This window comes from Oleiagrimonas sp. C23AA (assembly GCF_011759385.1).
In the GTDB taxonomy this organism is placed as follows: Bacteria; Pseudomonadota; Gammaproteobacteria; order Xanthomonadales; family Rhodanobacteraceae; genus Oleiagrimonas.
The window spans coordinates 56,072-113,742 of sequence record NZ_JAARLY010000001.1; the positions used below are offsets into that span (position 1 = coordinate 56,072).

Below are 57,671 nucleotides of genomic sequence, written 5' to 3' on the forward strand. Positions count from 1 at the left end.
CGGTTGCAGGGCGGCGCTGGTGGCGCGTGCGCTGTCGGCAATGGCATCGCTGAGCGACTGGCGCACCGAATCGGCCAGCTGCGTATAGGTTTGCTCTGCGCTGCGGTGGAACTCGGCCTGGTGCGCCAGTTGCTGCTCGCCCGCGGTAGCGTGCTGGCGCTCCAGCGTGGCCATCATCGCGTCCAGGCGCTCGACCAGGGTCGGCATCAGCTCGGTCTGGCGCTTGAGCAGCTGGAACGCCTCTTCACGCTGGTGTGTGCGCGAAAACGGACGCAGCTGCTCGGCGATTTTCACGTCCAGCCCATGCACCACGCGCACGCGTTCGCGGCGGCACAGCGCCGACAGCAGGCCGAGCATGGCCGAGCTGGCGACGCCGGCAATCGAGGTGCCGAAGGCAAAGCCCAGGCCTTGTACTGGCTGCGCGATGGAGCCGCGAATGGCCTTGAGGCTGGTGGCGCTTTCCAGTGCCAGGCCTGTGCCGTGCAGGGTCACCATCATGCCGAGCAGGGTGCCGAGCATGCCCAGCAGCACCAAAAGGCCGACCAGGTAAGGCGTTAGCGTGGGGGCGGGCAGGGCCACGCGCTCGCCTTCCACGCGCAGGCGCACGGCATGGCGCAGGCTCGCCGGTACTCGCGCCAGCCACGGGGCGAGCGCGTCGGGGGTTTCGGTCACCGATGCCACCGCGTCTTGCAAGGCGGCGGTGGCCTGGCTGTAGCGCATCAGTTCGCGGCTGCCGGCCAGATAGCACACGCCGATCACCAGCGCGATGGCGGCGCCAATCGGGTTGTGGCCGATGTAGGCCACGCCGATCCAGGCGATAGCCGCCAGGCCGGCGGCGAAGACGGCGAGTTTAAGCAGGGTCTTGTGCATGGGGGTCCATGGGTCGGGTGCGAAGCGCCGCCAGCAGCGCGTCGACCGGTTGAAAGCGGATGTCCAGTTCGGCCAGCAGCACGGTGCGCATATCCTGCGCAAAACGCTCGTGCCAGGCCTCGCTGGCGTCGTCATCGTCGAATAGCGCGGCCTGGGTCGGCGCCTCTTCGGCGGCCTGGCGCAATTGCTCGAAACGCCGTGAAAGCAGTTCCGGCACGCCGGCCAGCAGGGTTTGTTCGCGCGGACTCAAGGCCATTTCCATCACCGCATCGACCCTGGCCAGCTGGGCGCTGCCGGGTGAGGCCTCGGCCAGCTGTTCGCGCAGCAATCCGCGAAGCTGGCCGGTGGTGGCCTGCATGCGCCGTTGCAGGTCGACATAGCGTTTGCGGTACGGCGCGTAGGCGTCGGTATCGAGCACCGGCTTGCTGCCGGCACGACCTATCTGCACGGGCGGCGTGGCGGTGGGCGGTTCGTCGGTGATGGCCTTGGCCAAGGCTGCGCGGGCGGTGGCGCAGGCGTCGGCATCCACCTGCGCCGCTTCGTCCACGGCCGGTTGGGGCTCGGCCGCGCGCGCGCCATCCAGCGCCGTGGACAATTCCACGGCGTGATTCCAGTCGAGCCATCGGCTCAAGCGGTCCGTCAGCGACGGCGGCGTTGTCGGAGCATCGGCCTGGCTCAGGCGCGCGAGCAATCGGATGAAAGTCGGGCCGCCAAGCGTGGTCCGGGAAGAAGCGTCGACCATGTCACCGGCTAAAAACGGCGCATTTTACACGTGAATGACGGCCGCCGCCGCCGGCGCCGACGGAGTGTTAATGGCCCGATCAGCGCCGCTTCACTGATCGTCGGGTAGCGGCGGCAGTTGCCATGGTTCTGCCATGCCCCGGGCACGGCGTTGACCTTGGCGCGTGCTCAGCTGATGGTGTGTTCTGGCGTGGGAGCTTTTGCGCGCGCCGGAATTCACCCGATGGAACGAGGGCAGCGACATGAGTGGCATGGATCGGCAGGGCAGCGTCATCGCGTTGATGGTGACCCTTTGGCTGGCGACGGCCAGCGCCAGCGCGGCTGATGGCCCCTTGAGCGTGCGGCGCATATCGCCCAGCGGGCAGGACGTGCCGCCCGGCAAGCAGCTGGTCATCCAGTTTGACCGGCCGATGGTCGCGCTGGGCGACATGAAGGTACGCGCCCCGTCCTTTCCAGTGCATATCAGCCCCGACCCGGGTTGTGAGTGGCGCTGGCTGGATACCAGCGAACTGTCATGTCGCATGCCGGGGCAGGGCACGTTGCGGCCGGCCACGCGCTACACGGTGAGTGTGGGCACCGCACTCAAGGCGCTGGACGGCACGCATCTGTCGCAGCCACTGACCCGGCACTTCACCACGCAGCGACCCAAGGCGGAGTGGGCCTCGTTCCAGCGCTGGGCATCACCGGTGATGCCGGTGTATTCGGTGCGCTTCAACATGCCGGTGACGGCGGCCGAGGTCGCCGCGCACCTGCTGTTTCTTGAGCCAAAATCCAGCAGTGGCGGCGTGCCGGCGAAAGTCACTCCATTCACTGCCAAGCGCCAGGGGCCGCTGTGGCTGCCGGTGCCGGGCGCGCCGGGCGCCATGCTGGAAGTGGCCAAGCCCTTACCGGATACGCCACTGGATGCACATCAGCCGGCTGGCAAGGCACGCCGGGTCTGGAAGGTGCAGCCGGCGCGTGCACTGGAAGCCGATGCCGACTATCAGATGCGGCTCACGGCGGGCCTGGCGACGCCGCTAGGTCAGTTGCCGGGTGAGCGCGGAGTCGTCAGGGGGGCGGAACATCTGCACACCTTTGGCGCCTTCACGTTCGAAGGCATCCAGTGCCGACGCGATGGCGCATACAAGTGGGTGGCGGTGGCTCCGGGCAGTCAAACCTCACCGCGCTGCGTGCCCGGCAGCATCCGCCTACGCTTCAGTGCGCCCGTGTCGCGCCGGGTGCTGGCGGCCAGTCAGTGGTCTCCCAAACCCGAGGTGAATCTAGCCGAGCGCTGGAAGCATTATCCGCAATGGTTTTTGCGCATGCCGCGCAGCCCGGGCGCCGGCGGCCAGGCGCACGATTACCCGCTGACCTTCCGCATGGGGGCGATGGGCGCTTACGCCGTGACCATTCCGGCGGGCGTGAAAGACCGCTTCGGCCGCACGCTGGCCAAGGCGAGCACGGTACGCTTTCGCACCGGACATTTTGAACCGTTCGCCGACCTGCCATCGTTGCCGGCGGTGCTGGAGGCCGGGTTGCCCACGGTAGCGCCGATCCGCTTCACCAATCTGGACCGCTTCGATTTTCGCTATCGCACGCTGCATGCCTCGGACCTGGGCGCGGCGATCATTGATGCCGGGCAGCCATCCGGCACCGATCTGCTCAAGCGCCCTGGGCTCAACGTGACGCACGATCACATCGCGCGCGGTTCGATGGGCGTGCGCTCGATGCTGGGTGGTCGCTCGGGTGTGTTGGCCGGGCGACTCAACTGGTCGGCGCCAAATCTGGACAGGCACATCGACCAGGCGCTGCTGCAGGTGACGCCGTACCAGGTGTTCGCCAAGCTTGGGCACTTCAATTCGCTGGTGTGGGTGAGCCGGTTCCAGGACGGCAAGCCGGTGGCCGGCGCGCAGGTGCGGCTTTTGAGCGGCCCACGCGATGAGCTGATGCCGTTGCGCACGGCCGCCGGCCACAGCGTCACCACCGATGCCCAGGGGCTGGCCGTGCTGCCCGGTACCGATGCGCTGGGCAAGTCCTGGCTGCGCTCGTGGGGCAAACACGGGCGCGCTTTCTATGTCTCGATCGTCAGCGGCAAGGACATGGCCCTGCTGCCACTGGACTACAGTTTCCAACGCTCGGTGAGCGAGGCCAGTCACGGCGATTTCTGGTCGCGCCAGCAGCCGCGCTTTGGTCACATGCGCGTGTGGGCGGTCACCAGTCAGGGCATCTATCGGCCCGGCAGCGACGTGAAGTTGAGCGTGTTCGTGCGCAACCAGAACAACGCCTCGCTGGTGGTTCCGCCGGCATTGGATTACACGCTGAAAATCACCGACCCCACCGGCCATGTGGTGTTGAAAAAAGAGCATGCCAGGCTGGGCGCGTTTGGTGATCTGGACAGCCAGTGGCACGTGGGAGCCAACGCGCCCACCGGCTGGTACGACGTCTCGCTGGCCTGGCCCACCAGCACAGGCACGGTCGAACAGCAGGCCGGGCGTTTCATGGTGACCGAGTTCGTGCCTTCGCCGTTCAAGGTGCAGGCCATGCTTGAAGGTGTGCGCTTTGGCCCGGGCGATCGGTTGCATGCCAGCGCCAGCGCGCGCCTGCACGCGGGGGGCCCGTACACCGATGCCAAGGTGCGCTTTACCACGCGGCTGGTGCGCAAGCCGTTCGCGCCTGACACACCACTGGCGTCGGGCTTCCAATTTGGCGGCATGGACCACGACACGCCGGATACGCGCACGCTCGATCGCACCGACACCACACTGGATCATGCCGGCAACGCGTCACTGGCGCTGCCCCTGCCCGGCAACAGCGACATGATCTACGGCCAGGTGCAGGTCGAGGCGGCGGTGCAGTCATCGCGCGGCACGCGCGTGGCCGGTCACGCGCAGGCGGTTTACGCGGCGCGCGATCGCTTTGTCGGCCTGCGTACCGATAGCTGGCTGCAAACGGCGGAAAAGCCGTTCAGCGTGGAATATCTGGTGGTCGATCCCCAAGGCGCGGCGCAGGCCGGCAGCACGGTGGCGTTGAAGCTTGAACGGCGCGTCATCAGTAGCGTGCAGGTGAAAAATGCCGCCGGTGAGTTCGAGCCGCAACAGAAAACCACCTGGCAGACCGAGGATCAATGTAAGGCGGTATCGGCCAAGGCACCGGCATCGTGCTCGCTGACGCCGTCCCATCCCGGCAGTTACCGCGTGCTGGCCAGTGTGACCGACACCGCCGGCCGTGTGCAGACCACGCAGCTTTCCACCTGGGTGGCCGGTGCCGGGCAGGTGCTTTGGCCGCAGGACAAGGGCGTGACGCTGGTGCCCGACAAGGCCCACTATCAGGTGGGCGACACCGCGCACGTGCTGGTGCAGAACCCGTATCCGGGTGCGAAGGCGCTGATCACCGTGGAACGCTACGGCGTGCTGTGGAAGAAGATGCTGACGCTGCGTGGCGGTGCACCGGTGATCGACATTCCGGTGCGCAAGGCGATGTTTCCGGGCGCGTACCTTTCCGTGGCGATCTTCTCGCCGCGTGCGGCGCCGCCGGCTGATCCGGATCTTGGCAAGCCGGAGGTCGCGCTGGGTTATCTGCCGCTGCATGTGCGCGGCAAAGGCGCGGCCCTGAAGGTGTCGGTGACGCCCGACCAACCCGTGCACAAGCCGCGTCAGACGGTGCAGGCCACCGTAAAGGTGCGCACCCAGCAGGGCCGCGCGCCGGGCCGCACGCGCGTGGTGGTCGCGGTGATCGATCAGGCCGTACTTGACCTGCTGCCGCACGGCGCCAAGACCTACAACCCGCTGACGCGCTTCTACGCGCCACCGCAGGCGCCGGACATCAGCAACTACAGCCTGGCCGAGCAGTTGATTACCCGCTTGCAGCCGCGCGACGGCAAGGGCGATACACCGGGCGGCGGTGGTGGCAGCGCGGGGCCCCATGTGCGCAGCCAGTTCAAGGCGGCGGTGTACTGGAACGCCACGCTCACCACCACGCCGCAGGGCGTGGTCAAGGTGCACTTCAAGCTGCCGGACAACCTGACCCGCTGGCGCATCATCGCCGTGGCCATGTCGCCGGGCGCGGCGATGGGCTGGGGTGATGGCAGCGTGCGCGTGAATCTGCCGATCCAGCTGCAACCGGCGCTGCCCAACCAGGTGCATGTGGGCGATCAGTTCCAGGCCGGGTTCAGTACCACCAATCGCACCGACAAGTCACATGCAGTCACGGTGCATCTGCATGCTCAAGGTGCCATCCAGGGAGGCAATACCGCAGCGACAAGCCAGCTCAAGCTGACGTCCTTCGGGCACGGGCTGAGCTGGCTGCCGGTGACGGCCAATGCGCCCGGGCGCATTCGCTTCAGCGCCCGGGCCGAGTCCGGCGCGCTGGGCGACGCCATGACCACCATCATTCCGGTGCGCCGCGCCGTGGCGCGCGAAGTGGCCGCCGAGTACGGCAGCCTGACCGGCGATTCGGTGCAGGTGCCGGTAAAACTGCCGGCCGGTGCCGTGCCCGGTTCGGCCCGCTTGCAGGTGAATCTGGCGCCGACACTGCTGGGCCATCTGGATGGCGCTTTCGCGCATCTTCGCGACGATCCGCTGCATACCTGGGAAATTCGCCTCAGCCGCGGCGTGCTGGCCAGCGATTACCTGCGTCTGAAGCCGGTGCTGGGCGATACCCTGGATTGGCCCGACGCGAAGGCGGATGTCGCCGATGTGCTCACGCGGGCGGCCGATTACCAGGCACCGGACGGCGGCATGGCGTTCTGGATTCCGCGCGACGATTTCGTCAGTCCCTATCTTTCGGTGTACACCGCCTTGGCCTTTAACTGGCTGCACGAAGCCGGCCACGCGCCGCCGGCCGGGGTGGTCAAGCGCCTGCATGCGTACTTGAAAAAACACATCATCGACAAGAGCGCCGCCGACAATGACGCGGTCGCCACCATTCTTCGGGTCGGCGCGATGGCCGCACTGGCGCCGCACGGCCAGCTGCCCAAGGGCAGTGTCGCCGGCATGCTGCCGCAGCTGTCCAAGCTCAATCTGTTCGGGCGTGCCTTGCTGTTGGATGCAGCGCTGGACAGCCACGATCACGACAGCGCCAAGGTGGTGCTCAACTCGCTGTTGTCGCAGGCCGATGAGTCGGCCGGCGAGCTTTCCTTCAACGAGCCGCGCGCGGACGACTACGTGCAGCTGCTCGCCACGCCCTTGCGCGCCAACTGCACGGTGCTTGACGCGCTGGTGCGCTACAAGAGCGAGATCGGCGATAGCGGCTTGCTGGGCAAGACACCGCAGAAGTTGGTGCGCTGGATCAACGGCCAGCAGCGCAACGCCGGTGGCTGGCCCAACAGTCAGGAAAACGTGTTCTGCAGCACCGCGCTGGTGCATTACGCCGATGTCTACGAGACCCCGGTCAAGGCGCTATCCGGCACGGTGTCGATGGCCGGCCAAGCGCTGGGGCAGGTTCACTTTGCCTCGCGCCAGGCAGCGGGCAAGGCGATCACGCGGACCCTGGCCGCCGATACGGTCAAGGCGCCGTTCAAGCTGGTGGTTAAGCACGCGGGGCAGGGCCGGCTGTACTACGACGTGCGCCTTTCCTACGCCATGAAACCGCAGGCGCTGGGCGCGACTGATGCCGGCTTAAGTGTTGGGCGCGCGTATTTTGTCGAGCACGGCTCGCGTTGGACGCGGGTCAAGCCGGGCACGGTACTCAAGCGTGGCGATCTGGTGCGCGTGGAGCTGAGCGTGGATGCGCCGACCGAGCGCCATTACGTGGTGGTGGATGATCCCTTGCCAGGCGCCTTCGAAGCCGTGAACCGCCAGCTGGCCACCGCCATGGACAGCACGCCGGCCGCACAACCGGGTGTGGCGGTGCTGATGTTCGATGGCGGCGCCTGGCCCAATATGTCCATCGTCCAGGGTGGCTTCTACCATCGGGAAACGGCACTGGATGCGGTGCGCTTTTATGCCGATGACTTGCCGGCCGGTCACTACAAGTTGGTCTACAGCGCACAGGTGATCAGCGCCGGGCGTTTCATCGCGCCGGCATCGAGCGTGCGCGAGATCTATCAGCCAGATGTGTTTGGTCGCGGCCGCGCGCAGCATCTGCGCGTGAAGGCGGTGACCACGCCGTGAGGCGACGAACGCGCCTGCTCGCGACCGGTGCTGCGCTGCTGCTGGTGGGCGGTGTGGCGCTGGCGTGGGCTACCTGGCGCCAGCTGATGCCCTTGCCCGCGCAGTTGACGCCCGTATCAGGAGGCGCCGCGCAGCAGGTGTTGGCGCGCGATGGTACGCCGCTCAATATGAGTTTTGGCCAGCGTCTCAACCGCACGCAGACACTGGCGCTGTGGCAGGTGCCACCGCTGTTGCGCGAGGCTTTCGTGGCCTCGGAAGACAAGCGCTTCTGGCAGCACGATGGCGTCGACTGGCGCGCGCGTTTCACTGCGCTGGCGCAGAACCTGCGCGCCGGCCATGTGGTGCGCGGTGCCAGCACCATCGGTGAGCAGGTGGCGCGTATTCTGAAGCCCCGGCCGCGCACTTACTGGAGCCACTGGATGGCCGGCTTCGATGCCGGTCGCCTGCTGCATCGCTTTGGTCACGCCCGGGTACTGGCGTTTTATCTGAACCAGGTGCCTTACGGTGCGCAGCGCCGGGGCGTGATGGCCGCCGCGCAGTATTACTTTGCCCGTGCGCCGGATGCCCTTGATCCTGCCGAACAATTGGCGCTGGCGGTGCTGGTGCGCTCGCCGCGTCGTTACGATCCGCGATGGCATCCGCAGGCCTTGCGCGCGGCGGTGCAGCAGCTGGCCGCACGCATGCAGGCGCAAGGGCGCATCGATGCGGCTCACGTGGCAGCCATCGCCAAGGCGCCGATCACGCCGGCCAGCCAACCACAACTGGCCGTCAATGCCGGCCCATTCGTCGTGTATGCGCGCCAGCAGGCAGCCCGAAGCGGCATGCAGGGGGCGGTGCTGAAAACCACGCTGGATGCCGGCCTGCAGCGCTATGTGCAGCAGGCGTTGCGCCAGCGGCTTCGCGCATTGAGCGAGCGTGGCGCGCGCAACGCGGCGGCACTGGTAGTGGACAACGCCAGCGGGGCGGTGTTGGCCTGGGCGGTGGCACCGGCTGGTGGCGCATACGATATCGATCCCGTGCTGGCGCCGCGCCAGCCCGGCTCCACGCTCAAGCCGTTCGTGTACGGCTTGGCCATGCAGCAGCTGGGTTGGCAGCCCGATCACGTGATTGACGATGCGCCGCTGGCCGAGAAGGTGAAGCAGGGCGTGCATGCCTATCGCAACTACAGCGGACGCTACTACGGGCCCGTGAGCCTGCGTTATGCGCTGGCCAATTCGCTGAATATTCCAGCGGTGAAAACCGCGCAGACGGTGGGTGTGGGGCATATCGTCGACGCGCTGCATCAGCTGGGCTTCGACAGTCTGAAACAAGGCACCGATGATTATGGCCCCGCCATCGTGCTGGGTGACGGCGCCGTGCCCTTGTTCGATCTGGTGCAGGGGTATGCCAGCTTGGCGCGGCACGGCCGTTTTTTGCCATTGCATGTGCTGGCCGACAGCACCCAGCCGCCCGCCGTGGCCGTGTTGCGGCCGGACGTGACCTCGGTGCTTTCGAGCATTCTTTCCGATCCGGATGCCCGCGCTGCCGAGTTTGGCGCCGACAGCGTGCTGGATTTGCCCTACCGCACCGCGGTGAAAACCGGCACCTCCAGCGACTATCGCGATGCCTGGACAGTGGGCTTCGACAACCGCTACACCGTTGGCGTGTGGGTGGGGCGCTTGCGTGGCGGTGTCACCCATCAGCTCACCGGCTCGTCCGGGCCGGCACCGGTGCTGCGACAGATCTTTGCGCACCTGCGCCAAAACGCGCCTTATGCCGGTCTTTGGCAAAGCCCGACCTTGAAGCGTGCCAAGGTGTGCGAGTGGATCGGTCCGCCGCCGTGTGTTCAGCGCCGCGAATGGTTGTTGCCTGCACAGCAACAAGCCGCGACGACCGCCATGCCGATACGCATTGCACGGCCCTTGCCGGGCGAAACGCTGGCGCTGGACCCGCGCCAGCCGCCCGCCTGGCAGCGCTTGCCGTTGAGCCTGGACACGCACGGGGCTCATCCGCAACGCGTGCAGTGGCGCGTCGACGGAAAGGCATTGTCTAAAGGGGCCGCGTCGTGGACGTTGCAGGCAGGGCGACATCGGGTTTCGGCGCGGGTCTGGCTGCGCGGTCAGGCGAAGCCACAGACACTGCCGGGCGTGACCATCCATGTGTTGGGTGGCGCGGCACCATCATCGCATTGAGCCGGATCGATGCCGCAGCAGATGAAGAAATCACCTTTACTATCGCCGCCGGCGTGAGACATCGCTGGCTCTCCGCGTGCTGGTGGATGCGCTGAGGCGGCCTTGACGCTGCAGCGCGAAGGCTTGGCTTTATCCCGGTAATATGAGTGCGTTATCCGGGTAAGCGTAAAGGTATCGAGGGTGCCAACATCACAGGACAACACGCTGGGGCAGTACCTTCGCGACCGCCGCGCCAAGCTTGATCCGGCGGCGCTGGGCTACTCGTTGAAGCGCCGGCGCACACCGGGCCTGCGCCGCGAGGAAGTGGCCCAGCGCGCCCATGTCAGCGCCACCTGGTACACCTGGCTGGAACAGGGCCGTGGCGGCGCGCCTTCGGCCGAGGTGCTCGATCGTATCGCCGATGCGCTGATGCTGACCGAGGTCGAGCGCGAACACATTTATTTGCTGGCGCTGGGGCGGCCGCCGGAAGTGCGCTATCGCGCCGGCGAAGGCGTCACGCCACGTCTGCAGCGGGTGCTGGATGCCTTTGCCCTGAGCCCGGCTATCGTGCGCACGCCGACCTGGGACATTGTGGCGTGGAACCGTGCTGCGGCCCGGGTGTTGACCGATTACGCGGCCATCCCGCCCGACCAGCGCAACGTGCTGCGACTGATGTTCAGCGACACGCGGGTACGCGCGGCGCAATCGGACTGGGAGGCGGTGGCGCGCTTTGTGGTGGCCAGTTTCCGCGCCGATGTGGCGCGTGCCGGTGCCGGTGACAGCGTCCGTGCGCTGGTCGAGGAAATGTGTCAGTCCAGCGCCGAATTTGCCGCCATGTGGCGCGACAACGACGTCAGCGGTCACGGCGAAGGCATCAAGCACCTGCACCTGCCGGATCAGGGCCGCCTGGCGCTGGAGTTTTCCTCCTTTGCGGTGGACGGGCGACCGGACCTTTGCATGCTGGTGTACAACCCGGTCACGCAGGCCGATCAGGCGCTTATTACGCGCCTGATGGCCGAGCAGGAGAGGCCGGCAGCGCTGGCTTGGTCGGTCAGCAGCCAGCCGGCATCGTGATTGGCGTGTTGCCAGAGCGGCGGCAATCAGCCGTTACGACCGGGCACCAGCTCCGGGTGGTTGCGATACCAGTCGTGACGCGAACGGGTCAGCATCTTCTGGATCTGGGTGACCAGTGCCGGTGAACGCTCTTCGTATTCGTCGCGCCCGTTCACGGTGCACCAGGCCTGCGCCTCGATGTGCATGCGTCCGTCCTTGCGCGGGAAAAACTTGAAGTGCAGTGACAACTGCGGCGAGAACGGCTCCGGGCTGTCGCCCAGGGTTTCGGCCAGATAGGACTTGGGGGCGCCGTGGACCATCTTGGCGCAGACCACCGTGCGCAGGGAATCCTGGCGAATGCCGTAGCCATGCGAGCGGCAATACTGCACCAGCGTGTGATGCGCGTTCAGTCGTGAAAAGCCGTTGATATTGGTGCGAGCCACCAGCGGCGATGCCTGTGCTGGTAGTACAGCGGCAAAAAGCCCCATGGCGCCAAGTGCGGCGACCGCCTGCCATGCCTTCTTCATGCGAGCATCCTCCCATGCCATCCGTGGGCGCCGGGCGAAATCACTTCACCCGTACGCGATGCGGCCTGCATGACACCCCCTGATGTCAACACTGCCATGCTTCCACTGCCGCAGCCGGCAAGCCGCGAACGGCCTGCCAACTCATCTTAGCAGCATGTGCGTCAGTAGAGCAGGCGTGTGCGCAAGGTGCCGGGAATGGCCGCCATGGCATCTCGCAAGCGTTCAGCTTCGTCCGCGCCGGTGGCTACGTCGATCACCACGTAACCCAGCTCGCTATTGGTCTGCAGGTACTGCGCATCGACGTTGACCTCGCCTTGCGAGAACAGCTCGTTGATGCGCGAGAGCATGCCCGGGACGTTGCGGTGAATGTGCAGCAGGCGGCGGCTTTCCGGATGCTCGGGCAGCGACACTTCGGGGAAGTTCACCGCCGACAGCGTGGAGCCGTTGTCGCTATAGCGCAGCAGCTTGGCGGCCACCTCGATGCCGATGTTGGCCTGCGCTTCCTGCGTGCTGCCACCCACGTGCGGGGTCAGGATCACGTTGTCCATGCCCACCAGGGGTGATTCGAACATGTCCTGATTGCTTTTGGGTTCCTTCGGGAACACATCTACCGCGGCGCCGGCCAGGTACCCTGCGCGCAACGCTTCGGCCAGCGCGTCGATGTCGACCACGGTGCCACGCGAGGCGTTGATCAGCACCGCACCCTGACGCATGCGCGCAATCTGCTCGGCGCCCATCATCAGGCGCGTGGACGGCGTTTGCGGCACATGCAACGTGACAATGTCCGACTGCGCCAATAGATCGTCCAGACTGTCGCTGGCTTGTGCGTTGCCCAGCGCCAGCTTGGGCTCGATGTCGTGGAAGATCACCCGCAGGCCCATGCTCTCGGCCAGCACGCCGACCTGCGTGCCGATGTGGCCATAACCGACAATGCCCAGTGTCTTGCCGCGCACTTCGTAGCTGCCTTCGGCCGACTTGGCCCAGCCGCCGCGGTGGCATTGCATGTTCCGTTCCGGCACGCGGCGCATCAGCATGATGGCCTCGGCAATCACCAGCTCGGCCACCGAGCGGGTGTTGGAGTAGGGCGCATTGAATACCGGAATGCCCTGACGCTGGGCATGCTCCAAGTCCACCTGGTTGGTGCCGATGCAGAAGCAGCCGATGGCCATCAGCCGGCGTGCGTGGTCTAGCACCTCGGCGGTCAGCTGGGTGCGCGAGCGCAGGCCGACCATGTGCGCGTCGGAGATGGCGTGCAGCAGTTCATCGTGCGGCAATGCCTTGGGGTGGTACTCCACCTGGCTGTAACCGGCGGCGTGGAAGCTGTCCACGGCGGTCTGGCTGACCCCCTCCAGCAAAAGCACCTTGATGTCTTTCTTCGGGAACGAGGTCGTTTTCATGGAGGCTTCCGGCACAACGCGTGATGGCGGCAATGGCCGGCACTATGCCAGAGCGTACGGTTAGCTTGAAATGCGCGCGCGTCATGAGTTCATCCGCGCCGGGCCGTTACACTGGTGGCTTCAACCGACCTTGAAAGCCGAGCCCATGGCCATGTCCGACGATCACGTGAAGGCACTGCGCGAGCTTCTGGAGCCCTCGCGCGTCAACGACAACCCCGACGATCTGGCCTATTACGGCCGCGACTGGACGCGACAGTTCCCGCCGGCGCCGTTGGCGGTGGTGTTTCCGCAAAGCGCGCAGGAGGTGCAGGCGCTGGTGCGTTGGGCCATGGATACGGGCGTGGCGCTGGTGCCTTCCGGTGGCCGCACCGGGCTTTCCGGTGGCGCCGTGGCCATGCGCGGCGAGGTGGTGGTGTCGATGGATCGCATGCGCCGTGTGCTGGAAGTGGATGCCACCGACCGCTCGATCACGGTGCAGGCCGGCGTCACCACCGAGACGGTGCAGGCCACTGCCGCCGAGCATGGGCTTTTCTACCCGGTGGATTTCGCCAGCCGTGGTTCCAGCCAGATCGGCGGCAACATTGCCACCAACGCGGGCGGCATCAAGGTGATCCGCTATGGCATGACGCGCGATTGGGTCAGTGGACTGAAGGTGGTCACCGGTCGTGGCGAGCTGCTCGACCTCAATCGTGGGCTGATCAAGAACGCCACTGGCTACGATCTTCGCCACCTGTTCATCGGTTCGGAGGGCACGCTGGGTGTCATTGTCGAGGCCACGTTGCGGCTCACCGATCCACCGCGCCAGCCGCAGGTGATGGTGCTGGCCGTGCCGGCGCTGGATGCACTGATGCACGTGTTCGACGCCTTCCGTGCGCGGCTGACACTGAACGCGTTTGAGTTCTTCACTGACAAGGCCCTGGCCCACGTGCTGGAGGGCGGCGGCAAGCGCCCGTTCGACACCCAGTCGCCGTACTACGTGCTGGTCGAATACGAGGCCGATACCGAGGTGCACCAGGAGGCGGCCATGGCGGCCTTCGAGGACGCGGCCAACGAAGGCTGGCTCAGCGACGGCGTGATCAGCCAGAGCCAGCAGCAGTTTGCCGACCTGTGGCACCTGCGCGAGGGCATCAGCGAAAGCCTGGCGCCGCACACGCCGTACAAGAACGACATTGCCGTGCGCGTGGCCCGCGTGGCGCCGTTCCTGGCCGATATCGAGCCGCTATTCGCGCGCGAGTATCCGGATCTTGAAGTGGTGTGGTTCGGCCATATCGGTGACGGCAACCTGCACATCAATATTCTGAAGCCGGCCGACATGGCCATGGATGACTTCACCGCCACCTGCGGACGTGTGACCGGCTTGCTGGGCCAGGTGCTGGAGCGTCACCAGGGCTCGATCTCGGCCGAGCATGGCGTGGGGCTTTTGAAAAAGCCCTACCTGTATCATGTGCGCAGCGATGCCGAACTGGACTTGATGCGCCAGCTCAAGCGGGTGTTCGATCCGCACGGCATTATGAATCCGGCCAAGATTTTCGACGCCGATTGAACCGGCGCCGCTTCGTGAGGCTGCAGCCGCGGCGTTATGCTTGTGTGCTGATTGCCACGAAATAAGGAGCCCGCATGAACTCAGCGCGTCGATCGCTCTATCCCGAGATCGAGCCTTACGACACCGGTTTTCTCAAGGTGTCGGACCTGCACACGCTGTACTACGAGCAGTGCGGCAATCCCGACGGCAAGCCGGTGGTGTTTCTGCATGGCGGGCCGGGTGGCGGCGTCAACGAGAAGTGCCGGCGCTTTTTCGACCCCGAGGCCTACCGCATCATCCTGTTCGATCAGCGCGGTTGTGGCCGCTCCACGCCGCATGCCGAGCTGACCGACAACACCACCTGGCACGTGGTGGCCGACATCGAGCGTCTGCGCGAGCACCTGGAGGTGGATCGCTGGCAGGTATTTGGCGGCTCGTGGGGTTCCACGCTGTCGCTGGCCTATGCCGAAACCCATCCCGAGCGGGTCACCGAGCTGGTACTGCGCGGCATCTTCATGTTGCGCCGCTGGGAGCTGGAGTGGTTCTACCAGAAGGGCGCCGATGCCGTCTATCCGGATGCCTGGGAGTATTATCTGAACGCCATTCCCGAAGCCGAGCGTGGCGACCTGATGAGCGCCTACTATCGGCGGCTGACCTCCGAGGATCGCGCGGTGCGTCAGGCGGCGGCGAAGGCCTGGTCGATCTGGGAGGGCGCCACCAGCTTCCTGCAGCAGGACGAAAAACACATCGAGGCCGCGGGCGAAGACGACTTCGCCATGGCCTTTGCGCGCATCGAGTGCCACTACTTCGTGCATGGCGGCTTCTTCGAGCATGATGACCAGCTGCTGCGCAACGTCGATCGCCTGCGCAAGATTCCGGCGGTGATCGTGCAGGGGCGCTACGACGTGGTCTGCCCGATCCGCAGCGCCTGGGATCTGCATCGCGCCTGGCCGGAGGCAGACCTGCGCATTGTGCAGGACGCTGGCCACGCCTCGTTCGAGCCGGGCATTCTGCACGAGTTGATCGAGGCGACCGATCGCTTTCGCGCGTCCTGAGCGATAGCCGTTTGGCGCTATTGCTGTCGCCATGCGTCAGGCTGCAGGTACAAAAAAAGGCCCGCCATCTGGCGGGCCTTTTTTGGTTTGAACGTGTCACGGGCCAGGCGGCCCGTGATACTCACGGCGCATCCCGACGATCAATGGTGCCCGTGCCCGTGCTGCTGGGCTTTGTGCTTCAGGCGATCAAAGATGCCCTTGAGGATGCTGCGTGGCGTGGGTGCCGCCAGGTCCATCACGAAGCCATCGTGGTCGGATACACCGATGGCCTTGCGCACGCCGGTGTAGTTGACCGCGTCAGCCTGCACCTGGTCGGGTGCATCCAGGTCGCCGCGGCCGTACTGGAAGCTGCGGAAGTACGGCAGTGCAGCGCGGCTGAGCAGGGCCTGGTCGAGCACCTGGGCCACCGGCACATCACGGCCGGTATCACGCGAACCGGCGCTCTGGTAACCCTGGATCGCCCCCAGCTGCTCGGTGTACAGGAACGAGTAGCGGTCGTTCCTGGGCACCGACTGCACCGCATTCCACATCGACGGCTTGACGATGTTGCCGCCCAGGTCGAGCAGGTTCTCGCTGTCGTCGTAGGTGCCGGCCATGGCGCCGACCACATCGACCCAGCCGTCGGTGAACGGATAGGCGTTGAAGTCGCCCAGCACCACCAGCGGTTCCAGCTGCTTGCCCTTTTGCGTCTGCAGCTGCTGGATGATCTGCGCGGTTTGCTTGGCCTGCTCGAAGCGCTTCTCACGGTTGCGCGTGGCGCTGCTGCCCGAGTCGACGCCGATGCGCGATTTCGGGTGCACCGCCAGCAGGCGGAAGGCGAAGCTGTGCGCGCCCAACTTGCGCCCTTCCAGCAGCAGCGGCGGACGATCCTGCAGGAACGCGCTCTGGCCGGTGGACGGATCGATCCAGGTCTCATCGCCACCCAGTTGCTCGACGTGGCTGACGTGCACACGGTGCGAGCGCACCAGGTAGCCCACATCGATGCCGCTGGGATCATGGCCGTCGACCAGATAGGCCTCGTAGTGCGTGCCGTAGTCGTTGTTGAGCTGCGTGGCCAGACCCTGCAGCACGGTGAGATCTTCCACTTCCTCGGCAGCCAGCACGTCCGGCAGCTTCAGCACGCCGCCGATATAGGCCGACAGGCGCGAGAGCTTCACCGCCAGCTCGGCGGCATCGGGCTCGCCATTGTCGCCGCAGGTGTAGGTGCTGTTGCTGGGATCGGTATCGCACAGGCGCAGCATGTTGAGGTTGCCCACGCGCAGCACCGAGGCATCGCCGGCCGCATCGCTGACCGGGCGCGGCATCGGGTTGTCGTAGGTGATCTTCAGCGAGGTGGGCCAGAACTCGTAATCGCCATAGTCGTAGCCGATCACGCCGACCGCCTTGAAGCGCGCGCCGCCGTTGATGCCGGTACCATTGGGCACGGCGCCGAAGTAGTCGGCATCCATCTCGAACACTTCCGGGTTGCCGTCCCACACGCCGGAGTTCACGTCGGACGGCTGATCGCCGTAGGGCACGCCCTTGCTGCGCAGCGAGCGGATGCCGCCGGCACTGGCGAACACCTCGGCATAATCATCGCCACTGTAGCGCTGGTTGCCGCGATCGACGATGCCGCGGGTGATGGCCACGCGCATGCTTTCAAAGCATTCGAAATTGGTATCACCGCAGGACAGGTGCGCCGGGTCCATCGACGGCGTGTGCCGGTCGAACACCACCGGCTTGGGCAGCGCCTGGCCGGAAGCGGTGACGCTGATCTTGGCGTCGGTGATTTCGGTGAAGCCGTAGTACTCGTCAACGCGGCCCTTCACGTCCACCGCATCACCCATGCTCACGCTCGGCTTGGCGCCGGTGTACACGTACACGCCGTCGGAGGTGAGCGGATTGTTGTCCGAGCGCGGGTCCGGCGTCTGCATGGTGAAGCCGGCCGCGCCCACGCCGGTGACGATGTTGTCTTCGGTGCGCACCGGCTGGCCGACCAGCGGTGAGGCATCGCCGCTGCCCTGGATCTGCCAGATCTCGACCAGTGCCGCATCGTCGTTGAGGATGCCACCGATCGCCTGCGCGCGACCGATGGAGAGCCCGGCCGAGGGCTGCGAAAGCGTCAGCGTGAAGTCTTCGTCCGGTTCGACCGTGGTGTCGCCGTGCACGTTCACCGTGACTGTGGCCTCGGTGGCGCCGGTCGGGAAGGTGATCGTGGTATCCAGCGCGTCGTAGTCGCCGTCGGCCACGGTGGCGGTGTCGTCGGCCGTGGCCACGTGCACCTGGGTGCCTACCGGTGCCGGCTGGGTCAGCTTCAGGGTGAAGGTGAGCGCGGTGTTGCCGCTGTCGCCTTCGTCGACCGCTGCATCGGCCACCGAGACCGAAAGCCCCAGGCTGGTGCACTGGCTGGCCGCATCATGCGGCGCGGAGGGCGTGATCAACGAAAAGTCGCTGGCGTTGTCGTCGCTGTCGACAGAGAGGCCAGCGGCGTCGGTCTTGCGCTGATAGGCCTGGTCCTTGTTGGACGAACCCAGTGAATCCAGGCGCGTGCCTTCACCGAAGGCCGAGCCGGTGCTCAAGCCCACCTGGTCGACCATGTTGCCACTGGCGTCGACCAGTGCCACGCCGCCGGTGTCGGTGATGCCGGTGCTGTAGATGAGATCAGCACCTACGCTGCCTGAGTAGGCGTTCTTGTTGGCCAACAGGTAGTAGCAGCCCGGGCCAATGCTGGCGCCCGCGGGCAGCGTGGCGCGGGTGCCGGTGGTGCCGGAGTTGTTCGAGCCTTCCAGTTTGTAGCCGGAAAGGTCCACCGCGTTGGCGCCGCTGTTGTGCAGCTCGATGAATTCGTCATTGCCGCCGGCAGGGCCGCGGACGCGGAACTGGCTGACGGTGAGATCGGACGCGTGGGCCGCCGCAGCGACCACGCACGCACACAGCGCCGTCCCCACGGCACGTGACAGTATCGACATCTTTATAGCCTCCCCTGGCTATCAGGTCGGTTGGAAAAATCCAACCTAGCACCGGGGTGACGACAGTACTGTTAAGCGTGTCTTGCAAAAGGCCTGTCGATACCGTCACTTAGATGACGGCTGCGTTGCAGGGTGACGCTACAGCTTGGTGCCGAAGATCTTGTCGCCGGCATCGCCCAGGCCCGGCAGGATGTAACCGACCTCGTTGAGGCGCTCGTCGATGGAGCCGGTGAAGATTTCCACATCCGGGTGCATGCGCTCCATGCGCGCCAGGCCTTCCGGCGCGGCAACCAGGAACAGGCCCTTGATACGCGTGCAGCCAGCGCTTTTGAGCATGTCGACCGTGGCCACCAGCGTGCCGGCGGTGGCCAGCATCGGGTCGACGATAAGCGCGGTGCGCTCGTCCATGCGGCCGGTGAGCTTCTCGTAGTAGGCCACCGGTTTGAGGGTTTCCTCATCGCGCTGCAGGCCGACCACGCTGACCTTGGCCGCCGGGATCATGTCCAGCACCCCGGGCAGCATGCCCAGGCCGGCGCGCAGGATCGGCACGATGGTGATCTTGCGGCCCTTGATGCGCTGCACGGTCAGCGGGCCGGCCCAGCCATCGATGGGCGTGTCCTCGGTTTCAAGGTCGCGCGTGGCTTCGTAGGTAAGCAGCGAGGCCACTTCACCGGCCAGTTCGCGGAAGTGCTTGGTGCTGATGTCGGCCTCGCGCATCAGGCCGAGCTTGTGGCGGATGAGAGGATGATTGACTTCGACTGTACTCATGGGCGGCAAGCATAGCCCAGGCGGTCGCCGCGTGCTGCCCGGACGACGTATTCGCGGCAGGGTCAGGCACGGTCTCCGGCCTGGTTGTCAGCTACCACTTGCGCGCCGCCCTGTCGGGGGCGCATGCGGGGCAGGGCACGCCAGAAGCGGGCCAGGCCGGCTCCCTGCTGGCCAAGGAATCCCTTGTCGTTGTCGGCGTCGATCTCGGCGGCATCCACGCCGCACGGGTGCAGTGGCTCGTTGTAGAGCGCAGTGCGGAAAAGAATGTCCCAGATCGGGAAAACCAATGCGAAGTTGCAGTCGTGCAGGTGTGGTCGCTCGGGGTCGACGCGCATGTGGTGCAGGCGATGGTAGCGCGGGTCGACCAGCACCTTGTCCAGCACTTTGCCGAAGCGGATACGCACGTTGGCGTGCGAGAAGATCTGCACCAGATCTCCGGTCAGGATCAGCAGTGCGTAGTCCACCGGCTGCACGCCGATCAGCAGCGACACCAGGGAGATAATCAGCACCTCGAACAGGTCATCCAGGTAGTGATCGCGATCGTTGGACCAGCAATTGAGCTGACGTTGACTGTGATGAAGGCTGTGTAGTGCCCACCACCACGGCACGGCGTGCTGCAGGCGATGGATCAGGTAGTAGACCAAATCGAACAGGGCAAAATAGATCAGGAACTGGATGACACTGTGGCCGTGCAGCCAGGGGATCAGCTGTTGCAGGGTGATCAGCGAGTCCTGGCTGTCGCCGCTGCTGCTGCCGGTGCTGCCAAACCACTGCCCGACCTCGTAGGTGAACGGTTGCAGCATCAGATAGGTGAATATCGGCAACACGCCGAAGTATTTGAGCAGCGTGTAGAAACGGTCGATGCGTGCGTAGCGCCGGTGCGTCCACTGCTCTGCCGGGATGAGCGATTCGAGGGGACGGAACAGCAGCGCGATGATCAGCACTTCCATGGCACTGATCATAAGTGCCGTGGCAATTTCCCGGGGTGAATCGGTCATCCCCGTCAGGTGCAGCCACGACAGGGCGGGCGCCACCACGTGCAGGGCAATGTCGGTGATGGCGTTATGCCAGAGTGTCCAGGGCGCGAACATGGGGTGTCAGTAAAAGCGGTAAGCGTTGGCCCTGCCTGACACGCCGGTCGGGGACCGTGGGTAGATCAGAGAGAGCATGTTGTCACAGGCTTTGGCAGGCGCGCATCACCTGCTGTGCTGTGGCCTGGGGTGACAGGTCGCGTGCATCGATGGTTTGTTCCTGGGACCCGTACGGTCCCCATTGCGCGATGGAGGTGGTGGTGAATATCGCGACGGTACGTGCTCCGGCCGCGCTGCCCAGGTGCATCACGCCGCAATCCAGGCTGACGAAGGCGTCCAGCGCATGCAGCACGCCTGCCAACTTGCGCAGGTCGGACGAATAAAAGCCCGGATACCTGTCTGCCAGCATCGAGCGGGCCGACGTGGGCAGTATCTCCATGCACCGATAGCGCTGATTGATCGCTTCCAGCGCTTGCAGGAACGCCTGCCACCAATCGGGTGGAAGCAGCTTGGGGCCGGTGGCGTTGGCGAAAATGCCCATCACTTTGTTTCTGCCGCCGCATGGTTCGCCCATGATGCGTCGAAGAGCCAGCAGCCCGTCGACGTGTTCGCGTGCGCTCAGCCGGATGTCGGGTGCCGGATAAGGATCGTCCGCGGGCAGGTCCAGTCCCTGGCGAAGCAGGTATACAGGCAGCTTTCCCTTGGCCTGGAGGTGGCTGGGCGGGGCTATGGCATGAGTCACTCCACGGGGCTTGTGGGCGCCCCCATAGCCCAGGGTTTCATGGCTTTGCGCAAGGTTGAGCAGGACTCGGCTGCTGCGCGAACGCACATCGGTATCAATGGCCAGGTCATAGCGCCTGGCACGCATGTTTCCCAGCGAGCTCAAATAGCGTGGCAGGTGTCCTACCGCATGCGAGGGCAAGGGAAAGATGTTTCGTACCTGGCCATAGCCGCCATACAGTGCGTGTGCGCTGGGGCTGCGCGTGAGGATGTCCACCTCGGCGCCGGGCAACTGGTACTCCAGCTCCTGCAACAGCGGTGTCAGCAGCAGTGAATTGCCCAGGCTGCTGTTGGGGTGGCAGACAAGAATACGGTGCTTGCCGCGAATGCGCTGCCGTTCGGGGCCGGCCAGGAAGGACGGTAGCGGGGAGGCAGCTCCGGCGGGGTTGGTCCCCTTCAGGACCTGGACGTTTTCCGCGTGCATGAGGCGGTCATCACATCGTGGCGGTGACCTTAATGCTAGCGGCAGGTGACTGATTTTACGGGGTGCTCACGATTACCGTTTTGTCAGGCAGTTGGAAGCTTGCTGAAAGGGAAGGGCCGACCGCACGGGAGCGGCCGGCCCTGTGAGCGGGGTCGTTAAGCGGCCTGATCGGCCTGCTTGCGAGGCCCTTCCTTCAGCGCCTTGCGCACCGCGTCTATGATCAGATCGACCTCGGCGCTGGTGACATTGAAGTGCGGCGTGAAGCGCAGCGAGTTGGCGCCCCCATGGATGACACCGACGCCGTGTTCGCGCAGGTATTCCTCGGTGGAGTTGGCGCCGTAGCACTTGAAATCGGGCGACAGCTCACACGAGAACAGCAGGCCCGTGCCCTGCACCTTGGTGATCAGGCCGCCCAGTTCGTCCTTGAGTGCGTTGAGCTTGTCGACAAACTCCTGGCCACGCTCGCGCACGTTGGCGCGCACCTTGTCATCGAGCAGCGACAGCGTGGCGCAGGCCACGTCCAGGGCGCGCGGATTGGCGGTCATGGTGTTGCCGTAGATGCCCTTGCGGTACATGCCGGCGGCGCGCTCGCCCACGGCCAGCACCGACAGCGGATACTGGCCGGCATTGAGCGCCTTGGAATAGGTTTCCATGTCCGGCGCCTCGGCGTCCTCGAAGCCCGGATAATCGACGAACGACAGCACGCCGTGGGCGCGAAGACCGGCCTGGATGGAGTCGACCAGCAGCATGGTGCCGTGCGACTTGGTCAGGGCACGGGCGGCATCGTAGAACTCGCGCGTGAGGGCGCGGCCGGGATCGCCTTCGCCCATCACCGGCTCCAGGAACATCGCCTCGATGAACCAGCCGTTGGCATCGGCATCGGCGAACACCTGCTTGAGCTGCTCGACGTTGTACGGCTCCACCGTCAGCAGCGATTCCTCGTGGCGATAGCTGGCCAAGTGCTGCTGGTAGGTCTTGCGGGTGGAGTCAGAATACAGCGCCGGGCGGTCGGTGCGGCCATGGAAGGCACCCTTCACGGCCAGACGCTTGATCTTGCGACCTTCGTACTTGCCGCCCTTGTCGGTCATCTGCGCCGAATTGACGTCGGCAATGCGGCAGGCCAGCGTCACCGACTCGGAGCCCGAATTCAGGCACAGGAAGCGGCTGTACGGGCAGCCGTCGCGACGATGGCCAATTTCCTTGCGCAGTGCCTTGGAGGCACGCATCTGCGCAATCGACGGAGTCATCACGTTGGCCATCACCTGCGGCTTTGACATGGCCTCGAGGATGGTTGGCGGGTTATGGCCGAAACCGAGCATGCCGTAGCCGCCGTTGTCGTGCAGCACCGCGCCCTTCAAGGTGACGATCCAGGCGCCGCGGGCGGCCGCCGGCAGATACGGGTTGATGGCATCGTCGGGGTAGAAGTTCACATAGGCCGACTGCGCCTGTTCCAGCTGCTCGTTCTCGTCGAGCTTGAGGAAATCACCCAACTCGTCGCGCAGCGCGCGATGGCGCGCCAGCGCTTCCTCGATAGCCTGGCCAAGCGTGGCGTCGCTGGCGGCAAAGCGCTCGACGGTAGCGTCATCCAGGCCGTGCGTGCGTGCCTTACCACCGAATTCGCGCATTTCGCGCAGCATGTCGATCGATCCCATGGCTCCTCCTTCTGAACTTTGCTTTCAAACCAAGGGCTTGATTGCTAAGTGGTTATTGTTAAAGGAAATTGTTACGAGCATAACACGATGGAATAAGTTGCGTAACCCCATGGCATAGTTGGAGATGACGGCTGTCACATGCCATGCGTGACGGCAACGACTGGGTCTTTCAAGGTCTTGCGCCCAGCATGTGCCCATCCACCGGAGGGCAACATGAACGCATCGAATACTCCCGTAGCGCTTCTGCAAGGCGCGATCAAGCGCTACGGCAAACTGACGGCTGTCGATGGGCTGGACCTGTCCTTGCGTCCTGGCGAGCTGCTGGCGCTGCTTGGGCCCAATGGCGCCGGCAAAAGCACCAGCGTGGCGCTGCTGTTGGGACTGGTCCAGGTCGACAGCGGTCGCGTCGAGTTGTTCGGTCAGTCTCCCCAGCAGATCGATGCGCGGCGGCGCATCGGCGTGATGCTGCAGGAGGCGCGCCTGCCGCCCAGTCTGCGCGTGGGTGAGCTGCTGCGCCTGACCTCAAGCTACTACCCGAATCCGCGCAGTGAGGCCGAATGCGCCGAACTTGCCGGCATCGGCGACCTGCTCAAGCGCCCCTACGGCAAGCTGTCCGGCGGCCAGCAGCGGCGCGTGCAGTTCGCGCTGGCGCTGTGTGGCCGGCCCGAACTGTTGTTCCTGGACGAGCCCACCGTGGGCATGGATATCGAGGCCCGGCAAAAACTGTGGGCGGCGATGCGCCTGCTGGTGGCCGAGGGCTGTGCGGTGGTGTTGACCACCCACTATCTGGAAGAGGCCGAAGCGTTGGCCCAGCGCGTGGTGGTGATCGACAAGGGACGCGTGCTTACCGAGGGCAGCGTCGACCAGTTGCGCGCCAAAGTTGCGGTGACGCGCATTCGCTGCTGCAGCGACCTGGACGAACACGCGGTCGAACAGTGGAGCCATGTGGATGAGGTGCGTCGCGACGGCGCGCAGCTGCACATCGCCAGCCGTGAGCCTGAATCGGTGGTGCGCCGGCTTTTGCAGGCTGACCTGGCCCTGACCGAACTGGAGGTGCGACGCGCCGGCCTGGCCGAGGCGTTCACCCATCTGACCCGCCGCGATGAAGCCGTCGAGCAGGAGGCCGCCTGATGAACACCACCGCCCCTTCCATGCCTGCCGCCCGCGTGTGGCGTGCCTACCTGACCGAAGCCGGCACCGAGTGTGTGCGCTACATGCGCGCACCCAGTTTCATGCTGCCGATCACCCTGTTCCCGACATTGTTCTATTTATTGTTTGGCGTGGTGATGAACCATGCTGGCGGTGAGCAGGTGCAGCGCTACCTGCTCGTCAGCTACGCCGTATTTGGCGTGATGAGTCCGGGCTTGTTCGGCTTTGGCGTATCGCTGGCGATGGAGCGCGAAAGTGGCCTGCTGACGCTCAAGCGCGCGTTACCGATGCCCCCCGGCGCCTATTTGATTGGCAAGATGCTGATGGCGATGGCCGCCGCCGCACTGGTGGTGATCCTGTTGCTGGTACTGGCTGAACTGCTGGGCGGCACCGGCTACAGCATCAGCGCGATGCTGGCACTGGTGGCGACCGGTGCGCTGGGCGTGCTGCCGTTCTGCGCGCTCGGGCTTTGGGTAGGCACCCTGGTCAAAGGGCAGGGTGCGGCACCCATCCTCAACATGATCTATCTGCCCATGGCGTTTCTTTCCGGGCTTTGGGTGCCGCTCAAGCAGTTGCCTCACGCCCTGCAGCAACTGGCCCCGGTGCTGCCGGCCTATCACCTGGATCAGGTGGCCCTGTCAGTCACCGGTTTTGAGTCGGTGCCGACGACCGGCCATGTGCTGGCACTGGCTGGATATACGGCATTGTTTCTGGTTCTGGCGGCGCGTCGTCTGCGCCGCCTGGGCTGACATGGCATGATGCACGCGACATCTTCACCGATACGGTTGGCCGCCATGTCCCCAGCGCTCGTCCAGTGGCTGAAACCGGACCCTAGCTCCATGATCGAGCGCAGCCGCGCCCGTGGCAGGACGCCCTGGATGGACGGCGTACACCTGCTGTGGTCGGTGTGGATCTTTATCGTGCCGCTGTTCAATCACGGCTTCGATATGAGGTGGCTGGGATTCACGCTGGCGACCTACCCGATCTTCCTGCTGTTTTACTACAAGTGCCTGAGCTCGGCGCGAGGTGCCCAGGAGGTCTTCGCGCTGGCGCTGGTGGCGCTGTGCATGGCGACGCTGCCCTGGTATCCGTCCGGCCTGACCTACTTCATCTACGGCTGCGTGATGCTCGGTGGCTGCTACCGCAACATGCGCGTGTATCTGCTATGGGTGGTGACGCTGAACGTTTTCGTCATCACCGAATGCGTGTATCTGGGTTTCAGCTGGCCTTCCTATGTTTCCATTCCGCTGACCACGCTGATTATCGGTGTCACCGTCAATGCCGAGCGTTCCAGCGACGAGAAGGATGCCGAGCTCAAGTTGTCGCATGACGAGGTGCGTCGGCTGGCAGCTACCGCCGAACGCGAGCGTATCGGCCGTGATCTGCACGACCTGCTTGGCCATACGCTGTCGCTGATTACCCTGAAGCTGGAGCTGGCGCGCAAACTGCGCGAGCGTGGCCAGGAACAGGCCGCTGCGCGCGAGGCCGACGAGGCCGAGCGCGTGGCCCGGCATGCGCTGGCCGAAGTACGCGCGGCGGTCACCGGCATCCGCAGCACGGACATGGCGGCGGAGCTGGCCTCGGCGCGCCTGTTGCTGGAGTCGTCGGGGGTACGGCTCGATTACGAAACGCTACCGGCCGATGTGCCGCAGCAGGTCGAGCGCACGTTGGCGCTGGTGCTGCGCGAGTCAGCCACGAATATTGCCCGCCACGCACGCGCCACGCAGGCCTGGGTCAAGGTGCAGGTCGATGGTCCGCAACTGACACTGTGCATCGCCGATAATGGACGCGGTGGCCTTGGTGATGAAGGTAATGGCCTGTGCGGATTGCGCGAGCGCGTGGCCGGTATCCACGGCGAGCTCGGCATCGTTTCAGCAAGAGGCAAGGGCACGCGCCTGACTATCCGGGTCGACCTGCGCCGGTTCGCCGCGCGTGAGCTGCCGGCTTCCGATCAGGAGCAGGCCGCGTGATCCGTGTCTTGCTGGCTGAAGATCAATCCATGGTGCGTGGCGCGCTGTCAGCGCTGCTCAACCTGGAGAGCGATATCGACGTGCTCGGCTCGGCCGCCGAGGGCGAGAGTGCCTGGCGCGAGTTGCAGCGCCTCAAGCCCGATGTGCTGGTCACCGACATTGAAATGCCGGGCCTGACCGGCCTGGAGCTGGCCCAGCGCGTGCAGCGTTACGAGCTGCCGAGCAAGGTGGTGATTGTCACCACCTTCGCGCGTCCCGGTTTTCTGCGCCGCGCGCTGGATGCGGGCGTATCCGGTTATCTGTTGAAGGATGCGCCGGCCGAGAATCTGGCCGAGGCCATCCGTACCGTGCATCGCGGCGGCCGCTCCATCGACCCGCAGCTGGCGCTGGAGGCCTGGTCCGAGGCCGATCCGCTGAATGATCGCGAGCGCCAGGTACTGCGCATGGCCGGCGAAGGGCAGTCGGCGGCCGACATCGCGGCGCATCTAAGCTTGTCGCACGGCACCGTGCGCAATTATCTGTCCGAGGCGATCGGCAAGCTGGGTGTGGCCAACCGGATCGAGGCCTACCGTCTGGCGCGCCAGAAGGGCTGGCTGTAGGTCCAGGGTTCGGGCGTAGGCGGCCGGGGATAGTAAGATGGCCGGATGACTCCGGCACAGCTGTCGGGGCGACATTCCCCATTCCCGACTCGCCATTGTCCTTATCTCAAGTGAAAAAAGCCGATTTCCATTTCGACCTGCCGCCAGAGCTGATCGCCCAGGCGCCGTTGCCCGAGCGCTCGGCCAGCCGTCTGCTGGTACTCGATCCCAAGGCGCAAACGCGTGATGACCGCCTGTTCCGCGACTTGCCCGATCTTCTTGAGCCGGGCGACTTGCTGGTATTCAACGACACCCGCGTGCTGCCGGCGCGTCTTTTCGGCCGCAAGGAAACCGGTGGCGCGGTGGAGATTTTGATCGAGCGCGTGACGGGCAGCCACGAAGCGCGCGCGCAATTGGGGGTCAGCAAGAAGCCCAAGGAAGGCGGCCGGATCATTCTGGATGACGGCACTAAGATCACCGTGCTCGGTCGCGATGGCGCGTTCTTCAAGCTGCGTTTTGAGACCGAGGAGCCGCTGGAAAAGGTGCTGCTGCGCGTGGGCCACATGCCGCTGCCGCCGTATATCGAGCGCGAGGACAGCGAGGCCGATGCCGAGCGCTACCAGACCGTGTTCGCCCGCGAGCCGGGGGCGGTGGCCGCACCCACGGCGGGTCTGCATTTCGACGAGGTGCTGCTCCAGCGCATCAGCGACATGGGCGTGGATACCGGCTACGTGACGCTGCATGTCGGCGCCGGCACTTTTCAGCCTATGCGTGCCGAGCGCGTGGAAGAGCACACCATGCATCGCGAGTGGCTGAACGTGGGCGCCGAGCTGGTGGAAAAAATTGCCCGCACCCGCGCCAACGGTGGCCGCGTTATCGCCGTGGGCACCACGGTGGTGCGCGCGCTGGAAAGTGCGTGTGTGGAGGGCAAGCTGCATCCGTTTGCCGGGGAAACGCAGATCTTCATCTTCCCCGGCTATCGCTTCAGTGCCATCGATGCGTTGATCACCAACTTCCACCTGCCCGAGTCGACGCTGCTGATGCTGGTCTCGGCGCTGGCCGGGCAGGACTACATGCTGGCCTCGTATCGCCACGCAGTTGCGCAGCGCTATCGCTTCTTTTCCTACGGCGATGCCATGCTGATTCTGCCCGGCGGTCCCGGCACCAGCGACGCCGCCTGAGGCGTAAAGCGTTTAGTCCGACGACGCGCGCCTGGCCGCCTGCTGCGCAAGCGCCCAGGCCACGTGCTCACGCACCACCGGCGAGGCATGGTCGGCGCGCGCCTTGAGCGCATCGACGCTGGCCTGTGACCACGGCGCGTTGCCCAGCGCCACCGCCACGTTGCGCAGCCAGCCTTCGTAGCCGGTGCGGCGGATCGCCATGCCTTCGGTACGCGCCAGGAACGTGGCTTCATCCCAGGCGAACAGGTCGATCAGGCGCGGGCCATCCAGGCCGTGACGCGGTGCGAAATCCGGCTCGGTGGCCAGCTTGGAGAATTTGTTCCACGGGCAGATCAGCTGGCAGTCGTCGCAGCCGAAGATGCGATTGCCCATCGGTGCGCGCAACGGTTCGGGAATCGATCCCTTCAGCTCGATCGTCAGGTAGGAAATGCAGCGCCGCGCATCCAGCTTGCCGGGGCCGAGAATGGCGCCGGTGGGGCAGATGTCGATGCAGCGCGTGCAGCTGCCGCAGTGTGCCGTGGCCGGCTCGTCCATCGGCAGCGGCAGGTCGGTGAACAGCTCGCCCAGCAAGAACCACGAGCCGGCGCGGTTGGACAACAGCAGCGTGTGCTTGCCGATCCAGCCCAGGCCCGCATTGCGTGCCAGCGCCTTTTCCAGCACCGGCGCCGAATCGACAAAGGCGCGGTAGCCGAATTCGCCCACCGCTTCGCCAATGCGTTTGGCCAGTTTCTGCAGGCGTGCGCGCATCAGTTTGTGGTAGTCGCGGCCCAGCGTGTAGCGGGCCACGTAGCCGGCATCGCCGTCGCCGATCACGTCCCAGGCATGGCGCACGCCCGGGGGCATGTGGTCCATGCGCACACAAATCACGCGGATGGTCCCCGGCTCCAGCTCATCGGGCCGGCTGCGCTTGGTGCCGTGGCGGGCCATGTAGTCCATCTCGCCGTGATGGCCCTCTTCCAGCCAGCGTTGCAGGTGCGCTTCGTCTTCGCCCAGACGCACGCCGGTGATGCCGGTTTCGGCAAAGCCCAGCTCGCCGGCCCAGCGTTTGATGTCGCGGGCCAGATCGGCGTAATCCAGAGTGTCGGCGCAGGCGCTCATGAGCGCATTGTAAATGCTGCACCCCTTGGGCCCGAAGGCTCCGCGTATAATCGGCGCCGTTATGCCAAGCCACGACCGACGCCTCTACACCGCCGCGCAGGTGCGCGATTTCGACCGTCACGCCATCGACGTGATCGGCATCGACGGCTACACGCTGATGCAGCGCGCCGCGCAGGGCGCCTGGCAGCTGCTGGCCGCGCGCTGGCCGCAGGCGCAACGCATCGTGGTGGCGTGTGGGCCGGGCAACAACGGCGGCGATGGTTTCGAGCTGGCCGCGATCGCCGTGCGTGCCGGGCGCAAGGTCACCGTGCTGGCTGTCAGCGAAAGCTCCAGCGGTGACGCCGGCAAGGCGCGCCAGGCCTGTATCGATGCCGGTGTGCCGGTGAAGGTGCTGGGCAAGGACGCCGACGTCGCATTGCCCACCGCCGACGTGCTGGTCGATGCGCTGTTTGGCACTGGGCTTTCGCGCGCGCCGGAAGGCTTGCCAAAGCGGCTGATCGAAGCCATCAACGCGCATTCGGCGCCGGTGCTGGCGCTGGATATTCCTTCCGGCCTGGCCGCCGACAGCGGCGCCATGCTCGGTGCGACGGTCAAGGCGGCGGTGACGCCGACGTTTGTCGCCCACAAGCGCGGCCTGTTCACCGCCAAGGGCGCCGATTGCGCCGGCGAGCGGCACCTGTTTTCGCTGGACATCCCCGAATCGGCCCGTGCGCAACACGCGCCCGATGCCATGCTGATGGCGCTGCCGACGCTGCCCAGGCGCGATTTTGACAGCCACAAGGGCGCGCACGGCCATGTGCTGTGCATCGGCGGTGACCACGGCACCAGCGGCGCCATCCGCATGACCGGCGAAGCCGCGCTTCGTACCGGCGCCGGGCTGGTCAGCATCGCCACGCGTAGCGATAACCTGTTGCCGATCGGTGCCGCCCGGCCGGAGCTGATGGCGCATGCGGTGGACGATGTGGGCGCGCTCAAGGCCTTGCTGGACAAGGCCAGCGTGCTGGCGCTGGGGCCCGGGCTCGGGCAGGGCGATTGGGGCCGCAGCCTGTGGCATCGCGCCATCGACAGTGGCTTGCCGCTGGTGCTGGATGCCGATGGCCTGAACCTTTTGGCCAGTGCACCGCGCGCGCTGCACGAAGACACCATCCTGACCCCGCATCCGGGCGAGGCGGCGCGTCTGCTCGATACCGACACGGCCAGCATCCAGGCTGATCGCTTCAACGCGGTGCGTCAGTTGGCCTCACGCTATCACGCGGTCGCCGTGCTGAAGGGCGCCGGCTCGCTGGTGGCCGATCCGCAAGGGCGCGTGGCGGTATGCCCGTGGGGCAATCCGGGCATGGCCTCGGGCGGCATGGGCGATCTGCTCACCGGTGTCATTGCCGCCCTGCGTGCGCAGCACCTGTCGGCCTGGGAGGCCGCCGTGACCGGCGTGGCCGCGCACGCGCGCGCTGGTGATGTGGCCGCCCGCAACGGCGAGCGCGGCCTGATCGCCACCGAGCTGCTGGCGCCATTGCGTGCCGAAGTGAACCGACATGACTGACGCGCTGTACCTGACCCTGACCGATGCGGCTGTTACCGATGCGCTGGGGGCGCGCATGGCCGACGCGCTGGATGCCGGCATGGTGATCTACCTGCATGGCGAACTGGGTGCCGGCAAGACCGCTTTCACCCGCGCCTTGCTCACGGCACTGGGCGCGGGCGAGCGCATCAAGAGTCCTACCTACAGCCTGGTCGAGTCCTACGACCTGCCCGACGGGCGGCGCGCCTGGCATCTGGATCTGTATCGCATTGCCGATCCCGGTGAGCTGGAATGGCTGGGCCTGGAATCGCTGGCCGAAGCTTCCGCGCTGGTGCTGGTGGAGTGGCCCGAGCGGGGCGCCGGTGCCTTGCCACCGGCCGATGTCGTGGTGCAGCTGGATTACCAAGGCGCCGGCCGAAACATCGAGCTGCGGGCGCAGTCGGCGCGCGCCCGGGCGTGGCTTTCGCGCGTGCCAGGCGAAGCGGCAATAAGCTGAATATAAAGGCGTTTCTTCTTTTATGGCTTGCGCGCTTCGATGTGTGACAGGCCGCATCGGGTTGCCTGCCTGAAGCCCAATGAAGTCGATGTGACTTCTTACAAATCAGGTGCATCACTCGGATTGCAAAGGGAAATTGTCTTGCAAAGCGTAGCTCTTTGCGGTATCACTGCGGCCCATGCGAGGGACGATCTGGCAGCTGGGCTTGCTGATGTTCGCGGTGTGCATCGCGAGCGTGGTCGCGTGCCCGGTGCATGCGGCCGATGTGCAGGGCGCGCGGGTGTGGTCCGGCAAGGACTACACGCGGCTGGTGTTCGAGCTGTCCGGGCCGGTCAAATACAAGCTGTTCCAGCTGGACAACCCGCATCGGGTGGTGCTGGATCTTGCCGACAGCCAGATTCGGCACGGCTTTGACGGGCCCGGCGGATCAGGCCTGCTGAAGGATGTACGTACCGGGCGCCGCCCGCATGGGACCCGTCTGGTGCTGGATTTGAATGGCGCCACACATCCCAAAAGCTTCGTGCTCAAACCCTCCGATGGCAGCGGCTATCGGCTGGTGGTGGACCTTTATCCCAAGGGCAAGAAGATGCCGGCGGTGGCCAAGGCGGCGCCGGTCACTGCCGCAAGCTCGCCAGCGCACGAGCGCAAGGTGATTGTGGCCATCGACGCCGGGCATGGCGGCAAGGATCCGGGGTCGCACGGGCCCTCGGGCCTGAAAGAGAAAACCGTCACTCTGGCTGTGGCCAAGGACCTGGCGCGACTGGTCGACAAGCAGCCAGGCATGAAGGCGGTGCTGACGCGTGATGGTGATTACTTCATCCCACTCAAGCGCCGTTTTGAGATCGCACGCCAGAACAATGCCGACCTGTTCATTTCCATCCATGCTGATGCCTTCCGCAGTGCCGATGCCAAGGGCTCGTCGGTGTGGGTGCTGTCACCACGCGGCAAGACCAGCGAGGCGGCGCGCTGGCTGGCCGACCGCGAGAACCGCGCCGACCTGATCGGTGGTGTGTCGCTGGATGACAAGGACGACACGTTGGCGGCGGTGCTGCTGGATCTGCAGCAGGGCTACGCCATGCAGGCCAGCAAGGTGGTTGCCGGGGATGTGTTCCATTCGCTGGCGCGTATCGGGCCAACGCATCGCGATCATATTGAGCACGCCAACTTCGTGGTGCTGCGCTCGCCGGATGTGCCTTCGATCCTGGTCGAAACGGCATTCATCACCAATCCGGTCGAAGAGCGCAAGCTGCGCAGCCCCAGGCATCGCGAGGTGCTGGCCAAGGCCATTTTGGGTGGCGTGAGGAAGTATTTCCGCACCCAGCCGCCGCCGGGCACCTGGTTTGCCGCGCAATGGGCCAAGCGCCACGGCATGAAAGTGGCGTCGACCGCGTCGCATCCGGTCGAGCACGGCAAGCCCGGTGGTATGGCGCCCGACGCTCAGGTGCAGGATCTGCACAGGGTACGCCGGGGCGAGACGCTGTCGGGCATCGCGCGCCAGTACGGGGTCAGCATGACGGCGCTCAAAACGCTCAACAAGATGCAGTCCGACACCGTGCAGGCCGGCGCCGTGCTGGCCATTCCCACTTCCTGATCGGCGCCGCCACGGTCGCGATCACCGGCCTGCGCGCAGTATCCTTGGGGCTTGCTTGATGCAGGTGTCCCATGTCGTCGATTCGTCCGCTTCCCCCTGAACTGATCAACCAGATCGCCGCCGGCGAGGTGATCGAGCGTCCGGCCTCGGTGGTCAAGGAGCTGGTCGAGAACAGCCTGGATGCCGGCGCCACGCGGGTGGATGTGGATATCGAGGCCGGCGGCGCAAGGCTGATCCGCGTACGCGACAATGGCGATGGCATCCATCCGGACGAACTGCCGCTGGCGGTGGCCTCACACGCCACCAGCAAGATCGGCAGCTTCGACGACCTGGAATGCGTGGCGACGATGGGCTTTCGTGGCGAGGCCCTGGCCTCTGTGTCGTCGGTGGCGCGTTTTGCGCTGACTTCGCGCCAGGATGAGGCGCCGGCGGCATTTCGCATCGAGGTCGATGGCGGCGCCCTGCGTGAAGCGCGCCCGGCGCAGCATCCGACGGGCACCAGCGTCGAGGTGCGCGACCTGTTCTACAACGTACCGGCGCGGCGCAAGTTCATGCGCGCCGAGCGCACCGAGTTCAACCACATCGACGAATTGCTGAAGACGCTGGCGCTGGCCCGTGAGGGCATCGAGTTTCGCCTCAGCCACAACGGCAAGCCGGTGCGCGTGATGCGCGCCGCGCACGACCTGGGTGCAGCCTTGGAGCGCGTGGCGCAGGTCATGGGCGACGACTTTGCCGGCAACAGCCTACGCGTCGATCACCGTGGCGCCGGCATGCGCCTGTATGGCTGGGTCGGCTTGCCCACCGCCTCGCGCGGCCAGGCCGATCATCAGTATTTCTACGTCAATGGACGCATGGTGCGCGATCGCACCGTGGCGCATGCGGTGCGCCAGGCATACGCCGACGTGCTGTTCCATGGCCGCCATCCGGCCTTCGTCTTGTTTCTGGAGCTGGACCCGCTGGGCGTAGACGTGAACGTGCACCCGGCCAAGCACGAGGTGCGCTTTCGGGAGCAGCGCCTGGTCCACGATTTTCTGTTCCGTACCCTGCACGAAGCGCTGGCGCAGACCCGCGCCGGCAACATCGCTTCACAGCCGGTGGCGGCGCTGGCCGGCACGCGGGACGAAGCGCCTGTGTCATCCAGTGAGGCGGGCGGTGCGGTGGCCTATCGCCAGGAATGGCGCGGACAGACGCCGCTGTCGCTGGGCGTGCGTGACGCACCGCTGGCCGATTACGCCACGCTGGCCGGGCAGGGCGGCGCTTCGCGCGCAAACGCGTCGTCGCCGGCGCAGTTGGGTGATATGCCCGGCATGCCCGGGCGTGGTTCGGCGCAGCCCTCCGGAGCTGAAGGCGAGGCGGAGGACGATGCCGACATCCCGCCGCTGGGTTACGCGCTGGCGCAGCTCAAGGGTATTTTCGTGCTGGCCGAAAACGCGCACGGCATGATTCTGGTCGATATGCATGCCGCGCACGAGCGCATCACCTACGAGCGCCTGAAAAACGGACGCGCCACGCAGAATCTGCGCTCGCAGCTGCTGCTGGTACCGCTGGCGCTGTCGGTAAGCGAGCGCGAGGCCAGCGCGGCCGAAGAGCATGCCGACGCGCTGGCGGCATGGGGGCTGGAGCTGTCGCGTACCGGTCCGCAGGCGGTGATCGTGCGGCGCATTCCGGCACTGCTGGAGGGCGCCGATGTCAGCGAGTTGACCCGCGATGTCCTGGGTGAGCTGGCCCAGCACGGTCATTCGCGGCGGCTGGAGGAAGTGGAGAACGAGCTGCTGTCGACCATGGCCTGCCACGGTTCGGTGCGTGCCGGTCGGCGCCTGACCATCGCCGAAATGAATGCGCTGCTGCGCGAGATGGAAGTTACCGAGCGCTCCGGCCAGTGCAACCACGGCCGCCCGACCTGGGTGCAGCTGGGCATGCACGAGCTCGATCGCCTGTTCAATCGCGGCCGCTGAGTCGTTGCCTGCCCGAGAAGGCACAGCCGTCTATACTGCCGATATCACTTTTTAAAAGGGGCACCCGTTCATGCGCATGTTCCGTCATCGCCTGTTGATTGCCGCCACCCTGTTTGGAGTTGTGACCTGCGTGAGTGCTGCCGATACGTCTTCGTACACCCATTCCATTGAAGCCTGGCGCCATGCCCGTGTGCAGCGGCTGACCGCGCCGCACGGCTGGTTGAGCCTGGTCGCGCTGGATTGGCTCAGCCCCGGAGCCAATACGGTCGGCAGCGCCAAGGACAATGCCATTGTCATCGACAAGGCGCCGGCGCATCTGGGCACCATCGACTGGCGCAAGGACGGCAGCGTCCAGCTGACCCTGGCCGGCGATGCCAAGGGCGTCACCATCGACGGCAAGCACGAGCATGAAGCGACGTTGCGCGATGACAGCCACGCCAAGCCGACCACTGTGGCGTTCGGTACCGTTGGTTTCTACCTGATCGATCGCGACGGCCGCAAAGGCTTGCGCGTGAAGGACACCCAGGCGCCGACGAGAAAGCACTTCCTGGGTATCGACTATTTCCCCATCGATCCGTCCTGGCGTGTGGTCGCCAAGTGGGTGCCGTTCGATCCGCCGCGCACGCTGGAAATGGGCTCGGTGATCGGAACGGTCGACAAGGTGCCGGTGCCGGGCAAGGCGGTGTTCACGCGTGACGGGCACACCTACACGCTGTATCCGATCATCGAGGCGCCGGGCGACGAGCAATACTTCCTGGTGTTCGCCGATGCCACCAGTGGCAAGGAAACCTACGGCGCGGCGCGTTTCATTTACGTCGACAAGCCGCAGAACGGCCATGTGGTGATCGACTTCAACAAGGCCTACAACCCACCGTGCGCCTTCACCTCGTTTGCCACCTGCCCGCTGGCACCGCCTGAAAATCGTCTGGACCTGCGCGTCACCGCGGGCGAGAAGAAATATCGCGGCCACGAGGAATAAGGTGAGCGATGCCGGCAAGACGCAGCGTGTCTGGCTGTTGTCGGACACGCACGGCGTACTGGATGCGCGTATTGCCGAACTGATCGGCGCCGATGACATCGCCGTGCACGGGGGCGATATCGGTGCCGAAGATGTGCTCGAGACGCTGACAGCAAGGGCAGCACGCTTGGTGGCGGTCAGCGGCAACAACGATGACGCCAAACGCTGGAAGGGCGCCGTATCTGCGCGTGAGGCGCTGCCCATCGAGGCGCGTCTGGATTTGCCCGGCGGCGAACTGGTGGTGGTGCACGGTGATGCCTGGCCGGCCAAGGCGCGCCACGCCAGGCTGCGCGCCCAGTTTCCCGGGGCGCGCGCCATTTTCTACGGACACAGTCATCGTGCACTGATCGATGACGACACCACACCCTGGGTGCTCAATGCCGGCGCCGCCGGTCGCCAGCGCACCTACGGCGGCCCCAGCTGCATCAGGCTCGATGCCAGCGACGACGGCTGGCAGCTCGAGCTGATGCGTTTTCCGCTCTAGCGTCAGCGTGAGTGCAATGCCTTGGCGATGGCTTTCAGCGTCAGCGGATCCATCACCGAAAAGCCCTTGGCCGTGGGATGCACGCCATCGGCCGCGTAGCCGGGCTTCATGGCGCCCGATGGCGTGCTCATGGCGCGGTGATAATCGACATACACGTAGTGATGGCGGGCCGCATACGCGGCGATCCAGCGGTTGAGCCTGGCGATCACCGGCGCCGGCTTCACCTTCGGCTGCCAGCCAAAATGCGTGGTCGGCGGCACCGAGGCCAGGATCACCGCGATGCCGTGGGCGTGCGCCAGTTCCGCCATGCTGGCGATATGGCCTTCCACCGTTTGCAGCGTGGAGGCGCCGGTATTGCCGGCAATGTCATTGGTGCCGGCCATGATGTGCACGGCTGCCGGATGCAGGTCGATCACATCCTGACGAAAGCGCACCAGCATCTGCGGCGTGGTCTGGCCGCTGATGCCACGGTCGATGCGTCCATCGGTGAAAAAGCCCGGATCGCGTTGCTTCCAGACCTCGGTGATCGAGTCGCCCATGAACACCACACGCGGATGCGCTGGCGAAGGCGACCCCAGCTTGGCGTTCTGCGCGCGGTAGTAGCACAGCTGGCCGTAGTCGTGTGCGTACAGCCAGGTGTGCCAAGGGCCCCAGCCGCCGGCCTGCTTCATGCTGGGCTCGGACTGGCACGGATGGTCGACCACGCCGACCGCGCCCTGGCCGGCGTGGGGGGTGGCCGGTGGTGCGATGGCCTGCGGCGTGGCCGCCAGCGCGGCGGAAAGAATCAGTGATGCAAGCATGGCGTGCTCCGACAGCCTCAGCGGCCCTTGAACTCAGGGTTGCGCCGTTCCAGGAACGCCGTGGTGCCTTCGCGCATGTCCTCGGTGGCAAAGCACAGCGCAAAGCCCTGGGTTTCATAGGACAAACCCTGGTCGATACCGGTTTCGCCTCCTTGCAGCACCGCGTCCAGTATGCCGGCCGCCGCGCAGGGCGCCGAGGCGGCCAGCTGATCGGCCACGGCCTGCACCGCCTCGTCCAGACCCTCGGGTGCCACCACCTGGGTGACGATGCCCAGTTCCTGCGCGCGCTCGGCATTGATCTGCTTGCCCAGCAGGCACAGCTCCAGTGCCGCGCCGCGTCCGGCCAGGCGCAGCAGACGCTGGGTGCCGCCGAAGCCCGGAATCAGGCCGAGGTTGATCTCCGGCTGGCCAAAGCGCGCCTTCTCCGAGGCGATGCGCAGATGACAGGCCATGGCCAGCTCCATGCCACCGCCCAGCGCGTAACCGGGAATGCGCGCGATCACCGGCTTGCCCAGGCGTTCGATGCGACTCATCAGCTGCTGGCCGGTGGCCGAAAAGGCCTGGCCCTGAAGCGGCGTGTAGCCGTTCATTTCGGCGATGTCGGCACCGGCCACGAAGGCCTTGTCGCCGGCACCGGTGAGCACCACGCAGCGCACGGCGTCATCCTGCGCAGCCTGGCCGAAGGCCAGGGTCAGTTCGTTGAGCGTTTCGCGATTGAGGGCGTTGAGCTTGTCGGGACGATTGGCGGTGATGGTGCGCACCGCGCCACGGTCGGACACGAGCAGGTTGCGATAGGCCATGAGCCCCTCCGGTGGATGAAAAGCCCTACGATGATAACCGCCCACACCGTGGCGCCGGGAACCTTTGCTGCGGGCTGTTTTCCAACCCCACGAGGTGTGCTCGACGCTTGCGATCGGCACCATGGCTTAGGATGTGCCGGGGAGCGACACGCAGGACCGGCACGGAGACACGCATGAGACCACGCTTTTCGCTGATGCTGCTGGCCGCGGTGGTGGCCGCGCCGGCATTCGCCGGCCAGGCCCATTCCCATGCGCCCGGCGATGCCGGTTCCCAGCCGGTAGCACTCAATACCCACACGCTTTCCTACGCCATCGGCTACCGCATCGGTAGTCGATTTTCCGGTGGCCATCCGGATGTGGATATCAGCCGGCTGATCCAGGGGCTGCGCGATGCCTATGCCAACAAGTCGCCATCGGTGTCGATGGATGCCATGCGCGACCAGCTCGAGGCGTTGGAGCAGCAGATGCGCGGCGAGGCGCGTCAGGCATTTCTCAAGCAGGCCAGTACCAATGCCGCCAAGAGCCAGGCCTTTCTCAAGGCCAACGCCAAGCGCGACGGCATCACCACCTTGCCATCGGGCGTGCAGTACAAGGTGCTTAAAAAGGGTTCTGGTGCGCACCCGGGCGTGCACAGCACCGTGGTGGTCAATTATCGCGGCTCGCTGATCAACGGCATGGAGTTCGACAGCTCCTATGCGCACGGGCATTCGGTGTCCTATCCGGTCGACAAGATGCTGCCGGGCTGGCGCGATGTGCTGCCGCGCATGCGTGTGGGCGGCAAGTGGAAGGTATTCATTCCACCGGCGCAGGCCTATGGCCAGCACGGCGAGTTGCCGCGTATCGGCCCCAACGAGGTACTGATCTTCGAGATCGAGCTGATCGGGGTGAAATAGGTCGCGCCAGGGGCGTGCCGTCGTGCGCGCTTTTGGGCTAGCATCGTTGACATGGCTTTTGCTTCCTCTCCCATGGCGCCGCCGCCGCTGACCCCGTGCATCGGCATTTGCGAACTTGATCATCGTGGCCTGTGCAAGGGTTGTCTGCGCAGCGGCGATGAAATTGCCCGCTGGGGCCTGATGAACAACGACGAACGCGCCTATTTGATGGATCACGTGCTGCCCGAGCGCGAGGACGCCTGATGCGCGCCGGCATCGATGCCGTGCTGCCGGCCCTCAGGCCGCTTTCCGAACCACCCCGGCCGCCAGGCTGGAATCATGCCCAGTTGCGCGACCTGCTGGACGGCCCGCCCGAGCGCGAGGCGGCGGTGCTGGTGCCGCTGATCGACGAGCGCGAACCTCGCCTGGTGCTCACCGAGCGCACCGCCCATCTGCGTCAGCACGCCGGGCAGGTAGCTTTTCCCGGCGGCGGCGTGGAAGCGCATGACGCCGACATCATTGCCACGGCGCTGCGCGAAACCGAAGAGGAAATCGGCCTGCCGGGCCATGCCGTGACGCCGATCGGCTTTCTCGATTGCTTTGAGACCATCAGTGGCTTCGTGGTGACTCCGGTGGTGGCGCGTGTCGCCGCCGAGCGGCCGCCATGGCGGCCGGACCCGTCCGAGGTCGACACGGTGTTCGAAGTGCCGCTGGACTTTTTCCTGGACCCGGCCAATCTTCGTCGCTACACCATGAATTACCGCGGCCGTGAGCGCGCGATGGTCGAGTTTCACTTCGACGGCCATCGCATCTGGGGCGCCACCGCCGCCATGATCACCAATCTGCTCAAACGCATGGGGTGCCTGTGAACATCAAGCAGCCACTGATCGAAGCGCCGGAGCTGGCCGCGATGGCGCCGGAGGCGGTGTTGATCGTCGATTGCCGGTTTGATCTGGCCGATCCGGCCCAAGGCCGGCGCGAGTACGCCAAGGCGCATTTGCCCGGCGCCGTGTATGCGCATCTGGACGAAGATCTTTCCGATCACATGCAGCCGGCCACACAAGGGCGCCATCCGTTGCCGCAGGCGGCCGATTTTGCCGCCAAACTGGCGCGTTGGGGCTGGCGGCCGGGGTTGGCGCTGGTCGCCTACGATGATGCGGGCGGTGCACTGGCGGCGGCGCGCTGCTGGTGGATGGCGCGCGCGCTGGGGCTGGATGCGGCGGTGCTCGATGGCGGCCTGGGCGCATGGATCAGTGCCGGCTTGCCGCTGACTGACCGGATGCCCGAGCGCGCCGCCTGCGAGCCCGTGCCGGGCATGCGCTTTGATGCCTCGGCGACGCTCAGCGCTGATGGGCTGCTCGATGCACCGCGTATTCTCGATGCCCGTGCCGCGCCGCGCTTTGCCGGCCAGGTCGAGCCGCTGGACCCGGTCGCCGGCCACGTGCCAGGTGCGCGCAATCGCCCGTTCGCCGAGAACCTGGACGAACACGGTCGGTTTCGCCCGGCCGAAACCCTGCGTGCCGCCTTTGGCGCGTTGCTGCCGGAAGGGCGCGCCGATGGCGTCGTGCACATGTGTGGTTCCGGGGTGACCGCCTGCCACAATCTGTTGGCGATGGAGGTGGCCGGGCTGCATGGCTCGCGCCTGTTTGCGCCATCCTGGAGTGGCTGGGTGGCCGACGCTTCGCGACCGGTGGAACGCAACGACTGAAAGCGGGAGCGTTGGCGCATGGAAATGGCTTATCGCTCGCAGTGGCACACCGAGATTGAGCAGATGCGCTCGGTGCTGGCCGACATGGGCATGCGCGAAACGTGCAAATGGGGCAAACCCACCTATGTGCACGCGGGCAAGAACATCGTCATATTGCAGGGCTTCAAGGCGTACTTCGCCCTGGGGTTTTTTCAGGGCGCACTGCTGAAAGACCCCGAGCAGCGACTGGAGCAACTGGGTCAGTCGCACGCCGGGCGGGTGATGAAGTTCACCCGGGCCGAGGATATCGCGGCCGAGGCGGACACCATTCGTGCCTATGTGCGCGAAGCCATGGCCTTGCGCGAGGCCGGGCGCCGCATGACGCCGAAGACGACGGCCGATTACCCCGTGCCCGATGAGCTGAAGGCCAAGTTCGACAGTGACCCTCGTTTCGCACGTGCGTTCCAGGCGCTGACGCCGGGACGTCGGCGCGGCTACCTGCATCACTTTGCCTCGGCCAAGCAGTCGGCCACGCGCGCCAGGCGCATCGAGAAGGCGATGCCGGCCATTTACGCGGGCCGGGGCTTTCAGGAGCGGCGCTGATCGTCCGCGCCATGCAGGCATGGCAACGCGTTATGCCGGGAGGCGCCTGAAGTGATTTATTTGTTCTTGAGGCGTGCCACCAAGGCCTTGAGCGTGGCCTGGGTTTCCGGGTGATAGAAGGCTTCCATGAAACTGTCGACCGGCAGGGCGTCCAGGTCGGCATAGGCTTCCATCAGATCGGCACGAGCCAGGCGCCGGGTGGCCAGCATGGCGTGGCTGGGCAACTTGAGCAGCTCGTCCAGCCAGTGACGGGCGCGGGTGGTGACCTGTTCCTGGGTGGTGAGTTCATCGACCAGCCCCAGTGCCAGCGCCTGGGCCGCTTCAGGCATGGCGCCGGCCACCATCAGGCGTTCGGCACGATAGGCACCGACCACGCGGCGCAGCGCCATCTGGATGGCCTCGGGCACGGGCAGGCCTACCTGTACTTCATTGAGGCCAATGCGGAATGGGCCCTCGGCCATGATGCGGTAGTCGCAGAACAGCGACAGTACCGCGCCTCCGGCCGGGGCATGGCCGCTGATGGCGGCGACCACCGGAATCGGTGACTGCGCCAGCGCGCAGCAGGTGTCGAAAAAATCGCGCCAGAAGCCGCGCACGCCGTCACGGTCCAGTGCCAGCAGCGCCGGTACGTCCACGCCGGCCGAGAACATGCCCGGCGCGCCAGACAGAATAATGCCCTTGGCCCCGTCCCTGGGCGCCTTGCGTATGCTGACGGCCAGCGTGCGCAGCAGCGCGGTGTCCAGCGCATTGACCGGAGGCCGGGCCAGCCTCAGCTCCAGCACGTTGCCGTGGAAATGGGTCTCGAGCATGGAGGAGTCTCCGCCAGGGCGGCCGTCAGCGGGCCGGGTGGGTCACTATCGCTCAATCGTCGCCCGGCGACCAGCTGTAGCGCAGCGCGTAGTCCAGTGTGGCCTTGCCCTTGGCCGGCACGTCCACCTTGAAGCTGAGCGTGTTGTCGTTTTGCTGCGCCGGCGACTGGCTGGACGAGGTCAGCGTCCAGTGATTCCAGCGGCTGGGGTGCTCGATGACCATGACGGTGCGCTTGACGTCCCCGGCGTTGCTCAGGGTGACGCGGAAGGCTTCATCGAGCGTGCGCGCGGCACGGCTCAAATGGAAGCTGGTGCGCTGGCGCTGGCCCTTGAGGTCGAATGACTGGCCCAGCGTCAGGGCGATCATGCGACCCTTGGGCGTGTCGTCGACCGGCCCCTGACCCAGAAACTCGGCATGACCGTCCTTGTCACGCGTCCATACCCGCATCACACCGGCCGGGAAGGTATCGAAGGCGCGCAGGCGCAGCTCGCTGCTGATCGAACCGTTGTCGCTGCCGTTGGTGAAGTTCTCGCTCAGCATCGGTTGCGAGGGCTGCCACTGGCGGCCGGTTTCGTACACCCAGCTGCGGTCGCAGTCGAAGGTGTGCGTGTCGTACAACGGGGTCAGGGTGACGCTGCCATTGGGCAGGTCGATGCGCCCGTCCAGGGTGAAGCTGCGGTAGTCATCCAGCGTGGACTGCTGCGGTGTGCTGGCCGATTTGGCCATCATCATCATCGGTCGCGGCGCGTTGGATTCGGTGGCAAACGAAGGCTTGCCAGCGACCAGTTTCAGCGCCACGTCCTTCCACGAGCGGCCGCTGCGGTTGGCAATGGAGGCCTGCGCCTTCAGCTGCACACGGCAGCTGTGGCCCGGCTGCAGCATGGCCGCGTAGGACGCGCGCCAGGCCAGGCCGGCGGTGGGATAGGTGAGGTTGGCGTCGACGTCGTCCGAGTCGTGGCTCTTGACCCGCAGTTGCAGGCGCGAACCACCGCCCACCTGTCCGCCGGTAAGCTTGATGGCGCCGTAGTTGCGCACCACGGTGGGGCCAAACACATCGCCGCCGATGGTCAGGCTGCCGTCGGCACCGACCGCGACCAGCGTGCCCTGCACCAGGTTCTGGCCGTTGTTGCCCAGCACCGTGACCTGCTTGCCGATATGGCCGGTCAAGGTGCCGTTGTGGCCTTGCGACAGCAGCAGGCGCTGCGACAGCACCTGGGTCTTGCGGTCGCTGGGAAAGCTCAGCGCCACCGCTTCGGGGTCCAGATAATCGGGCAGGTTGCCCACCACCACGTCTTGCGTGCCGGAGTTCAGATGCAGCGTGCGCATTTCATGCACCACGGCATAACCGGCATCGACGCTGGCGGCATTGCCCTGGAACAGCTGGTCGTTGCCGGTGTGATAAAGCGTCAGCGAGGGGCCGTCGGCGGCAAGCGCGGGGGCGGCGGTGAGGCTGGCGAGCGCGAGGGCGAGGAGGGTTCGACGCATGGGGCGGCAGGCCTGTTTGGGTAACCGCTCCATCATAGCCGCCGCGCATGTAAATGAGGTGAATGTGAACGCGCGAAATGTGAGTCCGCGCGTTCGATTTGTGCGCTGCTACTCACCACCCAGGGCGTGGCGAATCGCTTCGGGCAGGTTTACCGGCTTGCCGGTGCTCGGGTTCATCCAGACCATCACCACATGGCCGTCGCTGTACAGCGTGTCGCTATCGTCGGCACCCACGATGCGATGGCCGATGGTGGCCGAGCTGGAGCCCAAGCGGTCACAGTAAAGCTCAACGGCGATACGCGCCGGCCATTCGATCGGGCGGCGGTAGTTGATCTGGCTGGCGGCCAGCACCGGCATAGCGGTTTCACTGAACCACTCGCCCGGCACGTGCTTGAGCCACTTAAGGCGTGCTTCTTCCAGATAGGTGAGGTAGTTGGAGTTATTGACGTGATTGAACGCATCCAGGTCGCGCCAGCGCACTTCGATGGGGGCGCTGAATAGCGGGGCGTCGGTAGGCTTGGTTTCGCTCATGGTCAGGCTTTTTTCTTCTTCCGTGAGGAGGTGGCTGCCGCCGGCAGGTAGGGTTTCAGGAAGCGGCCGGTGTACGAGTCGGGGTTGGCGGCGATGGCCTCGGGTGTGCCGGCGCCGATGATGGTGCCACCGCCTGCGCCGCCCTCTGGACCTAAGTCGACGATCCAGTCGGCGGTCTTGATCACATCCAGGTTGTGCTCGATCACCACCACCGTGCTGCCGTTGTCGGTGAGCTGGTGCAGCACGTCGAGCAGTTGCTCGATGTCGTAGAAATGCAGGCCGGTGGTCGGCTCGTCCAGGATGTACAGCGTGCGGCCAGTGTCGCGTTTGGACAGCTCGCGCGACAGCTTCACGCGCTGCGCCTCGCCGCCGGACAGCGTGGTCGCGCTCTGGCCCAGCTTGATGTAGTCCAGGCCCACCGCTCGCAAGGTGGCCAGCTTGCGGGCGATGGTCGGCACGTTTTCGAACAGCTTGTGTGCATCCTCCACCGTCATCCCCAGCACATCGGCGATGGTGTGGCCCTTGTAGAGGATCTCCAGTGTTTCCCGGTTGTAGCGCTTGCCCTGGCATACGTCGCACGGCACGTACACGTCAGGCAGGAAGTGCATTTCCACCTTCAGCAGGCCGTCGCCTTCGCAGGCCTCGCAGCGGCCGCCGCGCACGTTGAAGCTGAAGCGGCCCGGCGTATAACCGCGGGCACGGGCTTCGGGCACCTGCGCGAACAGTTCGCGCAGCGGCGTGAACAGGCCGGTGTAGGTGGCCGGGTTGGAGCGTGGCGTGCGGCCGATCGGCGACTGGTCGATATCGACCACCTTGTCGAACAGCTCCAGGTTCTGCACCGCATCGTGCGGCGCCGGCTGACCGCTGGCGCCGTTGAGTTCGGCGGCGGCAATGCGATACAGGGTGTCGTTGATCAGCGTCGACTTGCCGGAGCCGGAAACACCAGTGACGCAGGTAAACAACCCCGCCGGAATGGAAAGGTCCACGCCTTTCAGATTGTTGCCGCGCGCGCCGCGAATATGCAGCCAGGAATCGGCATCTTCCTGTACGCGGCGCTCGGTCGGCACCTCGATGGCGCGTTGCCCGGAGAGATACTGGCCGGTCAGCGAGCGCTCCGAACCGAGCACGTCGTCCAGCGAACCCTGGGCGACGATCTCACCACCGTGCACGCCGGCGCCGGGGCCGATGTCCAGAATGTGGTCGGCGGCGCGGATGGCGTCCTCGTCGTGCTCAACCACGATCACCGTATTGCCCAGGTCGCGCAGGCGCGTCAGCGTGCCCAGCAGGCGTTCGTTGTCGCGCTGGTGCAGGCCAATGGACGGCTCATCCAGCACATACATCACGCCGACCAGGCCGGCGCCGATCTGGCTGGCCAGACGGATACGCTGGGCCTCGCCGCCCGAAAGCGAATCGGCCTTGCGTTCCAGGTTGAGGTAATCCAGGCCGACGTCGACCAGAAAATCCAGGCGCTCGCGGATTTCCTTGACGATCTTGGTGGCGATCTCGCCGCGCCAGCCGGGCAGGGTCAGACCGGTGAAGAAGTTCTGCGCCTCATCGATGGCCCAGGCGGTGATCTGCGGCAGGTTGTGATCGGCCACGAACACATTGCGCGCGGCGCGGTTCAGGCGCTGGCCCTCGCAGGCCGGGCACGGCAGCTCGGCAATGTACTTGCCCAGTTCCTCGCGCACCGCCGAGGACTCGGTCTCGCGATACCGACGTTCCAGGTTCGGCAGGATGCCCTCGAAGCGGTGCTCGCGGGTGACCTTGCCGCCGCGCTCGGTGATGTAGCGAAAGGCGATCACTTCATCGCCGGAGCCGCGCAGCACCACCTTGCGGACCGCTTCGGGCAGGTCGCGCCACGGTGTGTCGACGTCGAAGCCGTAGTGCTTGGCCAGCGACAGGATCAACTGGAAGTAATGCGCATTGCGCCGGTCCCAGCCGCGCACCGCGCCGCCGGCCAGCGACAGCTCGGGATGACGCACCACGCGCTCGGGGTCGAATACCTGGGTCACGCCCAGGCCATCGCACGACGGGCAGGCGCCGATCGGCGAATTGAACGAGAACAGGCGCGGTTCCAGTTCCGGCAGCGAGTAGTCGCAGATCGGACAGGCGTAGCGCGAGGAAAACAGCTGTTCGGGTGTCGAGGCGTCATCCAGGTCGGCGACGATGACCAGGCCATCGCCCAGCCTGAGCGCGGTTTCGAACGACTCGGCCAGGCGCTGCTTGATGTCCTCGCGCACGCGGAAACGGTCGATCACCGCCTCGATGGTGTGCTTCTGGCGCAGCGCCAGCGCCGGGATGGCATCAAGGTCGTACACTTCGCCATCGACACGCGTGCGCACGAAGCCCTGCGCGCGCAGCTGCTCGAACACCTGGGCATGCTCGCCCTTGCGCTCGCGGATCACCGGCGCCAGCAGCATCCAGCGCTTGGAGGTATCCAGCGCCAGCGTGGCATCGACCATCTGACTGACCGTCTGCGCCTCCAGCGGGATGCCGTGGTCCGGGCAGCGCGGCGTGCCGACACGGGCATATAAAAGGCGCAGGTAATCGTAGATTTCGGTGATGGTGCCGACGGTCGAGCGCGGATTGTGCGAGGTCGACTTCTGCTCGATGGAGATGGCCGGCGACAGACCCTCGATGGAATCGATGTCCGGCTTTTCCATGATCGACAGGAACTGGCGCGCGTAGGCCGACAGCGACTCGACATAACGGCGCTGGCCCTCGGCGTAGATGGTGTCGAAGGCCAGTGAGCTCTTGCCCGAGCCGGACAGACCGGTGATCACGATCAGCTGGTCGCGCGGCAGGTCCAGGTCCAGGTTCTTCAGATTGTGGGTGCGGGCGCCGCGGATGCGGATCGGACTCATCACAGGCCTCGGGTCGTAAAATCGAGAAAGGCCGCAGCGCACGGGCGTGCCGTGGGCTCATGGAAAAAGCCTGCGGCACGGGCGGCGGCAAACCCCTTATGTGGGGTGATCGAGCACTATAGCAAGGCGCGTTTCAGGGCCTGAGACGGCCTGTTCACACTGTGTGCGGGCAGTTGTCTTTGCTGCAGTGCGTCGCTATAATCGCGTGTTCGCAACACCTGTAACACCCTCAAGAAGAACGACAGAAGGGATAATTCCTATGTACGCAGTCATCAAGACCGGCGGCAAGCAGTACCGCGTGATGCAGGGTGAATACCTGCGCGTGGAGAAGCTCGACGCCGACGTGGATAGCATCATCGAATTCGACCAGGTCCTGATGGTCGGTGAAGGCGAAGGCGTCACCCTGGGTGCGCCGCTGGTGGACGGTGCCGTGGTCAGCGCGAAGGTGCGCAAGCACGGCCGCGGCGACAAGGTTCGTATCGTCAAGTTCCGCCGCCGCAAGCACCACATGAAGCAGCAGGGCCACCGTCAGCACTACACCGAAATCGAAATCACCGGTATCACCGGCGGTTCCAAGTAAGAGGAGTCAGACACCATGGCACATAAAAAGGGCGTAGGTTCCAGCCGTAACGGCCGCGACTCCAATCCGAAGTACCTGGGCGTCAAGATTTATGGCGGTCAGGCCGTCGAGGCCGGCAACATCATCGTGCGTCAGCGCGGCACCAAGTTCCATGCCGGCGATGGTGTGGGCCTGGGTCGTGACCACACGCTGTTCGCACTGGTCGACGGCAAGGTCAGCTTCCGCACCCGTGGCGCGAAGAACCGCAAGTTCGTCGAGGTGGTGCAGGCCTGATTGGCCGCATCGCTCGCCAGAGCTTTAAGAAAAGCCCCGCTTCGGCGGGGTTTTTCGTTTGTGTGGCAGGGCGCGTTGTGTGAATGCGCCGCCATGCGGCCCGCTGGTCGGCCCAAGGCGGCCATAAGTGGCCGTCTTTTTTGTCCTATCATCTTTGCATGGCGGATGTTGTCGCTGAAGGCGGCGGTGGTCCGTCGTCTTTCACGTTACCCACTCCTGGCTGGTCTATGAAATTCGTCGATGAAGCGGTCATCCGTGTAAATGCCGGCAACGGCGGCGATGGCTGCATGAGCTTCCGTCGCGAAAAATACATCCCCTTTGGCGGTCCCAACGGCGGCGATGGCGGCAACGGTGGTTCGGTGTGGCTGGAGGCCGATGAGGGCCTCAACACGCTGATCGATTTCCGTCACCAGCGCGTCTACAAGGCGCCGCGCGGCCAGAACGGCATGGGTAGCGACATGTACGGCAAGGGCGGCGAGGATATTGTGGTGCGCGTGCCGATCGGTACCGTGGTCACCAATGTCGAAACCGACGAGATCATCGGCGACCTCACCAAGCATGGCGAGCGCCTGTTGGTGGCGCAGGGCGGCAAAGGTGGCCTGGGCAACATTCACTTCAAGAGCTCTACCAACCGCGCGCCGCGCCAGTTCACGCATGGCACGCCGGGCGAGGAGCGTCAGCTGAAGCTGGAGCTCAAGCTGCTGGCCGATGTCGGTTTGCTGGGCTTTCCCAATGCCGGCAAGTCGACCTTCATTCGCGCGGTGTCGGCGGCGACGCCGCGCGTGGCCGATTACCCGTTCACCACGTTGCATCCGAATCTGGGTGTGGTGCGCATCGAGGCCGATCGCAGCTTCGTGATTGCCGATATTCCGGGGCTGATCGAGGGTGCGGCCGACGGCGCCGGCCTGGGCATCCAGTTCCTGCGCCATGTTTCGCGCACCAGTCTGCTGCTGCACGTGGTCGACATGCTGCCGATCGATGGTTCCGATCCGGTCGAGCAGGTGCGTGCCATCGAGCACGAGCTGGGCAAGTTCGACGAAAAGCTGCTGGAGCGTCCGCGCTGGCTGCTGCTCAACAAGGCCGATCTGCTCGACGACGAGGCGCGCCAGGCGCGTGTGGACGAGATTCTGGAGCAGTTGGACTGGCAGGCGCCGTGGTTCGTGATGTCGGCCGCGTCACGTGAAGGCACGCGCGATATCTGCCACAAGGTGCAGCAGTTCTTCGACGCCGAGCGTGAAAAGCAGCGCTTGGCGCGCGAGGGTGTGCTGGACGACGTGCGTGCGCGTGGCGAGGCCGATGCGGCTCCGGGTGAGGGCGCTTAAGGCGTGATGCCGCGTGCGGCGATGCGGTTGAAGGCGGGTGCGCGTCGATCGATGCGCACCTCGCCGGCGCGCGTCGCTGCAGGGAGTGACCGCATCCCGATGGCAAATCGCAGGCACGCAAAAAAGCCGGCCAAGGCCGGCTTTTTTTGCCGCAAGGCGGCGACTGGCGGTTTAGGCCAGCGCGCGGATCTTGGCGTTCAGGCGGCTCTTGTGGCGAGCAGCCTTGTTCTCATGGATCAGGCCGCGAGCGGCGTAGCGATCCATCAGCGGCACGGCGGCCTTGTAAGCGGACTCGGCAGCGGCCTTGTCGTTGGTCTCGATCGCCTTGACGACCTTCTTCAGCGCAGTGCGCACCATGGAGCGGGCGCTAGCGTTGCGCAGACGATTCTGCTCCGACTGACGCGCGCGCTTCTTCGCAGACTTGATGTTAGCCAAGGGATGACTCCAATTCGGCTGGTTGAAAAAAGGCGTTAATTATGTGGTGTTTTTGTAGGGTCGTCAATGCCTTTGGCGAACATTTCCGCATGTGCCCGCGGGCGCGAGGCGCGGAGGCTTGTGCATGAAGGCGCCCAGCCTGCTTCGCTCGATGATGTCCTTCAGCGCGATGACCTTTATCTCGCGCATTCTGGGGCTGGTGCGCGAGATGGTGATCGCCAGCACCTTCGGCGCCAATGCGGCGACCGATGCGTTCTGGGTGGCCTTTCGCATCCCCAATTTCCTGCGCCGGCTGTTTGCCGAGGGCTCGTTTTCGCTGGCCTTTGTGCCGGTGCTGACCGAGGTCAAGGAAAAGCAGAGCCACGCCGCGCTGAAGTCGCTGATCGCGCGCACCGCCGGCACCCTGGGTGGGGTGTTGCTGGTGGTCACCGCGCTGGGCATCTGGGGCGCGCCATGGGTGACCAGCGCGTTCGCGCCAGGCTCGGTGGACGACCCGCACAAGTTCGAGTTGACCGCGCACATGCTGCGCGTGACGTTCCCGTTCCTGCTGTTTGTGTCGCTGACGGCGCTGGCCGGTGGCGTGCTCAACAGCTTTCACAAGTTCGCGTTGCCGGCGATCACGCCGGTGATTCTCAATCTGTGCATGATCTCGGGCGCGTTGTGGCTGGCGCCGCACCTGGACGTGCCGATCATGGGACTGGCCTGGGCCATTCTGGCCGCCGGTGTGCTGCAGCTGGCGCTGCAGCTGCCGACGCTGCGCCGGCTGGACCTGCTGGCGATTCCGCGCTGGGGCTGGCGACACCCGGAAGTGCGCCGGATTTTGCGCCTGATGGTGCCGACCCTGTTCGGCTCGTCGATTGCGCAGGTCAACCTGCTGCTGGATACGCTGATTGCCTCATTCCTGATCGCCGGTTCGCAGACCTGGCTGGCGCAGAGCGATCGCCTGCTGGAGTTCCCGCTGGGTCTGTTTGGTGTGGCCATGGGTACGGTGATTCTGCCTTCGCTGTCGCGTCACCACGTGACCACCGATCGCGAAGGCTTTGCCCGCGCGCTGGACTGGGGGCTGCGCACGGCGCTGTTGATCGCGGTGCCGGCGGCCATTGGCCTGATCATCCTGGCCCGGCCGATGCTGTCCACCTTGTTCCAGCACGGTCAGTTCAATGCCTTTGACGTGCGCATGGCGTCGATGTCGCTGTCGGCATTGGGCTTCGGATTGCCGGCTTTCGCCCTGATCAAGGTGCTGGCGCCGGCGTTCTATTCGCGCCAGGACACGCGCACGCCGGTCCGCGCCGGCGTGGTGGCGATGATCGCCAACATGGTCTTCAATGTGGTGTTTCTGGCGATCCTATTTTCGCTGTGGCACACCCCGGCGGACATGGACGACGGCTGGCTGCAGGCGCTGTCGAAGGTGCCGGGTTTGCACATGGCGCTGGCCATGGCCAGCGCACTGGCCAGCTATCTCAACCTGGCCCAGCTATGGCGCGCCTTGCGCCGGCAGGGCATTTTCCAGTTGCAGCCGGGCTGGGCGCGTTTTGGCCTGCGCCTGCTGGTGGCCTGCGTGGTGCTCTTGGTGGTGCTGGTGGCCGGGCGTGAATTGTGGCCGCACTTCACCGCGCGTGGCACCTGGGTGCGCATCGTGCATCTGCTGGTATTGATCGGAGCCGGTGGCGCGGCCTACCTGGGGACGTTGTTTGCGTTGGGCTTTCGTCTGCGCGAGCTGCGCGGGGTGTAGGCGCGTGTGCGCTTTCATTGTCTGCCCACGGCCAGCGGCTATACTTGCCCGATGACCAAGGTTTACCGGGATGTCGCGGGCCCGTGTCTGGCGCCGGCCGGCAGCGTGGTGGCCGTGGGTGCCTTCGACGGATTGCATCTGGGCCATCAGGCATTGCTGGCGCAGGTGCGTTCGCGTGCGCAAATGCTGGGTGCAGCGCCGGTAGCGATCAGTTTCGAGCCCTTGCCGCGGGCGTTTTTTTCGCCCGAGCCGTTGCCACGGCTGGCGTCGGTGCGCGAGAAGATTCAGGGGCTGGCCCATGCCGGCCTGGAACGCGTGCTGCTGCTGCGTTTCAACCGTGCGTTGACGGCGATGAGTGCCGAGGACTTCGTGCGTCAGGTGCTGGTTGAGCGCATGGCGGTGCGCGAGGTCTGGGTGGGCGAGGATTTCCGCTTCGGCCACAAGCGCGCCGGTGATTTCGCCCTGCTTGAGCGCATGGGCCAGGAGCTGGGTTTTGCGGCCTGCGCCATGGATGCGGTGGCCGCGGCTGGACAGCGGGTATCCTCGTCGGCGATCCGCGAGCGCCTGGTATCGAGTGATTTCGACGGCGCCGCCGAGCTGCTGGGGCGTGATTTTTCCATGTCCGGCCGGGTGGTGCGTGGCGAGCAGTTGGGGCGCACGCTGGGCTATCCCACCGCCAATGTGCGGCTGGGTCGGCGCGTCAGTCCGGTGCAGGGCATTTTTGCCGTGCGCGTGGATATCGACGGCGGTCGGCAACAGCTGCCGGGTGTGGCCAGCCTGGGCTGGCGGCCCACGGTCAACGCCGTCTCCGAACCGCTGCTGGAATCGCACCTGTTCGACTTTGACGGCAATCTGTATGGGCGCCACATTCGCGTGCGCTTTGTGGAAAAGCTGCGCGACGAGCTGAAGTTCGATGGCCTGGACGCGCTCAAGGCGCAGATGGATATCGACGCCCAGCAGGCCCGGCAGGCGCTGGATGAGGCCGTCTCGGGTTAGCATGTACGTCCTTGTGCGCATGCAGCGGTGCACGCTTATGCCGGCCAGGCATGGCATGCGCGCTGCAATTGCCTAGAATTGACGCATTCGTCCACGCCTGCCTGGTGCGCGTGGCGCCTGCGTAACAACACATGTTTTCACGCGCCGTCCGGTGATCAAAAAAGATCAGCCGGGCGGCCTTATGTATGGGCCCTGGAAGACCATGACCACGGACTACAAGCACACCATCAATCTGCCGCAGACCGATTTTCCGATGCGTGGCAACCTGCCCAAGCGCGAGCCGGACTGGCTGGCCGAGTGGGAGCGGGTGGGGCGCTATGCGCAGATTCAGGAGCGCACCAAGGATCGTCCGCTGTTCGTGCTGCACGATGGCCCGCCATACGCCAACGGCGCCATCCATCTGGGGCATGCGATCAACAAGATCCTCAAGGACGTGATCGTCAAATCCAAGCTGCTGGCCGGCTTCCACGCGCCGTATGTGCCAGGCTGGGATTGCCACGGCATGCCGATCGAGATCCAGATCGAGCGACAGTTCGGCAAGGGCTTGCCGGCGGGCGAGGTGATGGCCAAGGCCCGTGCCTATGCCGCCGAGCAGGTCGAAAAGCAGAAGGGCGACTTCAAGCGCCTGGGCGTGCTGGGCGAGTGGGATCGCCCGTACCTGACCATGGATCACGCCAACGAGGCCGGCGAGCTGCGCGCGCTGGCCCAACTGCTGCGCAAGGGCTACATCTACCGTGGCTTGAAGCCGGTGAACTGGTGCTTTGATTGCGGCTCGGCGCTGGCCGAGGCCGAGGTCGAGTACGAGGACAAGACCGACATCGCCATCGACGTCGGTTTCGGCTTTGACGACCCCGCCGCCGTGGCCAAGGCCTTTGGCCTGGAGGTGCTGCCCAAGGATCACGGCCAGATCGTGATCTGGACCACCACGCCCTGGACCATTCCGTCCAACCAGGCACTCAACGTGCACCCGGAAATCGACTACGCGCTGGTCGATACCGCGCGTGGCTTGCTGATCCTGGCGGCCGAGCGGGTCAATACCTGCCTGGAAACCTATGGTCTGGAAGGCGTGGTGATCGCCACCACCAAGGGCCAGGCGCTGGGCGAGCTGCGTTTCCGCCACCCGCTCTACAGCGCCGATGCCGGCTATCAGCGCACCACGCCGGTATTCATGGCCGACTACGTGACGCTGGATACCGGTACCGGCGTGGTGCACTCGGCGCCGGCCTATGGCGTGGACGACTTCCTTTCGTGCAAGGCGCACGGCATGACCGATGCCGACTTCATCGCGCCGGTGATGGGCGATGGGCATTACGCCTCCACGCTGCCGCTGTTTGGCGGCATGTTCCTGTGGAAGGCCAACCCGAAGATCGTCGAGGCGCTGGAGCAGGCCGGCTCGCTGCTGCACAGCAACAAGTACACGCACAGCTACATGCATTGCTGGCGCCACAAGACGCCGATCATCTACCGCGCCACCTCGCAGTGGTTTGCCGGCATGGATACGACGCCGGCCGACGGCGGCAAGACGCTGCGCGAAACCGCGCTGGAAGGCATCGAGGCCACGCAGTTCTATCCGGCCTGGGGCAAGCAGCGCCTGCGCAGCATGATCGCCGAGCGCCCGGACTGGACGCTGTCGCGTCAGCGCCAGTGGGGTGTGCCGATGGCGTTCTTTGTGCACAAGGAAACCGGCGAGCTGCATCCGCGCACGCCCGAGCTGCTGGAACAGGTGGCCGAACGCGTGGAGCAAGGTGGCATCGAGATCTGGCTGGATCTGGACCCGCGCGAGCTGCTCGGTGACGAGGCCGACAGTTACGAAAAGAACCGCGACACGCTGGATGTGTGGTTCGATTCGGGCACCACGCACTGGCACGTGCTGCGCGGCTCGCACAAGGACCTGCTGGGCTTCCCAGCCGACCTGTATCTGGAAGGCTCGGACCAGCATCGCGGCTGGTTCCATTCCTCGCTGCTGACCGCCTCCATGCTCGATGGCCGTCCGCCCTACAAGGCGCTGCTGACGCACGGCTTCAGCGTGGATGCCAACGGCCGCAAGATGTCCAAGTCGCTGGGCAACGGCATCGAGCCGCAGGACATCATGAAGCGCATGGGCGCGGATATCCTGCGCCTGTGGGTGGCGTCCACCGATTACCGCCACGAGATGTCGCTGTCGGACGAAATCTTGAAGCGCGTGGCCGATACCTACCGCCGCATCCGCAACACCGCGCGCTTCCTGCTGGGCAATCTGGACGGCTTCGATCCGACCCGGCATATGGTGCCGATGGCCGATTGCATTGCGCTGGACCAGTGGGCGGTCAGCCGCGCCGCCGAAGTGCAGCAGGCGGTCACCGCCGCCTATGCGCGCTACGACCTGCCTGAGATCGTGCAGCGGGTGCAGAATTTCTGCACCAACGAGATGGGCAAGCTGTACCTGGATGTGACCAAGGATCGCCTGTACACCATGCCCACCGACAGCGTCGGCCGGCGCAGTGCGCAGACGGCGATGTATCACATTCTCGAAGCGCTGGTGCGCTGGTTGGCACCGGTATTGAGCTTCACCGCCGAGGAAATCTGGCAGCACATGCCCGGTGAGCGTGGCGAATCGGTGCTGTTCGAAACCTGGTACGACCGCTTGCAGGCCACGCAGAACGGCGCCGAGGCTCGCGCTTTCTGGGCCGATCTGGAAACCATTCGCGACAGCGCCGCGCGCGTGCTGGAAGCCATGCGCAAGGAAGGCACCATTGGTGCCGCCTTGCAGGCCGAAGTCACCGTCTACGCCGATACCGCCACCCGCGAGCGCTACGCGAGCACGGGCGAAGAACTGCGCTTTTACTTCATCACCTCGGCCCTGCATCTGGCCGATGCTGCCGAACGTCCGGCCGATGCCGTGGCGGTGGAGGGCCTCGAAGGTGCCCAGGTCTGGATCAGCGCCAAGCCCAGCGAGCACACCAAGTGCGTGCGCTGCTGGCACCAGCGCGGCGACGTTGGCACGCATGCGGCGCATCCGGAACTTTGCGGTCGCTGCATCGATAACATCGAAGGCGACGGCGAACAGCGTCACTGGTTCTGAGCGCTTCCTCCAGGGCCGACCTCAAAGTCGGGTCGGCCCGTGATCCTTCCTTTGCAGGTTGAACCTTGATGAGTGTGAAACCCAATGCGCTGGTTTGGCTGTGGCTGGCCGTGGCGGTGATCGTGGCCGACCAGGCCAGCAAGGCCTGGGTGCTGAGCGTGATGCAGCCGGGCGAGGTTCACGCCTTCATCCCGCACGTGCTTTACGGCACGCTGGCCTTCAATACCGGTGCGGCTTTCAGCTTCCTGGCCGATGGCTCGGGCTGGCAGCGCTGGTTTTTTGTCGCGCTGGCGCTGGGCGTGAGCGCGGTGCTGGCGGTGTGGCTGTCACGCACGCCGCGGCGCGACTGGCGCACGGCGGTGCCGCTGGCGTTGGTGGTGGGCGGCGCGCTGGGCAACCTGATCGACCGCCTGCATGCCGGTCGGGTCACCGATTTCATTCTGGTCTACATTGGCGACTACGCCTGGCCGGCCTTCAACGTGGCCGATTCGGCCATTTGCGTGGGCGCGGTGGCGCTGGTGGTGTTCAGCCTGTTTGGCGCCAAGCCCAAGAACGGCGTGTGATAATGCGCCGGGCCTCCACGGCTTGAGCTTGGCCGCCGGCGGCGCCACGTTGTAGCCGAGGCTGGCGTCATTGGACATCGGGTTTCGCCGCTTTCGTGCGCCCGGTGGCCTTGATCGCTCCGGTCTATGCGTTACCCCGCCATCTCCCCTTAAGACGGGGAGGGACAAGGTTTACGAGTCACACTATGGATATCCTGCTTGCCAACCCGCGCGGCTTCTGTGCCGGTGTCGATCGTGCCATCGCCATTGTCGAGCGCGCGCTGGAGGCGTTCGGCGCGCCCATCTATGTGCGCCACGAGGTGGTGCACAACCGCTTTGTGGTCGACAAGCTCAAGCGCGAGGGCGCCGTCTTCGTCGAGGAATTGGACGAGGTGCCGGACGATTCCACCGTCATCTTCAGCGCGCACGGCGTTTCGCGCGAAGTGCGCGAAGAGGCCGACCGGCGCTCGCTGAACGTGTTCGATGCCACCTGCCCATTGGTCACCAAGGTGCATATGGAAGTGGCGCGCCTGGGGCGCGGTGGGCGCGATGTGGTGCTGATTGGCCACGCCGGCCACCCGGAAGTGGAAGGCACCATGGGACAGTGGCGCGACAGCTTCAACGGCGAGGTGTATCTGGTCGAATCGCCCGAGTGCGTGGCCAAGCTGGAGCCACGCGATCCGGACGCGTTGTCCTACGTGACCCAGACCACGCTGTCGGTGGACGACACCAAGGCCGTGATCGACGCGCTGCGCGCCAAGTTCCCGTCCATCGAAGGGCCGCGCAAGGACGACATCTGCTACGCCACACAGAACCGCCAGGACGCCGTGCGCCAGCTGGCCGGCCAGGTGGACGTGGTGCTGGTGGTCGGTTCGGTCAACAGTTCCAACTCCAACCGCCTGCGCGAGCTGGCCGAAAAAAGCGGTGTGCCGGCCTATCTCATCGACGGCGCTGAACACATCGAGCGTGCGTGGGTGGCCGATGCCAAGCGCGTCGGCGTGACCGCTGGCGCCTCGGCACCGGAGACCCTGGTGGCCGGTGTCATCGATCAGCTCAAGGCCTGGGGCGGTGGCGAGGCGGTCGATATGGACGGCGAGCGCGAGACCATCACCTTCGCCTTGCCCAAGGGCCTGCGTATTCCGGTGCAGGTGAGCACCTGAGCGGGCTTGTCAGCCCAAGCGCCGACCGCTAGAATCTCGCTTCTTTGCCGTTGTAGCTCAGTTGGTAGAGCAACTGATTCGTAATCAGTAGGTCGGGGGTTCGACTCCCTTCAACGGCACCAATATTTCAAGGGCTTGCAGCGATGCAGGCCCTTTTTTTGTGTCAATCCATAAAAAGCTCCGTTAAAAAAAACCGGCATCTTTCGCCTGGCGTGGCTTTATCGGCTGAGGCAATCGCGTTTGCGCATGCGTGACACCGTGATGAGTCATGCCTGGCGGGTGCCTTCGAGAAGGGTGGCTAAACCGAGGGTGACTGACACTTTTTCCGTTCACCCTGGCTAGGGAAAACGCCGCGTATAACCGGATCTGCCGCATGAGCGGTGACGCAAATTCTCTGGAGGCCCGTCATGGGTACTCAAACCGAAGGCACGAAACATGAGGTCAAAGGCGTCGCGAAAGAGGCGTTTGGCAAAGTGACCGGTGACAAGGGGCGTGAGGCAGCCGGCAAGGTGGAAAAGCATGCCGGCAAAATGGAAAAGGCTGCCGGCAAGGCGGCCGACAAGGCGCGCCACGAGGTCGACAAGCACCGCTAAGCGGTGATCGATCTGCCGTGCTTGGCGCGTGTCACGCCGGGAAGCCGCTCACTTGAGCGGCTTCTTTTTTCGATGGATGGCTGGCACTGATTAACGGCGTTACAGGCGTACCGGTACGCCCAGAATCACCGTCTGGGCGACCGGCAGCTGGTAGTAGTCGGACGGGCTGGCGGCGTTGCGCATCAGGAAGCTGAGCAGGTGGCCACGCCACTTCCACATGCAGCGCTGCTGGCTGGATGGCACCACGGTCAGGTTGCCCGTGTAGTAGGTGACCTCGTCCAGGTCCAGGTCCATGCCCTGTTTTTTGCAGATCGCCAGGTCCGAGGGCACGTTGACGCCCTGCATATAGCCGTAGTGGAGAATCACCCGCATGAAGCCGTGCTCCAGTTCCTCGAACTCGATGCGCTCGTCGGGTGCGATGCGCGCCACGTCTTCGATCAGCACGGTGAGCACGATCACCTGCTTTTGCAGCGCGCGGT

At 65.4% G+C, this 57,671-nt stretch carries 46 protein-coding genes, 1 tRNA gene and 1 pseudogene (2 of these 48 running past the window's edge); 30 read left to right on the plus strand and 18 right to left on the minus strand.

Features of this window, described 5'->3' with window-relative positions:
* Both HBF24_RS00270 and HBF24_RS00275 read right to left on the minus strand, forming a co-directional pair.
* Positions 1 to 870 carry the 5' portion of a DUF802 domain-containing protein gene (locus tag HBF24_RS00270; RefSeq protein ID WP_167167230.1) on the minus strand. 1,428 nt of this gene lie to the left of the window's left edge, so the window shows 870 of its 2,298 coding nt (coding positions 1-870); the start codon lies at positions 868 to 870; its stop codon lies off the left edge, out of view.
* Complete coding sequence (locus HBF24_RS00275; RefSeq protein ID WP_167167233.1) at positions 851 to 1,612, minus strand: DUF3348 domain-containing protein; 762 nt, start codon at positions 1,610 to 1,612, stop codon at positions 851 to 853. Before HBF24_RS00275 ends, HBF24_RS00270 begins: the two co-directional genes overlap by 20 nt.
* 241 nt (positions 1,613 to 1,853) lie before the next feature.
* Between HBF24_RS00275 and HBF24_RS00280 the strand changes: the two genes are divergently transcribed.
* The 3 genes from HBF24_RS00280 (at position 1,854) to HBF24_RS00290 (ending at position 10,924) form a co-directional block, all read left to right on the plus strand.
* Positions 1,854 to 7,700, plus strand: a complete 5,847-nt coding sequence (locus tag HBF24_RS00280) for an Ig-like domain-containing alpha-2-macroglobulin family protein (protein ID WP_167167236.1) — start codon at positions 1,854 to 1,856, stop codon at positions 7,698 to 7,700.
* Positions 7,697 to 9,871 carry a transglycosylase domain-containing protein gene (locus HBF24_RS00285; protein WP_167167239.1) on the plus strand — a complete coding sequence of 725 codons (2,175 nt, stop codon included), beginning with the start codon at positions 7,697 to 7,699 and terminating at the stop codon, positions 9,869 to 9,871. The genes HBF24_RS00280 and HBF24_RS00285 overlap by 4 nt, the downstream gene beginning before the upstream one ends.
* Before the next feature lie 180 nt (positions 9,872 to 10,051).
* Positions 10,052 to 10,924, plus strand: coding sequence for a helix-turn-helix domain-containing protein (locus HBF24_RS00290; protein WP_167167242.1), 873 nt, complete (start codon positions 10,052 to 10,054; stop codon positions 10,922 to 10,924).
* Between the two features lie 26 nt (positions 10,925 to 10,950).
* Here HBF24_RS00290 and HBF24_RS00295 read toward each other — a convergent pair whose 3' ends face one another.
* Together HBF24_RS00295 and serA are read right to left on the minus strand one after the other, a co-directional pair.
* Positions 10,951 to 11,430: a hypothetical protein gene (locus tag HBF24_RS00295; RefSeq protein WP_167167245.1), complete on the minus strand. Its 480-nt coding sequence runs from the start codon at positions 11,428 to 11,430 to the stop codon at positions 10,951 to 10,953.
* A gap of 161 nt (positions 11,431 to 11,591) precedes the next feature.
* Positions 11,592 to 12,827, minus strand: coding sequence for a phosphoglycerate dehydrogenase (gene serA / locus HBF24_RS00300; RefSeq protein WP_167167248.1), 1,236 nt, complete (start codon positions 12,825 to 12,827; stop codon positions 11,592 to 11,594).
* Positions 12,828 to 12,978: 151 nt separating this feature from the next.
* Between serA and HBF24_RS00305 the strand changes: the two genes are divergently transcribed.
* Together HBF24_RS00305 and pip are read left to right on the plus strand one after the other, a co-directional pair.
* Complete coding sequence (locus HBF24_RS00305; protein WP_167167251.1) at positions 12,979 to 14,370, plus strand: FAD-binding oxidoreductase; 1,392 nt, start codon at positions 12,979 to 12,981, stop codon at positions 14,368 to 14,370.
* A gap of 74 nt (positions 14,371 to 14,444) precedes the next feature.
* A complete protein-coding gene (gene pip / locus HBF24_RS00310) occupies positions 14,445 to 15,404 on the plus strand; it encodes a prolyl aminopeptidase (protein WP_167167254.1) in 960 nt (319 codons plus the stop codon).
* 140 nt (positions 15,405 to 15,544) lie between these two features.
* Here pip and HBF24_RS00315 read toward each other — a convergent pair whose 3' ends face one another.
* From HBF24_RS00315 to HBF24_RS00335, 5 genes are all read right to left on the minus strand, one after another.
* Positions 15,545 to 18,352, minus strand: a complete 2,808-nt coding sequence (locus tag HBF24_RS00315) for a lamin tail domain-containing protein (RefSeq protein ID WP_167167257.1) — start codon at positions 18,350 to 18,352, stop codon at positions 15,545 to 15,547.
* Positions 18,353 to 18,490: 138 nt separating this feature from the next.
* Positions 18,491 to 19,120 carry a uracil phosphoribosyltransferase gene (gene upp / locus HBF24_RS00320; protein ID WP_167167260.1) on the minus strand — a complete coding sequence of 210 codons (630 nt, stop codon included), beginning with the start codon at positions 19,118 to 19,120 and terminating at the stop codon, positions 18,491 to 18,493.
* A gap of 62 nt (positions 19,121 to 19,182) precedes the next feature.
* The gene (locus HBF24_RS00325) at positions 19,183 to 20,211 is read right to left on the minus strand and encodes a sterol desaturase family protein (protein ID WP_167167263.1); all 1,029 of its coding nucleotides are present in this window, start codon (positions 20,209 to 20,211) and stop codon (positions 19,183 to 19,185) included.
* Between the two features lie 82 nt (positions 20,212 to 20,293).
* Positions 20,294 to 21,355: a glycosyltransferase family 9 protein gene (locus HBF24_RS00330; RefSeq protein ID WP_167167266.1), complete on the minus strand. Its 1,062-nt coding sequence runs from the start codon at positions 21,353 to 21,355 to the stop codon at positions 20,294 to 20,296.
* Positions 21,356 to 21,510: 155 nt separating this feature from the next.
* Positions 21,511 to 23,007, minus strand: a complete 1,497-nt coding sequence (locus tag HBF24_RS00335) for an aminotransferase class III-fold pyridoxal phosphate-dependent enzyme (protein WP_167167269.1) — start codon at positions 23,005 to 23,007, stop codon at positions 21,511 to 21,513.
* A gap of 213 nt (positions 23,008 to 23,220) precedes the next feature.
* On the opposite strand from HBF24_RS00335, the gene HBF24_RS00340 reads away from it, so the two are divergent.
* The 5 genes from HBF24_RS00340 to queA all read left to right on the plus strand — a co-directional run bounded on the left by HBF24_RS00340 (position 23,221) and on the right by queA (position 27,885).
* Positions 23,221 to 24,138, plus strand: coding sequence for an ABC transporter ATP-binding protein (locus tag HBF24_RS00340; RefSeq protein WP_167167272.1), 918 nt, complete (start codon positions 23,221 to 23,223; stop codon positions 24,136 to 24,138).
* The gene (locus HBF24_RS00345; RefSeq protein ID WP_240922025.1) at positions 24,138 to 24,905 is read left to right on the plus strand and encodes an ABC transporter permease; all 768 of its coding nucleotides are present in this window, start codon (positions 24,138 to 24,140) and stop codon (positions 24,903 to 24,905) included. Before HBF24_RS00340 ends, HBF24_RS00345 begins: the two co-directional genes overlap by 1 nt.
* Before the next feature lie 45 nt (positions 24,906 to 24,950).
* Positions 24,951 to 26,126, plus strand: a complete 1,176-nt coding sequence (locus tag HBF24_RS00350) for a sensor histidine kinase (RefSeq protein WP_167167274.1) — start codon at positions 24,951 to 24,953, stop codon at positions 26,124 to 26,126.
* On the plus strand, positions 26,123 to 26,725 hold the full coding sequence (locus HBF24_RS00355; RefSeq protein ID WP_167167276.1) for a response regulator transcription factor: 603 nt from the start codon (positions 26,123 to 26,125) through the stop codon (positions 26,723 to 26,725). Before HBF24_RS00350 ends, HBF24_RS00355 begins: the two co-directional genes overlap by 4 nt.
* 110 nt (positions 26,726 to 26,835) lie before the next feature.
* Positions 26,836 to 27,885 carry a tRNA preQ1(34) S-adenosylmethionine ribosyltransferase-isomerase QueA gene (queA, locus tag HBF24_RS00360; protein WP_167167278.1) on the plus strand — a complete coding sequence of 350 codons (1,050 nt, stop codon included), beginning with the start codon at positions 26,836 to 26,838 and terminating at the stop codon, positions 27,883 to 27,885.
* A gap of 12 nt (positions 27,886 to 27,897) precedes the next feature.
* Here queA and queG read toward each other — a convergent pair whose 3' ends face one another.
* On the minus strand, positions 27,898 to 28,983 hold the full coding sequence (gene queG, locus HBF24_RS00365) for a tRNA epoxyqueuosine(34) reductase QueG (protein ID WP_167167280.1): 1,086 nt from the start codon (positions 28,981 to 28,983) through the stop codon (positions 27,898 to 27,900).
* A gap of 61 nt (positions 28,984 to 29,044) precedes the next feature.
* Here queG and HBF24_RS00370 point away from each other — a divergent pair, with 61 nt between their 5' ends.
* From HBF24_RS00370 to HBF24_RS00395, 6 genes are all read left to right on the plus strand, one after another.
* Positions 29,045 to 30,523, plus strand: coding sequence for an NAD(P)H-hydrate dehydratase (locus HBF24_RS00370; RefSeq protein WP_167167282.1), 1,479 nt, complete (start codon positions 29,045 to 29,047; stop codon positions 30,521 to 30,523).
* A complete protein-coding gene (gene tsaE, locus HBF24_RS00375; RefSeq protein WP_167167284.1) occupies positions 30,516 to 30,998 on the plus strand; it encodes a tRNA (adenosine(37)-N6)-threonylcarbamoyltransferase complex ATPase subunit type 1 TsaE in 483 nt (160 codons plus the stop codon). The genes HBF24_RS00370 and tsaE overlap by 8 nt, the downstream gene beginning before the upstream one ends.
* 178 nt (positions 30,999 to 31,176) lie before the next feature.
* Positions 31,177 to 32,589, plus strand: coding sequence for an N-acetylmuramoyl-L-alanine amidase (locus tag HBF24_RS00380; protein WP_167167286.1), 1,413 nt, complete (start codon positions 31,177 to 31,179; stop codon positions 32,587 to 32,589).
* A gap of 71 nt (positions 32,590 to 32,660) precedes the next feature.
* A complete protein-coding gene (mutL, locus tag HBF24_RS00385; protein ID WP_167167288.1) occupies positions 32,661 to 34,544 on the plus strand; it encodes a DNA mismatch repair endonuclease MutL in 1,884 nt (627 codons plus the stop codon).
* Positions 34,545 to 34,620: 76 nt separating this feature from the next.
* Positions 34,621 to 35,523: a DUF1684 domain-containing protein gene (locus tag HBF24_RS00390; RefSeq protein ID WP_167168654.1), complete on the plus strand. Its 903-nt coding sequence runs from the start codon at positions 34,621 to 34,623 to the stop codon at positions 35,521 to 35,523.
* A 1-nt stretch (position 35,524) separates the two neighbouring features.
* A complete protein-coding gene (locus HBF24_RS00395; protein ID WP_167167290.1) occupies positions 35,525 to 36,046 on the plus strand; it encodes a metallophosphoesterase family protein in 522 nt (173 codons plus the stop codon).
* 2 nt (positions 36,047 to 36,048) lie between these two features.
* Here the strand turns inward: HBF24_RS00395 and HBF24_RS00400 are convergent, their stop codons facing one another.
* On the minus strand, positions 36,049 to 36,846 hold the full coding sequence (locus tag HBF24_RS00400; protein WP_167167291.1) for a GDSL-type esterase/lipase family protein: 798 nt from the start codon (positions 36,844 to 36,846) through the stop codon (positions 36,049 to 36,051).
* A 17-nt stretch (positions 36,847 to 36,863) separates the two neighbouring features.
* On the minus strand, positions 36,864 to 37,646 hold the full coding sequence (locus tag HBF24_RS00405; RefSeq protein WP_167167293.1) for an enoyl-CoA hydratase-related protein: 783 nt from the start codon (positions 37,644 to 37,646) through the stop codon (positions 36,864 to 36,866).
* Positions 37,647 to 37,819: 173 nt separating this feature from the next.
* Between HBF24_RS00405 and HBF24_RS00410 the strand changes: the two genes are divergently transcribed.
* The 4 genes and pseudogenes from HBF24_RS00410 (at position 37,820) to HBF24_RS00430 (ending at position 40,808) form a co-directional block, all read left to right on the plus strand.
* Positions 37,820 to 38,539 carry an FKBP-type peptidyl-prolyl cis-trans isomerase gene (locus tag HBF24_RS00410; RefSeq protein ID WP_240922026.1) on the plus strand — a complete coding sequence of 240 codons (720 nt, stop codon included), beginning with the start codon at positions 37,820 to 37,822 and terminating at the stop codon, positions 38,537 to 38,539.
* Between the two features lie 51 nt (positions 38,540 to 38,590).
* Positions 38,591 to 39,387 (plus strand): annotated as a pseudogene (locus HBF24_RS00420) (CoA pyrophosphatase).
* Positions 39,384 to 40,226, plus strand: a complete 843-nt coding sequence (locus HBF24_RS00425; RefSeq protein WP_167167297.1) for a sulfurtransferase — start codon at positions 39,384 to 39,386, stop codon at positions 40,224 to 40,226. The pseudogene HBF24_RS00420 and the gene HBF24_RS00425 overlap by 4 nt, the downstream one beginning before the upstream one ends.
* 18 nt (positions 40,227 to 40,244) lie before the next feature.
* The gene (locus tag HBF24_RS00430; protein WP_167167299.1) at positions 40,245 to 40,808 is read left to right on the plus strand and encodes a YdeI/OmpD-associated family protein; all 564 of its coding nucleotides are present in this window, start codon (positions 40,245 to 40,247) and stop codon (positions 40,806 to 40,808) included.
* A gap of 56 nt (positions 40,809 to 40,864) precedes the next feature.
* Here HBF24_RS00430 and HBF24_RS00435 read toward each other — a convergent pair whose 3' ends face one another.
* The 4 genes from HBF24_RS00435 to uvrA all read right to left on the minus strand — a co-directional run bounded on the left by HBF24_RS00435 (position 40,865) and on the right by uvrA (position 46,498).
* Entirely contained in the window at positions 40,865 to 41,617 is a 753-nt protein-coding gene (locus HBF24_RS00435; RefSeq protein WP_167167301.1) for an enoyl-CoA hydratase/isomerase family protein, read from the minus strand.
* A gap of 52 nt (positions 41,618 to 41,669) precedes the next feature.
* A complete protein-coding gene (locus HBF24_RS00440) occupies positions 41,670 to 43,103 on the minus strand; it encodes a DUF4139 domain-containing protein (protein WP_167167304.1) in 1,434 nt (477 codons plus the stop codon).
* Between the two features lie 108 nt (positions 43,104 to 43,211).
* A complete protein-coding gene (locus tag HBF24_RS00445; RefSeq protein WP_167167307.1) occupies positions 43,212 to 43,634 on the minus strand; it encodes a thioesterase family protein in 423 nt (140 codons plus the stop codon).
* 2 nt (positions 43,635 to 43,636) lie between these two features.
* A complete protein-coding gene (uvrA, locus tag HBF24_RS00450) occupies positions 43,637 to 46,498 on the minus strand; it encodes an excinuclease ABC subunit UvrA (RefSeq protein ID WP_167167310.1) in 2,862 nt (953 codons plus the stop codon).
* A gap of 259 nt (positions 46,499 to 46,757) precedes the next feature.
* Here uvrA and rplU point away from each other — a divergent pair, with 259 nt between their 5' ends.
* From rplU to cgtA, 3 genes are all read left to right on the plus strand, one after another.
* Positions 46,758 to 47,078 (plus strand): 50S ribosomal protein L21, encoded by a 321-nt coding sequence (gene rplU, locus HBF24_RS00455; protein ID WP_167167313.1) that lies wholly within the window; start codon positions 46,758 to 46,760, stop codon positions 47,076 to 47,078.
* A 15-nt stretch (positions 47,079 to 47,093) separates the two neighbouring features.
* Positions 47,094 to 47,351, plus strand: a complete 258-nt coding sequence (gene rpmA, locus HBF24_RS00460; protein ID WP_167167316.1) for a 50S ribosomal protein L27 — start codon at positions 47,094 to 47,096, stop codon at positions 47,349 to 47,351.
* A 227-nt stretch (positions 47,352 to 47,578) separates the two neighbouring features.
* On the plus strand, positions 47,579 to 48,673 hold the full coding sequence (gene cgtA, locus HBF24_RS00465; RefSeq protein ID WP_167167320.1) for an Obg family GTPase CgtA: 1,095 nt from the start codon (positions 47,579 to 47,581) through the stop codon (positions 48,671 to 48,673).
* Positions 48,674 to 48,844: 171 nt separating this feature from the next.
* Here the strand turns inward: cgtA and rpsT are convergent, their stop codons facing one another.
* On the minus strand, positions 48,845 to 49,108 hold the full coding sequence (gene rpsT / locus HBF24_RS00470; RefSeq protein ID WP_167167323.1) for a 30S ribosomal protein S20: 264 nt from the start codon (positions 49,106 to 49,108) through the stop codon (positions 48,845 to 48,847).
* 124 nt (positions 49,109 to 49,232) lie between these two features.
* Here rpsT and murJ point away from each other — a divergent pair, with 124 nt between their 5' ends.
* The 7 genes from murJ to HBF24_RS00505 all read left to right on the plus strand — a co-directional run bounded on the left by murJ (position 49,233) and on the right by HBF24_RS00505 (position 57,192).
* Entirely contained in the window at positions 49,233 to 50,840 is a 1,608-nt protein-coding gene (murJ, locus tag HBF24_RS00475; RefSeq protein ID WP_167167326.1) for a murein biosynthesis integral membrane protein MurJ, read from the plus strand.
* Positions 50,841 to 50,891: 51 nt separating this feature from the next.
* Positions 50,892 to 51,836, plus strand: a complete 945-nt coding sequence (locus HBF24_RS00480) for a bifunctional riboflavin kinase/FAD synthetase (protein ID WP_167167329.1) — start codon at positions 50,892 to 50,894, stop codon at positions 51,834 to 51,836.
* 202 nt (positions 51,837 to 52,038) lie between these two features.
* Positions 52,039 to 54,897 (plus strand): isoleucine--tRNA ligase, encoded by a 2,859-nt coding sequence (gene ileS, locus HBF24_RS00485; RefSeq protein ID WP_167167332.1) that lies wholly within the window; start codon positions 52,039 to 52,041, stop codon positions 54,895 to 54,897.
* Positions 54,898 to 54,965: 68 nt separating this feature from the next.
* Entirely contained in the window at positions 54,966 to 55,460 is a 495-nt protein-coding gene (gene lspA, locus HBF24_RS00490; RefSeq protein ID WP_167167336.1) for a signal peptidase II, read from the plus strand.
* 185 nt (positions 55,461 to 55,645) lie between these two features.
* Positions 55,646 to 56,599 carry a 4-hydroxy-3-methylbut-2-enyl diphosphate reductase gene (gene ispH, locus HBF24_RS00495; RefSeq protein ID WP_167167339.1) on the plus strand — a complete coding sequence of 318 codons (954 nt, stop codon included), beginning with the start codon at positions 55,646 to 55,648 and terminating at the stop codon, positions 56,597 to 56,599.
* A 46-nt stretch (positions 56,600 to 56,645) separates the two neighbouring features.
* Positions 56,646 to 56,721: transfer RNA gene (locus tag HBF24_RS00500), tRNA-Thr, on the plus strand.
* A 258-nt stretch (positions 56,722 to 56,979) separates the two neighbouring features.
* A complete protein-coding gene (locus HBF24_RS00505; protein ID WP_343162675.1) occupies positions 56,980 to 57,192 on the plus strand; it encodes a CsbD family protein in 213 nt (70 codons plus the stop codon).
* Positions 57,193 to 57,291: 99 nt separating this feature from the next.
* On the opposite strand, the gene HBF24_RS00510 is transcribed toward HBF24_RS00505, so the two are convergent.
* Positions 57,292 to 57,671, minus strand: the final stretch of a protein-coding gene (locus HBF24_RS00510; RefSeq protein ID WP_206064107.1) for a KUP/HAK/KT family potassium transporter. Its footprint extends 1,624 nt past the window's final position; the window shows 380 of its 2,004 coding nt (coding positions 1,625-2,004); its start codon lies off the right edge, out of view; the stop codon is at positions 57,292 to 57,294.

Excerpts from the sequence above, each read along its gene's own strand:
- HBF24_RS00275 (WP_167167233.1), bottom strand. The coding sequence starts at position 1,612 with ATGGTCGACGCTTCTTCCCGGACCACGCTTGGCGGCCCGACTTTCATC.
- HBF24_RS00280 (WP_167167236.1), top strand. The coding sequence starts at position 1,854 with ATGAGTGGCATGGATCGGCAGGGCAGCGTCATCGCGTTGATGGTGACC.
- HBF24_RS00295 (WP_167167245.1), bottom strand. The coding sequence starts at position 11,430 with ATGAAGAAGGCATGGCAGGCGGTCGCCGCACTTGGCGCCATGGGGCTT.
- serA (WP_167167248.1), bottom strand. The coding sequence starts at position 12,827 with ATGAAAACGACCTCGTTCCCGAAGAAAGACATCAAGGTGCTTTTGCTG.
- HBF24_RS00305 (WP_167167251.1), top strand. The coding sequence starts at position 12,979 with ATGTCCGACGATCACGTGAAGGCACTGCGCGAGCTTCTGGAGCCCTCG.
- pip (WP_167167254.1), top strand. The coding sequence starts at position 14,445 with ATGAACTCAGCGCGTCGATCGCTCTATCCCGAGATCGAGCCTTACGAC.
- HBF24_RS00315 (WP_167167257.1), bottom strand. The coding sequence starts at position 18,352 with ATGTCGATACTGTCACGTGCCGTGGGGACGGCGCTGTGTGCGTGCGTG.
- upp (WP_167167260.1), bottom strand. The coding sequence starts at position 19,120 with ATGAGTACAGTCGAAGTCAATCATCCTCTCATCCGCCACAAGCTCGGC.
- HBF24_RS00325 (WP_167167263.1), bottom strand. The coding sequence starts at position 20,211 with ATGTTCGCGCCCTGGACACTCTGGCATAACGCCATCACCGACATTGCC.
- HBF24_RS00330 (WP_167167266.1), bottom strand. The coding sequence starts at position 21,355 with ATGCACGCGGAAAACGTCCAGGTCCTGAAGGGGACCAACCCCGCCGGA.
- HBF24_RS00335 (WP_167167269.1), bottom strand. The coding sequence starts at position 23,007 with ATGGGATCGATCGACATGCTGCGCGAAATGCGCGAATTCGGTGGTAAG.
- HBF24_RS00340 (WP_167167272.1), top strand. The coding sequence starts at position 23,221 with ATGAACGCATCGAATACTCCCGTAGCGCTTCTGCAAGGCGCGATCAAG.
- HBF24_RS00345 (WP_240922025.1), top strand. The coding sequence starts at position 24,138 with ATGAACACCACCGCCCCTTCCATGCCTGCCGCCCGCGTGTGGCGTGCC.
- HBF24_RS00350 (WP_167167274.1), top strand. The coding sequence starts at position 24,951 with ATGTCCCCAGCGCTCGTCCAGTGGCTGAAACCGGACCCTAGCTCCATG.
- queG (WP_167167280.1), bottom strand. The coding sequence starts at position 28,983 with ATGAGCGCCTGCGCCGACACTCTGGATTACGCCGATCTGGCCCGCGAC.
- HBF24_RS00370 (WP_167167282.1), top strand. The coding sequence starts at position 29,045 with ATGCCAAGCCACGACCGACGCCTCTACACCGCCGCGCAGGTGCGCGAT.
- tsaE (WP_167167284.1), top strand. The coding sequence starts at position 30,516 with ATGACTGACGCGCTGTACCTGACCCTGACCGATGCGGCTGTTACCGAT.
- HBF24_RS00380 (WP_167167286.1), top strand. The coding sequence starts at position 31,177 with ATGCGAGGGACGATCTGGCAGCTGGGCTTGCTGATGTTCGCGGTGTGC.
- mutL (WP_167167288.1), top strand. The coding sequence starts at position 32,661 with ATGTCGTCGATTCGTCCGCTTCCCCCTGAACTGATCAACCAGATCGCC.
- HBF24_RS00390 (WP_167168654.1), top strand. The coding sequence starts at position 34,621 with ATGTTCCGTCATCGCCTGTTGATTGCCGCCACCCTGTTTGGAGTTGTG.
- HBF24_RS00400 (WP_167167291.1), bottom strand. The coding sequence starts at position 36,846 with ATGCTTGCATCACTGATTCTTTCCGCCGCGCTGGCGGCCACGCCGCAG.
- HBF24_RS00405 (WP_167167293.1), bottom strand. The coding sequence starts at position 37,646 with ATGGCCTATCGCAACCTGCTCGTGTCCGACCGTGGCGCGGTGCGCACC.
- HBF24_RS00410 (WP_240922026.1), top strand. The coding sequence starts at position 37,820 with ATGAGACCACGCTTTTCGCTGATGCTGCTGGCCGCGGTGGTGGCCGCG.
- HBF24_RS00430 (WP_167167299.1), top strand. The coding sequence starts at position 40,245 with ATGGAAATGGCTTATCGCTCGCAGTGGCACACCGAGATTGAGCAGATG.
- HBF24_RS00435 (WP_167167301.1), bottom strand. The coding sequence starts at position 41,617 with ATGCTCGAGACCCATTTCCACGGCAACGTGCTGGAGCTGAGGCTGGCC.
- HBF24_RS00440 (WP_167167304.1), bottom strand. The coding sequence starts at position 43,103 with ATGCGTCGAACCCTCCTCGCCCTCGCGCTCGCCAGCCTCACCGCCGCC.
- HBF24_RS00445 (WP_167167307.1), bottom strand. The coding sequence starts at position 43,634 with ATGAGCGAAACCAAGCCTACCGACGCCCCGCTATTCAGCGCCCCCATC.
- uvrA (WP_167167310.1), bottom strand. The coding sequence starts at position 46,498 with ATGAGTCCGATCCGCATCCGCGGCGCCCGCACCCACAATCTGAAGAAC.
- rplU (WP_167167313.1), top strand. The coding sequence starts at position 46,758 with ATGTACGCAGTCATCAAGACCGGCGGCAAGCAGTACCGCGTGATGCAG.
- rpmA (WP_167167316.1), top strand. The coding sequence starts at position 47,094 with ATGGCACATAAAAAGGGCGTAGGTTCCAGCCGTAACGGCCGCGACTCC.
- cgtA (WP_167167320.1), top strand. The coding sequence starts at position 47,579 with ATGAAATTCGTCGATGAAGCGGTCATCCGTGTAAATGCCGGCAACGGC.
- murJ (WP_167167326.1), top strand. The coding sequence starts at position 49,233 with ATGAAGGCGCCCAGCCTGCTTCGCTCGATGATGTCCTTCAGCGCGATG.
- HBF24_RS00480 (WP_167167329.1), top strand. The coding sequence starts at position 50,892 with ATGACCAAGGTTTACCGGGATGTCGCGGGCCCGTGTCTGGCGCCGGCC.
- ileS (WP_167167332.1), top strand. The coding sequence starts at position 52,039 with ATGACCACGGACTACAAGCACACCATCAATCTGCCGCAGACCGATTTT.
- lspA (WP_167167336.1), top strand. The coding sequence starts at position 54,966 with ATGAGTGTGAAACCCAATGCGCTGGTTTGGCTGTGGCTGGCCGTGGCG.
- ispH (WP_167167339.1), top strand. The coding sequence starts at position 55,646 with ATGGATATCCTGCTTGCCAACCCGCGCGGCTTCTGTGCCGGTGTCGAT.